49 protein-coding genes, 1 other RNA gene and 1 pseudogene are annotated in these 57,126 nt (G+C 63.2%); 14 read left to right on the top strand and 37 right to left on the bottom strand.

Annotation, left to right across the window (positions count from 1 at the left end):
• Window positions 1–32 precede the first annotated feature (32 nt).
• A complete protein-coding gene (locus tag ACIQUF_RS17550; RefSeq protein WP_403133661.1) occupies window positions 33–1,391 on the bottom strand; it encodes a glutamine synthetase family protein in 1,359 nt (452 codons plus the stop codon).
• 574 nt (window positions 1,392–1,965) lie between these two features.
• On the opposite strand from ACIQUF_RS17550, the gene ACIQUF_RS17545 reads away from it, so the two are divergent.
• A complete protein-coding gene (locus tag ACIQUF_RS17545) occupies window positions 1,966–3,342 on the top strand; it encodes a glutamine synthetase family protein (RefSeq protein WP_403133659.1) in 1,377 nt (458 codons plus the stop codon).
• A gap of 45 nt (window positions 3,343–3,387) precedes the next feature.
• Here ACIQUF_RS17545 and argA read toward each other — a convergent pair whose 3' ends face one another.
• Both argA and argE read right to left on the bottom strand, forming a co-directional pair.
• The gene (gene argA, locus ACIQUF_RS17540) at window positions 3,388–4,686 is read right to left on the bottom strand and encodes an amino-acid N-acetyltransferase (RefSeq protein ID WP_403133658.1); all 1,299 of its coding nucleotides are present in this window, start codon (window positions 4,684–4,686) and stop codon (window positions 3,388–3,390) included.
• A gap of 125 nt (window positions 4,687–4,811) precedes the next feature.
• Window positions 4,812–5,954 carry an acetylornithine deacetylase gene (argE, locus tag ACIQUF_RS17535; RefSeq protein WP_403133655.1) on the bottom strand — a complete coding sequence of 381 codons (1,143 nt, stop codon included), beginning with the start codon at window positions 5,952–5,954 and terminating at the stop codon, window positions 4,812–4,814.
• Window positions 5,955–6,069: 115 nt separating this feature from the next.
• Here argE and ACIQUF_RS17530 point away from each other — a divergent pair, with 115 nt between their 5' ends.
• Complete coding sequence (locus ACIQUF_RS17530) at window positions 6,070–7,446, top strand: inorganic triphosphatase (protein ID WP_403133653.1); 1,377 nt, start codon at window positions 6,070–6,072, stop codon at window positions 7,444–7,446.
• A 39-nt stretch (window positions 7,447–7,485) separates the two neighbouring features.
• Here ACIQUF_RS17530 and ACIQUF_RS17525 read toward each other — a convergent pair whose 3' ends face one another.
• Window positions 7,486–7,956, bottom strand: coding sequence for an Lrp/AsnC family transcriptional regulator (locus tag ACIQUF_RS17525; RefSeq protein ID WP_403134440.1), 471 nt, complete (start codon window positions 7,954–7,956; stop codon window positions 7,486–7,488).
• A 239-nt stretch (window positions 7,957–8,195) separates the two neighbouring features.
• Here ACIQUF_RS17525 and ACIQUF_RS17520 point away from each other — a divergent pair, with 239 nt between their 5' ends.
• Both ACIQUF_RS17520 and ACIQUF_RS17515 read left to right on the top strand, forming a co-directional pair.
• A complete protein-coding gene (locus ACIQUF_RS17520) occupies window positions 8,196–9,881 on the top strand; it encodes a GspE/PulE family protein (RefSeq protein WP_403133651.1) in 1,686 nt (561 codons plus the stop codon).
• Window positions 9,882–9,970: 89 nt separating this feature from the next.
• Entirely contained in the window at window positions 9,971–10,285 is a 315-nt protein-coding gene (locus tag ACIQUF_RS17515; RefSeq protein WP_403133648.1) for a DUF2388 domain-containing protein, read from the top strand.
• An 82-nt stretch (window positions 10,286–10,367) separates the two neighbouring features.
• Here the strand turns inward: ACIQUF_RS17515 and gcvP are convergent, their stop codons facing one another.
• From gcvP to ACIQUF_RS17465, 10 genes are all read right to left on the bottom strand, one after another.
• Window positions 10,368–13,241 (bottom strand): aminomethyl-transferring glycine dehydrogenase, encoded by a 2,874-nt coding sequence (gene gcvP / locus ACIQUF_RS17510; RefSeq protein ID WP_403133645.1) that lies wholly within the window; start codon window positions 13,239–13,241, stop codon window positions 10,368–10,370.
• A 177-nt stretch (window positions 13,242–13,418) separates the two neighbouring features.
• Complete coding sequence (gcvH, locus tag ACIQUF_RS17505) at window positions 13,419–13,802, bottom strand: glycine cleavage system protein GcvH (protein ID WP_403133642.1); 384 nt, start codon at window positions 13,800–13,802, stop codon at window positions 13,419–13,421.
• A 47-nt stretch (window positions 13,803–13,849) separates the two neighbouring features.
• On the bottom strand, window positions 13,850–14,932 hold the full coding sequence (gene gcvT / locus ACIQUF_RS17500; protein WP_403133640.1) for a glycine cleavage system aminomethyltransferase GcvT: 1,083 nt from the start codon (window positions 14,930–14,932) through the stop codon (window positions 13,850–13,852).
• A 123-nt stretch (window positions 14,933–15,055) separates the two neighbouring features.
• Window positions 15,056–16,678: an ABC transporter permease gene (locus tag ACIQUF_RS17495; protein ID WP_403133638.1), complete on the bottom strand. Its 1,623-nt coding sequence runs from the start codon at window positions 16,676–16,678 to the stop codon at window positions 15,056–15,058.
• A gap of 84 nt (window positions 16,679–16,762) precedes the next feature.
• A complete protein-coding gene (locus tag ACIQUF_RS17490) occupies window positions 16,763–17,764 on the bottom strand; it encodes an extracellular solute-binding protein (protein WP_403133635.1) in 1,002 nt (333 codons plus the stop codon).
• A 97-nt stretch (window positions 17,765–17,861) separates the two neighbouring features.
• Window positions 17,862–19,079, bottom strand: a complete 1,218-nt coding sequence (locus ACIQUF_RS17485) for a 2-octaprenyl-3-methyl-6-methoxy-1,4-benzoquinol hydroxylase (protein WP_403134437.1) — start codon at window positions 19,077–19,079, stop codon at window positions 17,862–17,864.
• A gap of 9 nt (window positions 19,080–19,088) precedes the next feature.
• Complete coding sequence (locus tag ACIQUF_RS17480) at window positions 19,089–19,571, bottom strand: DUF4442 domain-containing protein (protein ID WP_403133632.1); 483 nt, start codon at window positions 19,569–19,571, stop codon at window positions 19,089–19,091.
• Window positions 19,568–20,767 carry a 2-octaprenyl-6-methoxyphenyl hydroxylase gene (gene ubiH, locus ACIQUF_RS17475; protein ID WP_403133630.1) on the bottom strand — a complete coding sequence of 400 codons (1,200 nt, stop codon included), beginning with the start codon at window positions 20,765–20,767 and terminating at the stop codon, window positions 19,568–19,570. Before ubiH ends, ACIQUF_RS17480 begins: the two co-directional genes overlap by 4 nt.
• A complete protein-coding gene (gene pepP, locus ACIQUF_RS17470; protein ID WP_403133628.1) occupies window positions 20,764–22,098 on the bottom strand; it encodes a Xaa-Pro aminopeptidase in 1,335 nt (444 codons plus the stop codon). Before pepP ends, ubiH begins: the two co-directional genes overlap by 4 nt.
• A gap of 22 nt (window positions 22,099–22,120) precedes the next feature.
• A complete protein-coding gene (locus tag ACIQUF_RS17465) occupies window positions 22,121–22,675 on the bottom strand; it encodes a YecA family protein (protein ID WP_403133625.1) in 555 nt (184 codons plus the stop codon).
• Window positions 22,676–22,857: 182 nt separating this feature from the next.
• Between ACIQUF_RS17465 and ACIQUF_RS17460 the strand changes: the two genes are divergently transcribed.
• The 4 genes from ACIQUF_RS17460 (at window position 22,858) to ACIQUF_RS17445 (ending at window position 24,232) form a co-directional block, all read left to right on the top strand.
• Window positions 22,858–23,040 carry a TIGR02449 family protein gene (locus tag ACIQUF_RS17460; RefSeq protein ID WP_029886233.1) on the top strand — a complete coding sequence of 61 codons (183 nt, stop codon included), beginning with the start codon at window positions 22,858–22,860 and terminating at the stop codon, window positions 23,038–23,040.
• Window positions 23,037–23,357 carry a cell division protein ZapA gene (locus ACIQUF_RS17455; protein WP_400803947.1) on the top strand — a complete coding sequence of 107 codons (321 nt, stop codon included), beginning with the start codon at window positions 23,037–23,039 and terminating at the stop codon, window positions 23,355–23,357. Before ACIQUF_RS17460 ends, ACIQUF_RS17455 begins: the two co-directional genes overlap by 4 nt.
• A gap of 17 nt (window positions 23,358–23,374) precedes the next feature.
• Window positions 23,375–23,554: non-coding RNA, 6S RNA (gene ssrS, locus ACIQUF_RS17450), on the top strand.
• 69 nt (window positions 23,555–23,623) lie between these two features.
• Window positions 23,624–24,232, top strand: a complete 609-nt coding sequence (locus ACIQUF_RS17445) for a 5-formyltetrahydrofolate cyclo-ligase (RefSeq protein WP_403133622.1) — start codon at window positions 23,624–23,626, stop codon at window positions 24,230–24,232.
• A gap of 17 nt (window positions 24,233–24,249) precedes the next feature.
• Here ACIQUF_RS17445 and ACIQUF_RS17440 read toward each other — a convergent pair whose 3' ends face one another.
• The gene (locus ACIQUF_RS17440; protein WP_403133620.1) at window positions 24,250–24,399 is read right to left on the bottom strand and encodes a hypothetical protein; all 150 of its coding nucleotides are present in this window, start codon (window positions 24,397–24,399) and stop codon (window positions 24,250–24,252) included.
• A 178-nt stretch (window positions 24,400–24,577) separates the two neighbouring features.
• Here ACIQUF_RS17440 and ACIQUF_RS17435 point away from each other — a divergent pair, with 178 nt between their 5' ends.
• On the top strand, window positions 24,578–25,030 hold the full coding sequence (locus ACIQUF_RS17435; protein WP_403133619.1) for an EVE domain-containing protein: 453 nt from the start codon (window positions 24,578–24,580) through the stop codon (window positions 25,028–25,030).
• A gap of 125 nt (window positions 25,031–25,155) precedes the next feature.
• Here the strand turns inward: ACIQUF_RS17435 and ACIQUF_RS17430 are convergent, their stop codons facing one another.
• A complete protein-coding gene (locus tag ACIQUF_RS17430; protein ID WP_400803955.1) occupies window positions 25,156–25,560 on the bottom strand; it encodes a flagellar basal body-associated protein FliL in 405 nt (134 codons plus the stop codon).
• 157 nt (window positions 25,561–25,717) lie between these two features.
• Between ACIQUF_RS17430 and ACIQUF_RS17425 the strand changes: the two genes are divergently transcribed.
• A complete protein-coding gene (locus tag ACIQUF_RS17425) occupies window positions 25,718–26,695 on the top strand; it encodes an NADPH:quinone oxidoreductase family protein (protein ID WP_403133617.1) in 978 nt (325 codons plus the stop codon).
• A 32-nt stretch (window positions 26,696–26,727) separates the two neighbouring features.
• Here the strand turns inward: ACIQUF_RS17425 and ACIQUF_RS17420 are convergent, their stop codons facing one another.
• The 5 genes from ACIQUF_RS17420 to trxA all read right to left on the bottom strand — a co-directional run bounded on the left by ACIQUF_RS17420 (window position 26,728) and on the right by trxA (window position 31,878).
• Window positions 26,728–27,378, bottom strand: a complete 651-nt coding sequence (locus tag ACIQUF_RS17420; RefSeq protein WP_403133614.1) for a gamma-glutamylcyclotransferase — start codon at window positions 27,376–27,378, stop codon at window positions 26,728–26,730.
• 125 nt (window positions 27,379–27,503) lie between these two features.
• Entirely contained in the window at window positions 27,504–28,472 is a 969-nt protein-coding gene (locus ACIQUF_RS17415; RefSeq protein ID WP_403133612.1) for a CDP-6-deoxy-delta-3,4-glucoseen reductase, read from the bottom strand.
• Entirely contained in the window at window positions 28,472–29,938 is a 1,467-nt protein-coding gene (ubiD, locus tag ACIQUF_RS17410; protein ID WP_403133609.1) for a 4-hydroxy-3-polyprenylbenzoate decarboxylase, read from the bottom strand. Before ubiD ends, ACIQUF_RS17415 begins: the two co-directional genes overlap by 1 nt.
• A 123-nt stretch (window positions 29,939–30,061) precedes the next feature.
• Window positions 30,062–31,321 carry a transcription termination factor Rho gene (rho, locus tag ACIQUF_RS17405; protein WP_003253661.1) on the bottom strand — a complete coding sequence of 420 codons (1,260 nt, stop codon included), beginning with the start codon at window positions 31,319–31,321 and terminating at the stop codon, window positions 30,062–30,064.
• 227 nt (window positions 31,322–31,548) lie between these two features.
• The gene (gene trxA / locus ACIQUF_RS17400; protein WP_009684153.1) at window positions 31,549–31,878 is read right to left on the bottom strand and encodes a thioredoxin TrxA; all 330 of its coding nucleotides are present in this window, start codon (window positions 31,876–31,878) and stop codon (window positions 31,549–31,551) included.
• A 244-nt stretch (window positions 31,879–32,122) separates the two neighbouring features.
• Between trxA and ppx the strand changes: the two genes are divergently transcribed.
• Entirely contained in the window at window positions 32,123–33,625 is a 1,503-nt protein-coding gene (gene ppx, locus ACIQUF_RS17395) for an exopolyphosphatase (RefSeq protein WP_403133607.1), read from the top strand.
• Here ppx and ppk1 read toward each other — a convergent pair.
• Complete coding sequence (ppk1, locus tag ACIQUF_RS17390; RefSeq protein WP_403133605.1) at window positions 33,612–35,864, bottom strand: polyphosphate kinase 1; 2,253 nt, start codon at window positions 35,862–35,864, stop codon at window positions 33,612–33,614. The genes ppx and ppk1 overlap by 14 nt on opposite strands.
• 215 nt (window positions 35,865–36,079) lie before the next feature.
• Here ppk1 and ACIQUF_RS17385 point away from each other — a divergent pair, with 215 nt between their 5' ends.
• On the top strand, window positions 36,080–36,724 hold the full coding sequence (locus ACIQUF_RS17385) for a DedA family protein (RefSeq protein WP_403133603.1): 645 nt from the start codon (window positions 36,080–36,082) through the stop codon (window positions 36,722–36,724).
• 501 nt (window positions 36,725–37,225) lie between these two features.
• On the opposite strand, the pseudogene ACIQUF_RS17380 reads toward ACIQUF_RS17385, so the two are convergent.
• Window positions 37,226–37,852, bottom strand: a pseudogene (locus ACIQUF_RS17380) (sterol desaturase family protein); the annotation flags it as partial.
• Window positions 37,853–37,965: 113 nt separating this feature from the next.
• Between ACIQUF_RS17380 and elbB the strand changes: the two are divergent.
• On the top strand, window positions 37,966–38,631 hold the full coding sequence (gene elbB, locus ACIQUF_RS17375) for an isoprenoid biosynthesis glyoxalase ElbB (protein WP_403133600.1): 666 nt from the start codon (window positions 37,966–37,968) through the stop codon (window positions 38,629–38,631).
• Here elbB and ACIQUF_RS17370 read toward each other — a convergent pair whose 3' ends face one another.
• The 8 genes from ACIQUF_RS17370 to ACIQUF_RS17335 all read right to left on the bottom strand — a co-directional run bounded on the left by ACIQUF_RS17370 (window position 38,632) and on the right by ACIQUF_RS17335 (window position 47,483).
• Complete coding sequence (locus ACIQUF_RS17370) at window positions 38,632–39,084, bottom strand: YaiI/YqxD family protein (protein ID WP_400803978.1); 453 nt, start codon at window positions 39,082–39,084, stop codon at window positions 38,632–38,634.
• Window positions 39,085–39,203: 119 nt separating this feature from the next.
• Window positions 39,204–41,144 (bottom strand): FTR1 family protein, encoded by a 1,941-nt coding sequence (locus ACIQUF_RS17365; protein ID WP_403133598.1) that lies wholly within the window; start codon window positions 41,142–41,144, stop codon window positions 39,204–39,206.
• Window positions 41,145–41,514: 370 nt separating this feature from the next.
• Entirely contained in the window at window positions 41,515–42,933 is a 1,419-nt protein-coding gene (locus ACIQUF_RS17360; RefSeq protein WP_403133595.1) for an efflux transporter outer membrane subunit, read from the bottom strand.
• Window positions 42,930–43,805 carry an efflux RND transporter periplasmic adaptor subunit gene (locus ACIQUF_RS17355; RefSeq protein WP_403133593.1) on the bottom strand — a complete coding sequence of 292 codons (876 nt, stop codon included), beginning with the start codon at window positions 43,803–43,805 and terminating at the stop codon, window positions 42,930–42,932. Before ACIQUF_RS17355 ends, ACIQUF_RS17360 begins: the two co-directional genes overlap by 4 nt.
• Window positions 43,802–44,014 carry a DUF1656 domain-containing protein gene (locus tag ACIQUF_RS17350; RefSeq protein ID WP_274908143.1) on the bottom strand — a complete coding sequence of 71 codons (213 nt, stop codon included), beginning with the start codon at window positions 44,012–44,014 and terminating at the stop codon, window positions 43,802–43,804. The genes ACIQUF_RS17355 and ACIQUF_RS17350 overlap by 4 nt, the downstream gene beginning before the upstream one ends.
• Complete coding sequence (locus ACIQUF_RS17345; RefSeq protein ID WP_403133592.1) at window positions 44,011–46,098, bottom strand: FUSC family protein; 2,088 nt, start codon at window positions 46,096–46,098, stop codon at window positions 44,011–44,013. Before ACIQUF_RS17345 ends, ACIQUF_RS17350 begins: the two co-directional genes overlap by 4 nt.
• On the bottom strand, window positions 46,095–46,547 hold the full coding sequence (locus ACIQUF_RS17340; RefSeq protein ID WP_403133591.1) for a MarR family winged helix-turn-helix transcriptional regulator: 453 nt from the start codon (window positions 46,545–46,547) through the stop codon (window positions 46,095–46,097). Before ACIQUF_RS17340 ends, ACIQUF_RS17345 begins: the two co-directional genes overlap by 4 nt.
• Window positions 46,548–46,688: 141 nt before the next feature.
• A complete protein-coding gene (locus ACIQUF_RS17335) occupies window positions 46,689–47,483 on the bottom strand; it encodes a tetratricopeptide repeat protein (protein WP_403133590.1) in 795 nt (264 codons plus the stop codon).
• A gap of 206 nt (window positions 47,484–47,689) precedes the next feature.
• Here ACIQUF_RS17335 and ACIQUF_RS17330 point away from each other — a divergent pair, with 206 nt between their 5' ends.
• Window positions 47,690–48,274, top strand: a complete 585-nt coding sequence (locus ACIQUF_RS17330) for a WYL domain-containing protein (RefSeq protein ID WP_403133588.1) — start codon at window positions 47,690–47,692, stop codon at window positions 48,272–48,274.
• On the opposite strand, the gene ACIQUF_RS17325 is transcribed toward ACIQUF_RS17330, so the two are convergent.
• The 6 genes from ACIQUF_RS17325 to ACIQUF_RS17300 all read right to left on the bottom strand — a co-directional run.
• A complete protein-coding gene (locus ACIQUF_RS17325) occupies window positions 48,243–49,106 on the bottom strand; it encodes an ABC transporter permease (RefSeq protein WP_403133586.1) in 864 nt (287 codons plus the stop codon). The two genes, ACIQUF_RS17330 and ACIQUF_RS17325, sit on opposite strands and share 32 nt — an antisense overlap.
• Before the next feature lie 14 nt (window positions 49,107–49,120).
• Window positions 49,121–49,984 (bottom strand): ABC transporter ATP-binding protein, encoded by an 864-nt coding sequence (locus ACIQUF_RS17320; protein WP_403133584.1) that lies wholly within the window; start codon window positions 49,982–49,984, stop codon window positions 49,121–49,123.
• A gap of 6 nt (window positions 49,985–49,990) precedes the next feature.
• On the bottom strand, window positions 49,991–51,010 hold the full coding sequence (locus ACIQUF_RS17315; protein ID WP_403133582.1) for an ABC transporter substrate-binding protein: 1,020 nt from the start codon (window positions 51,008–51,010) through the stop codon (window positions 49,991–49,993).
• Between the two features lie 17 nt (window positions 51,011–51,027).
• Entirely contained in the window at window positions 51,028–51,927 is a 900-nt protein-coding gene (locus ACIQUF_RS17310) for a TauD/TfdA dioxygenase family protein (RefSeq protein WP_403133581.1), read from the bottom strand.
• 192 nt (window positions 51,928–52,119) lie between these two features.
• Window positions 52,120–52,461, bottom strand: a complete 342-nt coding sequence (locus tag ACIQUF_RS17305; RefSeq protein WP_403134436.1) for a tryptophan synthase subunit beta — start codon at window positions 52,459–52,461, stop codon at window positions 52,120–52,122.
• A 156-nt stretch (window positions 52,462–52,617) separates the two neighbouring features.
• The coding region (locus tag ACIQUF_RS17300) for an immunoglobulin-like domain-containing protein (protein WP_403133578.1) at window positions 52,618–57,126 on the bottom strand (4,509 nt) is incomplete at its 5' end.

Raw genomic sequence — 57,126 nt, 5'->3', positions numbered from 1 at the left:
CGCAGGCCGCCGGCGGGCGGCCTCAGGGTTGATCACACAGCAAACAGCAGGAACTCACGTTCCCAGGAGCTGATGACACGCTTGAAGTTCTCATGCTCGGCGCGTTTGGTGGCGACGTAGCCGGTGATGAATTTCTTGCCCAGGTACTGGGTCAGCGCGCGGCTGACTTCCATGCGTTCCAGGGCATCTTCGATGGTCAGCGGCAGGCGCAGGTTGCGCCGCTCGTAGCCGCGGCCCTGCACCGGCGCGCTGGCGGCGATGCCTTCGACCATGCCGATGTAGCCGCACAGCAGGCTGGCAGCGATGGCCAGGTAAGGGTTGGCATCGGCGCCGGGCAGGCGGTTTTCGACGCGGCGGTTCTGCGGGCCGGCATCCGGTACGCGCAGGCCGACGGTGCGGTTTTCCTCGCCCCACTCGACGTTCACGGGCGCCGAGGTGTCGGGCAGGAAGCGGCGGAACGAGTTGACGTTGGGGGCGAACAGCGGCAGCGCTTCGGGGATGAACTTCTGCAGGCCACCGATGTGGTTGAGGAACAGCTCGCTCATGCTGCCGTCTTCATTGCTGAAGATGTTCTTGCCGGTGACCGCGTCGACAACGCTCTGGTGCAGGTGCATGGCGCTGCCCGGCTCGCCGGTCATCGGCTTGGCCATGAAGGTGGCGGCCACGTTGTGCTTGAGCGCCGCCTCGCGCATGGTGCGCTTGAACACCAGGATCTGGTCGGCCAGGTGCAGGGCGTTGCCGTGACGGAAGTTGATTTCCATCTGCGCCGTGCCGTCTTCGTGGATCAGCGTGTCGAGGTCCAGCTGCTGCAGTTCGCACCAGTCGTAGACGTCCTCGAACAGCGGGTCGAATTCGTTGGCCGCCTCGATCGAGAACGACTGGCGACCGGTTTCCGGACGGCCCGAACGGCCAACCGGCGGCTGCAGCGGGAAGTCCGGGTCTTCGCTGCGCTTGGTCAGGTAGAACTCCATCTCCGGCGCGACGATCGGCTGCCAACCTTTGTCGGCGTAGAGCTTGAGCACTTTCTTCAACACGTTGCGCGGCGACAGCTCGACCGGGTTGCCCTTCTTGTCGTAGGTGTCGTGGATCACCTGCGCGGTCGGCTCGATGGCCCACGGCACGAGGAATACGGCGTTTTCGTCGGGGCGGCAGATCATGTCGATGTCGGCCGGGTCGAGCAGTTCGTAATAGATGTCGTCATCGACGTAATCGCCGGTCACGGTCTGCAGCAGCACGCTCTCGGGCAGGCGCATGCCTTTTTCGGCAATGAACTTGTTGGTTGGCGAGATCTTGCCGCGGGTGATGCCGGTCAGGTCGCTGATCAGGCATTCGACTTCGGTGATCTTGTGCTCTTTCAACCAATCGGTGAGCTGGTCGAGGTTGTTACTCATAGATACCTCAGGAGGTAATGTGGTCCGCGCTCTGATTCTGGATGGACTGGGTTGCTAAAGCAAAAACCCGCGAGCACGCGCACAGTGGATACACTGGAAACAAGCGTGTCCGTAATGAGTTTGAAAGGCAGGAAGACAAGAAAGGAAGCGAAACGCCGCTACGAGGGGTGGGCGAGGCCCGCAAAACGTCAATTATTGCGGCCAGGACGGCCACAGCGCGATTGAGGCTTGCAGAAACGACAGGGATGCCCGAGCGCACTGCAAACGCAGCGCTTTCAGGTCGCGACAAGCGGACCATGTGACCCTCGTATTATTGTGTTTTGGGTTGTGACCGAGCTTAGCCTTGTTCATTTTTTTACACAACACCTCCGTAAAAAATAAAACACGGCATGTCGGAGATAGCCCTTCTGCAGGGAAATAGCGGATAATGGCACGCCCCGATATGCAGCAAATCTGCCGTAGATGTGCCATTTCAGGGCATCATGGGGTTGGCTTGACATCAGTAGGTCTTTTCGATTGACTGGTCCTGCAAGCCCCCCTTGATTGATATTTTTAACAACAAAGGTGTTGCATCATGTCGGTACCCCCGCGTGCCGTTCAGCTTAACGAAGCGAACGCGTTCCTTAAGGAACATCCTGAGGTTCTCTACGTTGACCTTCTGATTGCAGATATGAATGGTGTGGTGCGTGGCAAGCGCATTGAGCGCACCAGCCTCCACAAGGTTTACGAGAAAGGCATCAACCTGCCGGCCTCCCTCTTCGCCCTCGACATCAACGGTTCGACCGTTGAAAGCACTGGCCTGGGCCTGGACATCGGCGATGCCGACCGCATCTGCTACCCGATCCCCGATACCCTGTGCAACGAGCCCTGGCAAAAGCGCCCGACCGCTCAACTGCTGATGACCATGCACGAGATCGAAGGCGAGCCGTTCTTCGCCGACCCTCGTGAAGTGTTGCGCCAGGTGGTGACCAAGTTCGACGACCTGGGCCTGACCATCTGCGCCGCGTTCGAGCTGGAGTTCTACCTGATCGACCAGGAGAACGTGAACGGCCGCCCGCAGCCACCCCGCTCGCCGATCTCGGGCAAGCGCCCGCAGTCGACCCAGGTGTACCTGATCGACGACCTCGACGAATACGCCGACTGCCTCCAGGACATCCTCGAAGGTGCCAAGGAGCAAGGCATTCCGGCCGACGCCATCGTCAAGGAAAGCGCCCCGGCGCAGTTCGAAGTCAACCTGCACCACGTCGCCGACCCGCTCAAGGCCTGTGACTATGCCGTGCTGCTCAAGCGCCTGATCAAGAACATCGCCTACGACCATGAAATGGATACCACCTTCATGGCCAAGCCCTACCCGGGCCAGGCTGGCAACGGCCTGCATGTACACATCTCCGTGCTGGACAAAGATGGCAACAACATCTTCACCAGCGAGGATCCCGAGCAGAACGCCGCGCTACGTCACGCTGTCGGCGGTGTGCTCGAGACCCTGCCTGCGTCCATGGCGTTCCTCTGCCCGAACGTCAACTCGTACCGTCGCTTTGGCGCCCAGTTCTACGTGCCGAATGCGCCGAGCTGGGGCCTGGACAACCGTACCGTGGCCCTGCGCGTTCCTACAGGTTCAGCAGACGCGGTGCGCATCGAGCACCGCGTGGCTGGCGCCGACGCCAACCCGTACCTGATGATGGCCGCCGTGCTGGCCGGTGTGCACCATGGCCTGACCAACAAGGTCGAGCCGGGCGAGCCGATCGAAGGCAACTCGTACGAGCAGCTGGAGCAGAGCCTGCCGAACAACCTGCGCGATGCTCTGCGCGAGCTGGACGACAGCGAGATCCTGAACAAGTACATCGATCCGAAGTACATCGACATCTTCGTCGCGTGCAAGGAGAGCGAGCTGGAGGAGTTCGAACATTCGATCTCCGACCTCGAGTACAACTGGTATCTGCATACCGTGTAAACGAAAACGCCGCCCATCAGGGCGGCGTTTTTTTCTGCGCTGAAGCTACAGCGACTTCTCGAAAATCTTCGAATTACGCTGGTAGTTGTACAGTGAAGCCCGCGCCGCCGGCAGCCGTTCCACGCCACTGGGCGCAAAGCCACGCTCACGGAACCAGTGCGCAGTCCGCGTGGTAAGCACGAACAGTGTATTCAATCCCAACGCCCGCGCCCGGCTCTCGATCCGCTCCAGCAGCTCGTCGCCACGCCCACCATGGCGATATTCCGGGTTAACCGCCAGGCACGCCAGCTCACCGGCCTGCGAATCGGCAATCGGGTACAGCGCCGCACAGGCGATGATCATGCCTTCCCGCTCGACCACGCTGAACTGCTCGATTTCCCGCTCCAGCACCTCACGCGAGCGCCGCACCAGGATGCCCTGCTCTTCCAGCGGGCTGATCAGCTCCAGCAATCCGCCGACATCCTCGATGGTCGCCTCACGCACCACCTCGAACTGCTCCTGCGACACCAGCGTGCCGCCACCACCTCGGGTGAACAGCTCGGTCAGCAGTGCGCCATCTTCGGCATAACTGACGATATGGCTACGTGCCACACCGCCTTTGCAGGCCTCGGCGGCGGCATCCAGCAGCTCGCCCTGGTAATCCGTGCCCAATCGCGCCAGGTGCGGCGCGATGTGCTGCGGACGCAGTTCACGCACCAGCTTGCCTTGCTCGTCCAGCAAGCCGGGCTCGGCGCCGAACAGCAGCAACTTGTCGGCGCCCAGCTCGATGGCGGCACGGGTGGCCACGTCTTCACAGGCCAAGTTGAAAATCTCGCCAGTCGGCGAATAGCCCAGCGGCGACAGCAGCACGATGGAACGCTCGTCGAGCAAGCGGCTGATGCCCTTGCGGTCGATGCGCCGTACTTCGCCGGTGTGGTGATAGTCCACCCCTTCGAGCACGCCGATTGGCCGTGCGGTCACCAGGTTGCCGCAGGCCACGCGCAGGCGTGAGCCCTGCATCGGCGAGGCGGCGATGTCCATCGACAAGCGCGCCTCGATGGCCAGGCGCAGAGCACCTACGGCATCGATCACGCAGTCCAGTGTCGCCGCATCGGTGATACGCAGGCCGCGGTGGTAGTGCGGGGTCAGGCCCCGGGCGGCCAGGCGGCTCTCGATTTGTGGGCGCGAACCATGCACCAGCACCAGGCGCACGCCGAGGCTGTGCAGCAGCACCAGGTCGTGGACGATATTGCCGAAATTCGGGTGTTCCACCCCATCGCCGGGGAGCATGACCACGAAGGTGCAGTCGCGATGGGCATTGATGTACGGGGAGGCATGACGCAGCCAGTTGACGTAATCGGGCATGACAGGGCCTGTGGATAAAGTGGACGGAGAACGTTGGATCACACGGCGTTCAGGATCATCGTCGGAACAGGCTTGCGGTCACGCGCGGTCTCCTCTAGGCAAGAACGAATCAGCAGGGTGGACGTTTAATCGAGGCAATAGTGCCGGATCAGGTCACGCAATAGACGCACGGTAGGCTCGATTCGTGACATTTCAAGGTATTCGCCGGGCTGGTGGGCGCAGGCGATGTCGCCAGGGCCGAGGACGATGGTCTGGCAACCCAGCTGCTGAAGATAAGGCGCTTCAGTGCCGAACGCCACCGCTTCGGCGCGATGGCCGGTCAGGCGTTCGGCCACTTGCACCAGCTCGGCATCGGCAGCCTGCTCGAACGGCGGCACCTCGGGGAACAGTGGTGCGTAGTCGATGCGCACCTCGTGGCGCTCGGCCACTGGCTGCAGTTTTTCACGGATGGCCGCACGCAATTGTTCGACATCCATGCCCGGCAGCGGACGCAGGTCGAATTCCAGGGCGCACTGGCCGCAGATACGGTTGGGGTTGTCGCCGCCGTGGATGCAGCCGAAGTTCATGGTGGGAGTGGGCACTGTGAATTGCGGGTTGCGGTAGGTGTCCTGCCACTGCCGACGCAGGCCCATCAACTCGCCCATCACCGCGTGCATGGCTTCCATCGCGCTGCGCCCAAGGTTGGGGTCGGAGGAATGGCCGCTGCGGCCCAGGATGTCGATGCGGTCCATGAGGATGCCCTTGTGCATGCGGATCGGCCGCAGGCCCGTCGGCTCGCCGATGACCGCCGCACGGCCCAGCGGTTGGCCGGCCTCGGCCAGGGCGCGGGCACCGGACATCGAGCTTTCTTCGTCACAAGTGGCGAGGATCAACAATGGCTGCTTGAAATCATGCTCCAGCAGCGGAATCACCGCTTCGATGACCAGGGCGAAAAAGCCTTTCATGTCACAGCTGCCCAGCCCCACCCAGCGGCCGTCGACTTCGGTCAGCTTCAGCGGGTCGCTGGCCCATAACTGCTCGTCGTACGGCACCGTGTCGCTATGGCCGGCCAGCACCAGGCCGCCTGGGCCGCTGCCACGGCTGGCCAGCAGGTTGAACTTGCCGGGGGTGACTTGCTGGATGTCGCAGCTGAAGCCCAGGTCGCCCAACCAGCCGGCCAGCAGGTCGATGACCTGGCGGTTGGACTGGTCCAGCGCGGGTTGGGTACAACTGACCGAGGGCGCGGCGATCAAAGCGGCAAACTGGTCTTTCAGCGTTGGCAACGGCATGCGCGTACTCCTCGAAAGCGTTGCCCATCATAGGGCTATCCGCCGTAAGGAATAAACCGTTGCCAGCCCAGTCCTGTAGACTGCACGGCAATCACGCCTTCCCTTCGAGCCTGCGATGCACAAAGAAACCGAACTCAAGCTCCGCGCCAGCCGCGACACCCTGGCCGCACTGCGCGAGCACCCTCTGCTGAAAAAGCGCAACAAGTCCGGCTGGCAGACCCGCGAACTGCTCAACCAGTACTTCGACACCCCGGAGCGCGAGCTTTCCGCCGCCCGCGTGGCCCTGCGCCTGCGCCGCGACGGTGAGGTGATCATCCAGACCTTGAAGTGCCGCGGCCAGAGCGTGGCGGGGCTGTCCGAGCGCAACGAGTACGAGTGGAACCTGGAAAAGGCCAAGCTCGACCTGAAGAAGCTCGATGCCACGTGCTGGCCCGAGCAACTGGCCGAGCTGGACAAGAAAACCATCAAGCCCCTGTTCACCACCGACTTCACCCGCGAATTCGCCGAAATCGCCTGGGGCCGGGGCAAGAGCAAGGTGGTGATCGAGGCCGCCCTGGACCAGGGCTTCGTGATCGCCGGCAAACGCAAGGAAGAGATCTGCGAACTGGAGCTGGAACTGCGCGAGGGCGACCCCGAAGCCCTGCTGGAGCTGGCCGCCGAGCTGGCTGCCAGCCTGCCGCTGATGCCGTGCGACATCAGCAAGGCCGAGCGCGGCTACCGCCTGCTGGAGCCGGACAGCTACGAACTGGGCCTGCCCAGCACCGAGCTGGACGCGGAAATGGCCGTGGACGATGCCTTCACCGCGCTCGCCTGGCAGTTGCTCGGCAGCAGCCAGCGCCTGGCCGAGCAGTATCGCCACAATGGCCACTGGCGCCTGCTGCAGGACTGGGTGCAGTGCCTGGCCGAACTACGTGCACTGGTCGCAAGCCTGGGTCAGGCCGCGCCACGTGCCACCACCCGCGAGCTGCGCGCCAGCCTCGACGCCCTGCTGGAAGACTGGCGCCCGCTGGTGCAGGCCGGCAATGACGACGAAGACATCCGCCGCGCCGCGCCTGAGCAGTTCCTCGAAGAGCTGGAAGACGTGCGCTGGGGCCAGTTCTCCCTGGAAACCTCGCGCTGGTTGCTGGCCCGTGCCTGGACCGCAGAGCGCAAGGGCCGTGGCGAGCGCCAGGGCAAGGCGCAGTTGGCCAGCTGGCTGGCACACCTGCTGGGTGAAGAAGGCCGCGCGCTGAAGCTCGGGCTGTATACCCAGCGCCCGGAAGACCTGGCTGAGCAGCTGCCGCGCATCGAACAACTGCTGGCCTGGCTGCACCATGCGCGCCAGGTGCTGGAAGCGCCGCAGATGGACCGCTTGTATGGCGACCTGAAGAAGCTGCATGAACTGGCGGAGCTGCCGTTGGGTGAAGAGCCTGGCGAGTTGCTCGAAGCGCGTATCGAGCAGGCTCGGGCGGTTGATCAGAGCCGTGGTTGGAAGCATCTGCTCAAGGCTTGAGACTGAACCGAGCACTTCGCGGGCTTGCCCGCGAAGTGCTCACCGTGTCAGTGGCAGGCTGGTAGTGGACTTGATCTCGGACAACGCCACGATCGAATTGACCTCCTGAATCCCCGGCACGTTCGACAGCTTTTCGAAGAAGAACCGCTCATAGGCTTCGATGTCCTGGGTGACGATACGCAACAGAAAGTCCACCGCCCCCATCAGCACATAGCACTCCAGCACTTCCGGAAAACCGCGGATCGCCTCGGTGAACTCGGTGAAGTTGGAACGGCCATGGGCGTTTAGCTTCACCTCCGCGAAAATCTGCGTATTCAGGCCGACCTTCTTGCGGTCGAGCAAAGTCACCTGCCCACGGATAATCCCCTCATCCTTCAACCGCTGTATGCGGCGCCAGCAGGGCGATTGCGACAGGCCCACGCGTTCCGCGATCTGCGCACTGGACAGTGACGCATCCTCTTGCAGCAGCTCCAAAATGCGTCTGTCATAAGCATCCAACTCGCCTTGCATTAATATTTCCTCAAACTTCGACCTTTTGAATTGATTCATCTGCAAAATCTGCAAACCGATCAAATCATAGCGAAAAAACTTTCACCGACGTGATCGATATTGGCTGGCTGAGCTGGCATCGGGCCGATGCTGAATGCGCAAAGGCATCTCGGCAAGATCCCGAAACCCTTTACCAGCGCTCGATCCAGCAAGCCCGGCTAGCCTTTACCAGGAATTCATCACCTGGCACGGATGCCGCCATGCGCAAGCCCGACGATCAATCCCTCGACCTCGAACGCCTGTTGGATGCCCTGCAGGCCGACCAGCACCTGAACCCCAGCGATGCACGGCAGGTGCTCGACCTCGCGGCCACACCACCGGCCCGCCATCCCCTCGAAACCATCGCCGCCCTGAACCTCGAAAATCGCCGGCACCCCGGCCAGCGCTTGAACCTGGACAGCCTTTGCCTGTGGCTGGCGAGCAAGGTCGGCCTGCCTTACCAACGCATCGACCCCATGCAGCTGGACCTGTCCCAGGTCAACGGGCTGATCTCCCCGGCGTTCGCCCAACGCCACGGCATACTCATTCTCGCCAGCGACAGCCACGGCGTTACCGTGGCCAGCGCCCAACCCTACCGGCGCGACTGGCAAGCCGACCTGGCCCGCAGCCTGGGCAAACCGGTCCATCATGTGCTGGCCAGCCCGTTGCAACTGCGCCAGCTCACCCAGTCATTGTTCCGCCTGGCCCACTCGGTGCAGGGGGCACAGCATCAGCAGGCCGCCAGCCTGGGGGAGCTCGAACAGCTGCTGGAAGTGGGAAAACGCCAAGGTGAAGCCAGCGCCGACGATGCGCATATCGTGCACATCGTCGACTGGTTGCTGCAGTACGCCATCGAGCAGCGCGCCAGCGATATCCACCTGGAGCCGCGCCGCGAGCAGGGCCGGCTGCGCTATCGCATCGATGGCCTGTTACACACGGTCTATGCCTTTCCCGCCAGCGTGACCCTGGCCGTCGTCAGCCGCCTGAAGCACCTGGGGCGTATGGATGTGGCGGAGAAGCGCCGCCCTCAGGATGGCCGGGTGAAAAGCGCCCTGTCTGGTGGCCGTGAAGTGGAGCTGCGGCTGTCGACCCTGCCCACCCCGTTCGGCGAAAAACTGGTGCTGCGGCTATTCGATCCGCAGCAGCGGCAGGAGAACTTCGACCACCTGGGCCTTGAGGGCGAGCAGTTGGCGCAGTGGCAGGCACTGTTGCAACGTCGGCAAGGCATCTTGTTGGTGACGGGGCCTACGGGTTCTGGCAAGACCAGCACGCTCTACGCCAGCCTCAAGCTGCTTGCTACGCCGGAGGTCAACCTGTGCACCATCGAAGACCCGATCGAGCGCCTGGAGCCGGCGTTCAACCAACTGCAGGTGCAACCGGCCCTGGACCTGGGCTTTGCCAACGGCGTACGTGCCCTGCTACGCCAGGACCCGGACATCATCATGATCGGTGAGATCCGCGATCGCGAGACCGCTCTGGTGGCCGTGCAGGCCGCTCTTACCGGGCATCTGGTGCTGTCGACCCTGCACACCAACGACAGCTGCAGTGCCATTACCCGTCTGCTGGAGCTGGGGGTGGCCGACTACCTGATCAAGGCCACCTTGGGCGGGGTGATGGCCCAGCGGCTGGTGCGCTTGCTCTGCCGGGAATGCCAGAAGGTTGGGTCATCTGCCAGCGGCCAACCCTGCCTGGCTTGCCGCGGCACCGGTTTTCATGGCCGCACGGGCTTGTTCGAGCTGCTGGTGCCCAGCGAACAGCTGCGGGCGCGGATCGGCGCCGGGGCCGACCTGGCGAGCCTACGGCAACACGCCTTGGACGAAGGTCTGCTGGACCTGCGCCGCTGCGGGGAAGCAAAAGTGGCCCGTGGGCTGACCCTTCCAGAGGAAGTGCTTCGGGTTTGCGCGTGAAGCAAAAACCCTTGTACACAAGGAACTTGCGCCCCCTATGCACAATCAAAGCGGGCATCTTCAACCCTCATCCTTCGAGGTGTTTCATCATGCGTCTCCAAACCGCCATCGCAGCCGCAGCCCTGCTTTCGCTGCCCGTTGGCTCTGCCTTTGCCGACACCTTCTGGCGCAACGTGATTTCTTCCGGTGCGACCACGGCATCGACCTACCTGACCTCCAGGGATCACAAGCTGGTCATCGCGGCGCAGGATGACGCCGGCAGCTTCGTGGCCAGCGAGGGCGCTATTCGTGGGCCATATCTGGAAGCGGCGATGCGTGAGGTACGGGCCGAGAACCCAAGCCTGCAAGCCAGCGATATGGAACTGGCCAATGCCATCCTGGCGAAGAATGCGGTAGCCGAGTAACTGCGTCGTTCTTTTCGCGGCTGAAGCCGCTCCCACAGGTTAGATGAACATCTGTGGGAGCGGCTTTAGCCGCGAAAGAAGCCTAGCGATAGTCCTCCAGCGGCACGCACGCGCAGAACAAGTTTCGATCCCCGTACACATTGTCGACCCGGTTCACCGCTGGCCAGTATTTATGCTGGCGCACGTGAGCGCTGGGGGCGACTGCCTGTTCCAGGCTGTATGGCCGGGTCCACGGCGCCAACACATCGGCCAGGGTATGCGGGGCGTGCTTGAGCGGGTTGTCCTCTGCCGGCCAGTTACCCTCCTGCACCTCGCCGATCTCCGCACGAATCGCCAACATCGCCTCGACGAACCGGTCCAGCTCGGCCTTGGATTCGCTCTCGGTCGGCTCGACCATCAGCGTACCCGGTACCGGGAACGACATGGTCGGGGCGTGAAAGCCATAGTCCATCAGGCGTTTGGCAACATCCTCCTCAGTGATCCCGGTCTGTGCCTTGAGCGGCCGCAGGTCAAGAATGCACTCATGCGCCACCCGCTGGTTGCGACCTCGGTACAGCACCGGGAAGGCGCCGCCGAGTTGGCCGGCCAGGTAGTTGGCCGACAGAATCGCCACTTCACTGGCATCGGCCAGCTGCGGGCCCATCATGGCGATGTACATCCAGCTGATCGGCAGGATGCTCGCACTGCCCCAGGGCGCGGCGCTGACCGCGCTGATGTTCGGGTCCAGGCCTGGCACTGGCACCACCGGGTGGCTGGCAACGAACGGCTTGAGGTGATCGCGTATGCCAATCGGCCCCATGCCCGGGCCGCCACCACCGTGAGGGATGCAGAAGGTCTTGTGCAGGTTCATGTGTGACACATCGGCACCGATGTCCGCCGGCCGTGCCAGCCCCACCTGGGCGTTGAGGTTGGCGCCGTCCATGTACACCTGGCCGCCGTGCTGATGCACGACGTCGCAGATTTCACGGATGCCTTCCTCGTAAACGCCATGGGTCGAGGGGTAAGTGACCATCAGGCAGGACAAGCGCTCGCCAGCGGCAGCGGCCTTGGCCTTGAGGTCATCCAGGTCGACGTTGCCGTCCTCATCACAATCGACGATCACCACCTCCATGCCGGCCATCTGCGCCGAAGCGGGATTGGTGCCGTGGGCCGACGAGGGGATCAGGCACAACGTGCGTTGCGGTTGATGGCGGCTGCGGTGGTAACGAGTGATTGCCATCAGCCCGGCGTACTCACCCTGGGCACCGGAGTTGGGCTGCATGCAGATGGCATCGAAGCCCGTGATGGAACACAACCAGCACTCCAGCTCGTCGATCATCGCTTTGTAGCCGGTGGCCTGGGCGGCAGGCGCGAAGGGGTGGAGATTGGCGAAGGCGGGCCAGGTGATGGGGATCATTTCGCTGGTGGCGTTGAGCTTCATGGTGCAGGAGCCCAGCGGAATCATCGACTGGTTCAGCGCCAGGTCCTTGTTCTCCAGTTGCTTGAGGTAGCGCAGCATCTCGGTTTCGCTGTGATGCAGGTTGAACACCGGGTGGGCCAGGAACGGTGTGCGCCGTACCAGCGCTGCGGGAATACCTTCGGGTAGAGCCTGCTGGTCGAGCTTGGCAATGTCCAGGCCGTGGTCCACGCCAAGAAAGATATCGAACAGGCGCAGCACGGTGTCTTCGTTACAGGTTTCATCCAGGCTCACGCCCAGATGCCCGCGCCCGAGAATGCGCAGGTTGATGCGCGCCGCTTCCGCGCTTTCGATGATGGCCGCCTGGGCACCGCCGACATCCAGCGTGAGGGTGTCGAAAAAATGCTGGTTGCGGCGCTTCATACCCTTGGCTTCGAGGCCGGCAGCCAGCACGAAGGTCAGCCGGTGCACGCGCTGGGCGATGCGCTGCAGGCCTTCAGGGCCGTGGTACACCGCATAGAAGCCGGCGATATTGGCCAGCAGCACCTGGGCCGTGCAGATGTTTGAGTTGGCCTTCTCACGGCGGATATGCTGCTCGCGGGTCTGCAGCGCCATACGCAGCGCCGTGTTGCCACGGGCGTCGCGCGACACACCGATGATGCGCCCCGGCATGGCCCGCTTGTAGTCGTCACGGCAGGCGAAATAGGCCGCATGCGGGCCACCGTAGCCCATGGGTACGCCGAAGCGCTGGGTCGAGCCCAGCACCACATCGGCGCCGAGCTCGCCGGGCGGGGTCAACACCACCAGGCTGAGCAGGTCGGCCGCCACGCAGGCCAGCGCTTGCTGGCTGTGCAGCTGATCGGTCAACGGACGCAGGTCACGCACCTCGCCATGGGTGTCCGGGTATTGCAACAGTGCGCCGAATACCTGGTGCTGGGCGAGGTTATCCACAGTATCGACGATCAGCTCGAAGCCGAAGCCTTCGGCCCGGGTTCTCAGCACCGACAAGGTTTGCGGGTGGCAGTGCTCATCGGCAAAGAACGCATTGCTCTTGTTGCGCGCCACGCGCTTGGCCAGGGCCATCGCTTCGGCAGCGGCAGTGGCTTCATCGAGCAGCGAGGCGTTGGCCAGCGCCAGGCCGGTCAGGTCGATGACCATCTGCTGGAAATTGAGCAGGGCTTCCAGCCGGCCCTGCGCGATTTCTGGCTGGTAGGGGGTGTAGGCGGTGTACCAGCCGGGGTTTTCCAGCACGTTGCGCAAGATGACGGTGGGCGTGACGGTGCCGTGGTAGCCCATGCCGATCAGGCTGGTCCAGACTTGGTTCTGTTCGGCGTAGCCGGCAAGTTTGGCCAGCGCGGCCTGTTCGTCCAGGGCCGGGGGCAAGTCGAGGGCGCGGTTGAAGCGGATGCCTGGGGGGACGGTCTGCTCGATCAGCTCGCTGCGGCTGGCGAGGCCGAGGGCGCTGAGCATGGCCTGCTGCTCTGCGGCATCGGGGCCCAGGTGGCGGCGCAGGAAAGGGTTGAGTTCTTGCAGTTGATGCAGGGATGGCGATTGGGACATGACGACGCTCTCTTCCTGGACCAGGTCTCATGGAGACTTATAAGTCTAGGAAGGATTGCCGATTCTGCGGGGAAAGTTGCTTTGGCAGTGCCGGCCTCATCGCGGCTGAAGCCGCTCCTACAGGTTCAATGAACATCCTGTAGGAGCGGCTTCAGCCGCGAAGCAGACGACGCGGTATCACTCGCCGATAGCAGCTTTGTAACCGTCAGCGTCCAGCAGCTTGTCCAGTTCAGCCTTGTCGCTTGGCTTGAGCTTGAAGATCCACGCGTCGTAAGGTTCTTCGTTGAGCAGTTCCGGGCTGTCGGCCAGCTCTTCGTTGACCGCGATCACTTCACCACCCACCGGGGCATAGATATCCGAAGCGGCCTTCACCGACTCGACCACGCCCGCCGCATCACCCGCAGCGAACACCTTGCCAACTTCAGCCAGCTCTACGAATACCACGTCACCCAGGGCCTGCTGGGCGTGGTCGCTGATGCCCACGGTCACGGTGCCATCGGCTTCCAGGCGGGCCCATTCATGGCTTTCGGCAAAACGCAGATCGGCGGGGATATTGCTCATGTCTTGTATTCCTCGATTGGGTCAGCGGTCGGCCCGCCGTTGATTGTTCAGATCAGAATCTTGCCGTGGCGCACGAAGGTCGGCTTGACCACCCGCACCGGGTACCACTTGCCGCGAATCTCGACCTCGGCGCGGTCGCCGGTGGCCATGGGTACACGCGCCAGGGCAATGGACTTGCTTAGCGTAGGAGAGAAACTACCACTGGTGATCTCCCCTTCGCCAATCCCGGCCACGCGAACTACCTGATGGGCACGCAGAACACCGCGTTCTTCCAGTACCAGGCCGACCAGTTTGTCCTGCACGCCGTGCTCGATTTCCGCCAGCAGGCCGGCGCGGCCGATGAAGTCGCGCTCGGCCGGTTCCCATGCGATGCTCCAACCCAGGTTTGAGGTCAGCGGGGTGTGGTTTTCGTCGATGTCCTGGCCGTAGAGGTTCATGCCAGCTTCCAGGCGCAATGTGTCGCGTGCGCCAAGGCCGCTGGGGGCGATACCGGCGCCGACCAGATCGTTGTAGAACGCCACCGCTTCGCGACCTGGAAGGATGATCTCCAACCCGTCTTCACCGGTGTAGCCCGTGCGGGCAATGAACCAGTCGCCCTCTGCAAGCCCTTCGAATGGGCGCAGCTGGCGGATCAGTGCAGCGCGCGAGGGGCTGAGCAAGGCTGCGACCTTTTCCCGGGCCTGTGGGCCTTGGATGGCAAGAATGGCCAGATCGGGGCGCACCTCGATACCGACCGAGAAGCCAGCGCTCTGGGCTTCCAGCCAAGCCAGCACCCTGGCGCGGGTGGCCGCGTTGGTGACCAGGCGGTAGCCACTCTCGGTGCGGTAGGCGATCAGGTCGTCGATGACTCCACCGTTTTCATTGAGCAGAGGGCTGTACAGCGCCTTGCCGACGCCATCGAGGCGGACGACATCGTTGGCCAGCAGACGCTGAAGCCAGGTACTGGCATCGCTGCCATCGACATCGATCACTGTCATGTGGGAAACATCGAACACCCCACAGTCACTGCGCACCTGATGGTGCTCCTCGACCTGCGAGCCATAGTGCAGGGGCATGTCCCAGCCACCGAAGTCGACCGTCTTGGCACCCAGCGCCAAGTGCAGGTCGTATAAAAGCGTGCGCTGTCCCATGGGTTTCTCCTTCCGGGCGTGGCGAAGCGGCGGCGGTCGTTGACGTGTGGTCGTCAGCTCTTCTTGTAGGACCCGTCGCGCGAATGCCGCGCATTGTAGCCGCAAGGGCGCGGACTGACACCCTCAGTGACTGTGACCGGGGCGTTTGGCGGAACGGCGGATCAGGCCGATGACCGGCAGCAGGCCCACCAGCACCAAGGTCAAGGCAGGCAGCGAGGCACGCGCCCACTCGCCTTCGCTGGTCATCTCGAACACCCGCACCGCAAGGGTGTCCCAGCCGAACGGGCGCATCAGCAAGGTGGCGGGCATTTCCTTGAGCACATCGACGAAGACCAGCAGCGCAGCGCTGAGCGCGCCGGGAACCAACAGCGGTAGATACACCTTGAAAAACAATCTTGCGCCTCCGACGCCCAGGCTGCGCGATGCCTCAGGCAGCGATGGGCGGATGCGCTCCAGGCTGCCTTCCAGCGGCCCGTAAGCCACAGCGATGAAGCGCACCAGGTAGGCCAACAACAACGCCGCGAGGCTGCCCAACAGCAGCGGCTTGCCGGCACCGCCCAGCCACGTGGACAGCGGGATCACCAGCTGATTGTCGAGGTAACTGAAGGCCAGCATGATCGACACCGCCAGCACAGAGCCTGGTAAGGCATAGCCCAGATTGGCCAGGCCGACCCCGGCCCGGATACCACTGGTCGGCGCCTGGCGTCGGGCAAATGCCAGCACCAGCGCCACGCACACCGTGATCAAGGCAGCCATGCCGCCCAGATACAGCGTGTGCAGCACCAAGCCAATGTAGCGTTCGTCCAGGTCATGCCGCCCGCGCTGCCAGAACCAGACCAGCAACTGCAGCAGCGGGATGACGAAGGCGCAGGCGAACACCAACAGGCACCAGCCACTGGCCAGCAACGCCTTGATACCATGCAGGTGGTACAGCGCATGCCCGCGCGGGCGTTCGTTGCCGGTGCGCGTGGCGCCACGGGCACGGCGTTCGCCGTACAGCACCAGCATCACCGCCAGCAGCAGCAGGCTGGCCAGCTGGGCGGCGCTGGAGAGGCTGAAGAAGCCGTACCAGGTCTTGTAGATGGCGGTGGTGAAGGTGTCGAAGTTGAACACCGCCACCGCGCCGAAATCGGCCAAGGTTTCCATCAGCGCCAGCGCGATGCCGGCACCGATGGCCGGGCGCGCCATGGGCAGGGCAACCCGCCAGAAGGCTTGCAGCGGCGACAGACCGAGCACCCGCGCTGCTTCCATCAGGCCCTTGCCCTGGGCCAGGAACGCCGTGCGCGCGAGCAGATAGACGTAGGGGTAGAACACCAGCACCAGGACGATGATCACGCCAGCGGTGGAGCGCACCCGCGGCAGGCGCACGGGCCCGAACACCTCACGCAAGGCACTTTGCACGGGGCCGGCGAAGTCCAGCAGGCCGACGAAGACGAAGGCCAGCACGTAGGCGGGAATGGCGAACGGCAACATCAGCGCCCAGTCCAGCCAGCGCCTGCCGGGGAACTCGCAAAGGCTGGTGAGCCAGGCCAGGCTGACGCCAAGCACGGTGACGCCAACGCCTACCCCCAGCACCAGGGTGAGGGTGTTGCCGAGCAGGCGGCTCATCTGGGTGTCGAGCAGGTGCGACCAGATCTGCAGGTCGATCGACTGCCAGGACAGCAGCAGGACGCTCAGCGGCAGGAGCACCAGGGCGGCGGTCAAGGTGACCGGGAGGTACCAGCGGCGTTGGGGGGTGTGGGGCAAGGCTCAAGTCTCAAGTGCAATGGCGACCGCTGTGGGAGCGGGCTTGCCCCGCGAAGGGGCCCTGACAGGCCCCGGAAGGATAACTCAGTTCCAGCCAGCCCGATCCATCAGGCGAATGGCCTCGGCCTGGCGCTTGCCGGCCACTTCAACCGCAATGCTGTCAGCCTTGAAGCTGCCCCAGGCCGCGACTTCGTCCGAAGGTTTTACCTTCGGGTTGGCCGGGAACTCCTGGTTGATGTCGGCGAACAGCTTCTGCGCCTCCTCGCCGGTCATCCATTCCACCAGCTTCTTGGCGGCCTCCGGATGCGGTGCATGCTTGGTCAGACCGATGCCCGACAGGTTGACGTGCACCCCACGGTCGCCCTGGTTGGGCCAGAAGATCTTCACCGGCAGGTTCGGGTTCTGCTTGTGCAGGCGGCCGTAGTAATAGGTGTTGACCACACCCACGTCACACTGGCCGGCCGCGACGGCCTGGATCACCGCGTTGTCATCGGAGAACACGTCGGTGGACAGGTTGTTCACCCAGCCTTTGACGATCTGCTCGGTCTTCGCTTCGCCGTGGGTCTCGATCAGGGTGGCCGTCAGCGACTGGTTGTAGACCTTCTTCGCCGTGCGCAGGCACAGGCGGCCTTCCCAGTTCTTGTCGGCGAGGGCTTCGTAGGTGCTCAGTTCCGCCGGCTTGACCCGGTCGGTGGAGTAGATGATGGTCCGCGCGCGCAGGCTCAAGCCGGTCCAGTCATGGGACGAAGCGCGGTACTGCGGCGGGATGTTCTGGTCGATGATGTCCGACTTGATCGGCTGCAGGATGCCCATCTGCTCGGCCTGCCAGAGGTTGCCGGCATCGACGGTCAGCAGCAGGTCGGCCACGCCGTTCTCGCCCTCGGCCTTGATGCGCTGCATCAGCGGGGCTTCCTTGTCGGTGATGAACTTGATCTTGACCCCGGTCTTGGCGGTGTAGGCGTCGAACACCGGCTTGATCAGCTCGTCGATGCGCGAGGAGTACACCACCACTTCGTCCGCCGCCTGGGCCGTGCCGCCGAACAGGGTCAGGGCCAGAGCGGCCAGTAGGGGCTTGCGTGGCAACATGGAGAGCACTCCTCGGATCGTATGAGAGGCGTAAATGGTAGTGAATCCCATTTTGCAGCTCATCTACCCAGCAGTTACCGAATGTTGCAAAGCACCCTCAAGGCTTGGCCAAATCCGGCAGATCCCCTGTCAGCCCCAACGCCTGGCGCACGAACAGCGCCTTGGCCTCTGGCAGCTTCTCGACCACTTTCAAGCCACTGTTGCGCAACCAGCGCAGCGGCAGCGGGTTGGCCTGGAACAGCCGCTCGAAGCCTTCCATCGCCGCCATCAGCGCCAGGTTGTGTGGCATGCGCCGGCGCTCATAGCGGCTGAGTACCTTTTCATCCGCCAGCCGCTCACCACGCTCGCTGGCATTGACCAGCACTTCGGCCAGCACCGCCGCATCGAGAAAGCCCAGGTTGACGCCCTGCCCGGCCAACGGGTGGATGGTGTGTGCGGCATCGCCGATCAGCGCCAGCCCCTCGTCCACATAGCGCTTGGCGTGGCGCTGGCGCAGCGGCACGCAGACCCGCGGGTCGGCGTGCAACACCTCGCCCAAACGCCCCTCGAAGGCGCGCTCCAGGGCCTTGAGGAAGGCTTCATCCTCCAGCCCCATGAGCTGCTCGGCATGCTCAGGCGTGGTCGACCAGACGATCGAGCACCAATCCTGTTGGCCGTCACGCGACAACGGCAGGAACGCCAACGGCCCTTCATCGGTGAACCGCTGCCAGGCAGTGGCCTGATGCGCCGCACTGCAGCGCACGCTGGTGACGATGGCGTGGTGCAGGTAGTCCCATTCGCGGGTCTGGCAACCGGTCAGGCGCCGCACCGCCGAATTGGCGCCGTCGGCCGCTACCACCAGCGGTGCACGCAGGCGCCGGCCATCGGCCAGGGTCAGCAGCCACTCATCGCCCGAGCGGCGCATCTGCTCCAGGCGGGCATTGGGCAGCAGGCCGATGTCGCTGTCGTGCAAGCGCTCCATCAGGCCATCCTGCACCACGCGGTTTTCGACGATATGGCCGAGCACCTGCGCGTGCACGCTGGCTGCGGAAAAGTGAATCTGCCCAGTACCGCTACCGTCCCACACATGCATGTCCGAGTACGGCGATACGCGCCGCTTGGCGATGCCTTCCCAGGCGCCGAGGCGTTCTAGAATGCGTTGGCTGGCGGCCGACAGGGCACTGACCCGCGGCTCGAAGGGCGCCTGGTCATCGAAGGGTTTCACCGACAACGGGCCGCCGTCGAGCAGGAGAATTTCCAGGCCGCTGTGGCGCAATGCCAGGGCCAGGGCGCTGCCGACCATACCGGCACCGACAATCAACAGATCTGCGCGCATTTCCATGCCTTACGCCTGCCTCGCTTGCGGCTTGAGCCGCACGTATAGGGTTTTATCGACCCGCGCCACCAGCTCGCCGGCACCGTCGCGGATATCGACCTGCAAACGGGGCAGGTATTTCTTGCCGCTGGCGGTCTGTTGGCGAATTTCATCCAGCAGCGCGTCATCGACGTGGAATTCGGCATACACCGGGCCCTTGCCCGGTGAAATGAAGTCGATGCTGGCAGCCTTGTCCCAGACGATGTACTCACGACCAAGCTGCTCGATCAGCAACAGCATGTAGAACGGATCGACCATGGAATACAGGCTGCCACCGAACTGCGTGCCGACGTAGTTGCGGTTCCAGCGGGTCAGTTTCATGCGCACCTTGACGCTGCGCATGTCCGGGCTGATGTGCTGGATGCGGATGCCGGCACCGAGGTACGGCGGGTAGAGGTTCAGCAGCCAGCGCAGCATGCGTGCCCGTCGCGCCAGCCGGCGCGGGTTGCTCATGCCTGGCCCCGCGAATCGGGGCGGGTGCCCAGGCCCATTGCCTGGCGGGCGAACCAGCTTTTCGCCGGAGGCAGCAGGTCGAGCCCGAGCAGGCCAAGGTTGCGTCCCGTCGCGATCAAAGGCTGGTTGCTGCCGAACAGGCGAGTGACCTGGTCGGAGAAGCCGATGGTCAAGGCCTGGTCGAGGCGCTGGCGTTGCTGATACGCCTGCAGGGTCGCCAGATCACCTGGTTGTTGCGGGCCGGCCAGCAACGCGTCGGCCAGCGACTGAACATCACGCAGGGACAGGTTGAAACCTTGCCCGGCGATGGGATGCAAGCTGTGCGCGGCATTGCCCAGCACCACCAGGTGCGGGCGGACTTGCTCTTCGGCCTCGACCAGCGCCAGCGGGTACAGGTGCCGTGCGCCGACCTGGCGCAAGGCGCCGAGGCGGTAGCCGAAGGCATCCTGCAGCTCACGCAGGAAGCTGCGTTCGTCGATTTCGGCCAGCCGCTTGGCGTCCATCCCCTGGCGGGTCCAGACCAGCGCGCAGCGGTTATCAGGCAGCGGCAGCAATGCCATGGGGCCTTGCTCGGTAAAACGTTCGAAGGCCTGACCGCAATGGGCTTCGCCCGGCGTAATGTTGGCGATCAGCGCGCTCTGCTCATAGGGCGTGCGGCGCACATGGATGCCCAGTTGCTCACGCAACCCGGAGCGGCCGCCGTCGGCCAGCACCGCGAGGTCGCATTCCAGGCTGGTGTCGTCGTCCAGCTCCAGGCGGTAGCCACCGGCAATCGCCTGCATCGCTTTTACTTCGGCGGGGCAACGCCAGCTCACCACGTCACTGTCCAGGCCTTGCCACAGGCACTGGCCCAACCAGGCGTTCTCGACCACGTAGCCCAACGCCGGCACGCCTTCTTCCAGCGCATCCAGGCGGGTGGAGCCGAAGCGACCACGGTCGGACACCTGAATCTGCCGGATCGGCTCCGCGCGCGGGCTGATGGTTGGCCACAGGCCCAGGTGTTGATAAATCTGCCGGGTACCGAACGACAACGCCGAGGAGCGCGCATCGTAGCTGGGCTGGAAGCTATCGCCTGGGGCGAACGGCTCGATCAGCAGGATCTTCCAGCCACGCGCCTTGGCACCCGCCTGCAGGGCCAGGGCCAGGCTGGCGCCGACCAGGCCGCCGCCGATGATCGCGAGATTCACGCGGTTCATGCCGCGTCCTTACGTGCCGCTTGCATCAGGGCCTCGATCTCGGCGACCGTCCGGGGCACACCCGAGGTCAGAATTTCACACCCTTGCCTGGTCACGACCACGTCGTCCTCGATCCTTACGCCGATGCCGCGCCATTTCTTCGCGACATTCTGGTTATCGGCGGCGATGTAGATGCCCGGCTCGACGGTCAGCGCCATGCCAGGTTCCAGTACACGCCACTCGCCGCCCACCTTGTATTCGCCGACGTCGTGCACATCCATGCCCAACCAGTGGCCGGCACGGTGCATGTAGAAAGCGCGATGGGCTTCGTTATCGATCAATGCCTGCACCTCGCCTTTGAGCAGCCCGAGCTCGACCAGGCCCTCGGTGATCACCCGTACGGTCGCTTCATGTGCGTGGTTCCAGTGCTTGCCCGGGGCGATTTCGGCGAACGCAGCGGCCTGGGCCTTGAGCACCAGCTCGTAGATGGCCTTCTGCTCAGGCGAAAAACGCCCGCTGACCGGGAAGGTACGTGTGATATCGCTGGCGTAGCAGTCAATTTCACAGCCGGCGTCGATCAGCACCAGATCACCGTCCTTGAGCGGCGCATCGTTCTCCTGATAGTGCAGGATGCAGCCATTGCGCCCGGCAGCGACGATCGAGCCGTAGGCGGGCATTTTCGCCCCGCCTTTACGGAACTCGTAGTCCAGCTCGGCTTCCAGGCTGTACTCGTGCAGCCCCGCCCGGCAGGCCTGCATGGCCCGCACATGGGCGCGTGCGGAAATGTCTGCGGCTGCGCGCATCACTTTCACTTCTGCCGCCGATTTATACAGGCGCATGTCGTGCAGCAGATGATCCAGCGCAACGAACTCGTTCGGCGGCTGGGCGCCGAGGCGCGCCTTGGAGCGGATCACGTTGATCCAGTCCATCAGCCGGCGGTCGAATTCGGGGTTGCTGCCCATGGCGCTGTAGACCCGCTCACGGCCTTCGATCAGGCCGGGCAGGATCTCGTCGATGTCGGTGATCGGGAAGGCATCGTCCGCGCCGAAGTCACGGATCGCGCCTTCCTGGCCGGCACGCAGGCCATCCCACTGCTCACGTTCAGGGTTGCGCTCGCGGCAGAACAGCACGTACTCGCCATGCTCGCGTCCGGGGATCAGGGCGATCACCGCCTCGGGCTCGGGGAAGCCGCTGAGGTACTGAAAATCGCTGTCCTGGCGGTAAACGTGCTCGACATCGCGGTTGCGAATGGCGACCGCAGCAGCCGGCAGGATGGCAATGCTGTTGGGAACCATCTGCGCCATCAGCGCCTTGCGCCGACGGGCATACTCGGCCTTGGGTATGTGGCTCATGGGCAGAACTACCCCCGGTTGATCAGTGCAGCGATGGCTTGGGCGCGGGTGCCGCCGGCTTGGCCAGCTCGGAGAACAGCAGCAGCGGCGCCACACGCAGGTATTCCATGACTTCCATGTAGTCGCTTTCGCCGTCTTCGGACTCTTCGAGGGCTTCCTGCACCTGGGAAATCGCAACCAGGTCATTCAGGACGTCCTTGGCCTCGGCGGAAAGGTCCTTGCCACCCGCGTTCAGACCGAAGCCGGTGATGAAACCTTGGCACCACTGGCCCAGCGCCGCAGCACGGTCGGCCAGCGCGGCATCGTCGCTCGGCAGCAGCAGGACGAGGGCCATGTCTTCGCTGTTCAGCTCGCCCTTGACCATCTCTTGCAGGCCGATCAGGGCATTGCGGACGGTGTCACCGGGCTCGGTTTCCAGCAATTGGGCGGCGTCGGCCAGCCAGGCTTCGGCATCGAAGCCGGCACCGGCGCAGCTGCGGCCGATCAGCAGGCCGTGCAGCTCGGCAGGGGTTACAGGGTGGCCATTGCTCGAGAGCAGCATGGCGAAGGCGATGTAAGGCGATTGGGTATTAGGCATGGTCGGCTAGGCGCCAGACGGCGCATTTGACTAGAATGGAGACCTTGTATCCTAGCACCGGCAGGCGCGCCAAGACCATCGGCACTGGCCGCCACCGCTCAGGGAGAGGCATCATCGTCGGGTGATTCAATGACGGAGCGAATCGAGTGCAACCCACGCAAGAGAACGACCTGCAAGCATTGATGAGCCGGTTCGAGTTGCTGATCGAACGTGTCGAGCAACTAAAGCGGCAAAATGCACTCCTAGTAGCTCAGGAAAAATCCTGGCGCGAAGAGCGCGCCCACCTCATCGAAAAGAACGAGATCGCCAAGCGCAAGGTCGAGTCGATGATCTTACGCCTCAAGGCCCTGGAGCAAGACTCATGAGTTCAAGCAATAGCGTCACCGTGCAGATCCTGGACAAGGAATACTCGATCATCTGCCCGCCGGAAGAACGCAACAACCTGGTCAGCGCCGCACGCTACCTGGACGGCAAGATGCGCGAGATCCGCAGCAGCGGCAAGGTGATCGGCGCCGACCGCATTGCGGTGATGGCAGCTTTGAACATCACCCACGAGATGCTGCACCGCCAGGAGGATCGCACCGACGCTCCCGCTGGCGGCGCCACCCGCGAACAGGTGCGTGACCTGCTGGAGCGGGTCGATGTGGCTTTGTCCGACGACGCGGGTACCAAAAACGGCTGAGATTGGTATACTGGCGCCACTCCCTGGGGGATGCGCCAGTCGGTTATGTCCCTGAGCCGATACGCACAACCACGGGGGTTGCACGCTGGGGCCGGTGTGCATGTCCGCCCGACGGAAAGCCTTAACGCCCCCTGCAATCTCCACCTTGAACTTTCGGGTTCAAGGGCTACACCGATAGCGGTCTTATCGGGGAGCCTCATTTTCTTTGCCTGCCGTTGTCGCGGGCAAATATCACACCCGTAGCGACAACTGGGAACGCCTGTGCCATGACCGACACCGCGCCGCTCACCCGCCCCCAGCTTCGTCGCCTGCTCCGTAATGCCCGCCGCTCACTCACGCCCGCCCAGCAACGTCAGGCTTCTTTGGGCCTGTATCGACAACTGGCGCAGAACCCACTGTTCCGCCGCGCCCGGCATATCGCCCTGTACCTGCCCAACGACGGTGAAATCGACCCGCGCCTGCTGCTGCGCGAGGCCCAGCGCCGGGGCAAACACGTCTACCTGCCGGTACTGCACGCCTGGCCGCGCACGCGCATGGTGTTCCAGCGATTCGAACAGGGTGAAAAGCTCAAGCGCAACCGCTTCCGCATTCCAGAGCCCTTGACCGACCGCAGGCGCCAACGCCCTATCTGGTCGCTGGACCTGATTCTGCTGCCGCTGGTGGGATTCGATGAAGTGGGCGGGCGACTCGGCATGGGCGGTGGCTTCTATGATCGCAGCCTGGCCTATCAGGCTCGCCGTAAAACCTGGAAAAAACCACTGCTGCTGGGGCTGGCCCATGAATGCCAGAAGGTAGAACGACTGACGCAGGCCAGTTGGGATGTACCACTGCAGGGCACGGTCTCGGACCGTGGCTGGTACCTGGCGCCGGGTTGAGTGGCGTCAGCGGGGGATCAACGTTGCGGCTGAGCGGCTTCTACCGGCGTTTGGTAGGCGATATCGAGCTTACGCTCCCAGATACCCTGGGCATAACCGGTAGTGACCACACCCAGACCGAAGATGAAGACCAGGACCCAAAGCAGGTCCGGTTTACGTTGATTCATCGAAGAATGCCCCCCAGGCATACTGTTCAGGCTCGACGACCTTCTTGGTGTCGCCGGAGCGTATAGCGTTAAAATCGGCGCATTTTCCGACAACCTGAGCCTGCACGCAAACGTTGACGCCAACCGGCTGTCGGTTTCGTGCAACAGGTTATTTCAAACCTTTTCAGGAGCAGCATTCATGGCCTATTGGCTGATGAAATCCGAGCCCGACGAGCTGTCGATCGAAGACTTGAGCCGATTGGGCGAGGCCCGCTGGGATGGCGTGCGCAATTACCAGGCACGTAATTTCATGCGTGCCATGAACGTGGGCGATGAGTTTTTCTTCTATCACTCCAGCTGCCCGCAACCCGGTATTGCCGGCATCGCCCGCATCACTGCGGCGGCGTACCCGGACCCCACAGCGCTAGACCCAGAGAGCCATTACCATGACGCCAAGGCCACTGCGGACAAGAACCCGTGGAGCGCGGTGGATGTGGCGCACGTGAAGACGTTCAGTCAGGTGCTGAGTTTGGGATTGCTCAAGCAGCAAAGCGCGTTGATGGAATTGCCGCTGGTGCAGAAAGGGACGCGGCTGTCGGTGATGCCGGTGACCGAGGAGCAGTGGGCGGCGATTGTAGCCCTTAGCAAATAACGTAAGCGCCGCGAATACCTGTGGGAGCGGCTTCAGCCGCGAACACCGGCACAGCCGGTGCCATCCAACGCGTCGCTCCCTTCGCGGCTAAAGCCGCTCCCACAGGGTGGGGGCTTGGATGCCGATTACTGCACAATCAAATTATTGAACAGCAAATCCTCAACAATCGGCTTGCCTTCTTCCGCCTCCATCACCTGCTGCACCTGCTTCAGCGCTTGCTGACGCAAAGCCTCTTTGGCCTCGACGTTGCTCAAGTTATCCACACCCTGCTGAGTGAACAGCGCCACCAGCTGGTTACGAATCAATGGTTCGTGGTGCTTCACCGCCTTGGCGGCTTCATCGCCGGTCACGCGCAGGGCAACGTCGGCCTTGTACACGCGCAGCTTGGGGCCACCGTCGAGGGCGTAGTTGCCGACGAAGGGCGGGCTCAGGCTGATGTAGGAGACCTTGGGGGCTCCTTCCTTGGCTTCTTCGGCCATGGCCGCCGCTGGCAGCATCAGGGCCAGCACCATCAAGATCCACGCTTTCACGAATTCGCTCCTCAAAACAATTGGCGCCAGCTTACCCAGCAGTTCGCTCAAACCCAAGCCCCGGCTTATGCCAGCCCATCAGGACGGACCATGCTCGTTGACCCGGCAGGCGGCCCTCCTACACTTATCGGCCACGACCCGCAAAGGAATAGCCCCGATGAAAGCTGTGTTGTGCAAAACCCTGGGCCCAGCACGCGACCTGGTGCTGGAAGAGGTGGCCAGCCCGGCGCCGAAGAAAAACGAGATTCTGCTCGACGTGCAGGCGGCCGGGGTCAACTTCCCCGACACCCTGATCATCGAAGGCAAATACCAGTTCCAGCCGCCGCTGCCATTTTCGCCGGGTGGCGAGGCGGCGGGCGTGGTCGCCGCAGTCGGTGAGCGCGCTGGCTCGTTCAAGGTCGGTGACCGGGTGATGGCCCTGACCGGTTGGGGCGCGTTCGCCGAACAAGTAGCCGTGCCGTTCTACAACGTGCTGCCCATCCCCGACAGCATGGATTTCACCACCGCCGCCGCGTTCGGCATGACCTACGGCACCTCGATGCACGCGCTCAAACAGCGCGGCCAGCTGCAACCCGGGGAAACCTTGCTGGTGCTGGGAGCATCCGGGGGTGTCGGCCTGGCGGCAGTGGAGATCGGCAAGGCTCTGGGGGCCAAAGTGATCGCTGCGGCCAGCAGCGCCGAGAAACTTAGCGTAGCCAAGGCTGCTGGGGCCGACGAGCTGATTGACTACAGCCAGGTCAGCCTGAAGGACGAGATCAAGCGCCTGACCGGCGGCCAGGGGGTGGATGTGATCTACGACCCGGTCGGCGGTGAGCTGTTCGACCAGGCCGTACGTGGGCTTGCCTGGAATGGCCGTTTACTGGTGGTCGGTTTCGCCAGCGGCAGCATTCCACAGATGGCTGCGAACCTGGTGCTGCTCAAGGGGGCGGCGGTGTTGGGGGTGTTTTGGGGGGCATTTGCCCAGCGCCAGCCGGAGGACAACGCGGCCAACTTCCGACAGCTGTTTGCCTGGCATGCAGAAGGCAAGCTGAAACCACTGGTGTCGCAAACTTATCCACTGGCCGAGGCTGGGGCTGCGATCGAGCAACTCGGGCAGCGAAAGGCTGTGGGTAAGTTGGTGGTACTAACGAATTGAGATGCCGGGGCCGCTTTGCGGCCCCAGCACGTTCAAACCTCGCGCAAGTTATGGCACCGCCTGAAGCGCGCCTCTAAGTTGCGATCCGGCATCTGGTGATTGCGCAGCGCATTCAACGTCTGCTCGACATACTCGCGGGTGGTGCCATACCGCCCTTTGGCACTGGCAAGAATTTGACTGAGCAAGGTGTCCGGCAGGTTACCGGCGTAACACGGCAAGTGCCTTTCCAGCACAAAACCCAGGGCCTGAACCTTGCTGCCATCGCCCAACCGGCAACTGAGCCAATGCGGCCGATACGCCGGATACGGCATTTCCCGCTGCCACAAAGCCATCAGTGAATCGTCCAGGCGGCTTTCATCCAGGCGATAGGCAAAACCGCTGCACGACCCTCCACGGTCGAGGCCGAACACCAAGCCTGGGGTTTCCGGCGTGCCACGGTGCTCGTGGGACCACAGGTAAAGCCCGCGGTGATATCCGTGCACCCGCGCGCGCTGGCGTTCAACCGAATTACATTCGGGGCGCCAAATCAATGAACCATAGGCGAACAGCCAAACGGGCCCACCTGCATGACGAGACATGGTCGTTCGCATGGAGTGGCACAGTTGCTCGCGGGTCAGTTGCTGGCCAAAGTCGAGCGCCGGAGGATAAGAACTTTTCCAGGAGGTACTTTCATGTGCCGACATAAGCTGCCGCCAAAATTCCTGTTAACTTCCGAGGTGCGGAAAGCATTGTCCAAAGTGTAGTGAAAGTTATCAGCGAAGGCGGTATTTAATTACCGCCTTATAACCACGAAGTGAAACTCAGGTTATTAACCACGCGGTGCGTATGCAAACACATCGGCACGCATGCGATGCGCATCCATGCCGGCCTCGACCAAGGCGTCGAGGGTGGCATAGACCATGTTGGGCGACCCGCTGGCATACACATGGACGGAGTTGAGGTCCTTCACGTCTTCGCACACGGCCTCGTGCAGCATGCCGCAACGGCCCTCCCAGCCACACAGGTCACTGACCACCTTGTGCAGGAAGAGGTTGGGCAGTCGCTCCCATTCGTCCCAGTGTTCTATGGCGTAGAAGTCTTCAGGACGGCGCACACCCCAATACAGATGTACAGGGTGCTTGAAGCCCTGGGCGCGGCAGTGCTCGACCAGGCTGTGCATCTGCCCCATGCCGGTACCCGCAGCGATCAGCACCAGTGGCCCGTCCGGCAGCTCGGCCAGATGGGTGTCGCCGAACGGCATCTCGATCCGCGCCAAGCGGTTGCGCTGCAATTGCTCGAGCAATTGTATGGCACTGGTCTCACGCGCCAGTACGTGCAGCTCCAGGTCTCGCCCGCCATGGGGCGCCGATGCCAGCGAAAAGGCTGCCGGCTTGCCGCCCTCGCGCTCGATCATCAAGTACTGCCCGGCGTGATAGCGCGGCGGCTTGCCGGCCGGCGCGCGCAGGCGCACTCGCCAGACATCGCCGCCGACGTCGACGCACTCACTGACGGTGCATGCCAGCTTGCGCACTGGCAGCTCGCCCAGGGCCAGCACACCATCCCAGAGCAAAACGCAGTCCTCCAGGGGTTCGGCGATGCAGGTGAACAGCTCACCATGGTCGCGCACCTCACCGTTCTGGCGAACGCGACCTTCAACCAACAATGCGGCGCAGACATGGCAGTTGCCATTGCGGCAGCTGTTCGGGCATTCATAGCCCAGCCGCCGCGCTCCATCCAGGATCCGTTCCCCGGGTTCGAGCGCCAGCACCGCCCCGGACGGCTGCAACGTTACCTGCATCAATCTATTCCCAACTGATCCCACAACTCATTGATGCGGCGGGTGACGGCTTCGTCCTTGACGATGACCCGGCCCCATTCGCGTGTCGTCTCGCCCGGCCACTTGTGCGTGGCATCCAGGCCCATCTTCGACCCCAGCCCCGATACCGGCGACGCGAAGTCCAGGTAATCGATCGGTGTGTTGTCGATCATCACCGTATCACGCTTGGGGTCCATGCGCGTGGTGATGGCCCAGATCACGTCATTCCAGTCGCGGGCGTTGATGTCGTCGTCGGTGACGATAACGAATTTTGTGTACATGAACTGTCGCAGGAACGACCACACACCCAGCATCACGCGCTTGGCATGGCCTGGGTACTGCTTCTTCATGGTCACTACGGCCATGCGATACGAGCAGCCTTCCGGCGGCAGGTAGAAGTCGACGATCTCCGGGAACTGCTTCTGCAGAATCGGTACGAACACTTCGTTCAGCGCTACGCCGAGGATCGCCGGCTCATCAGGCGGGCGGCCGGTGTAGGTGCTGTGGTAGATCGGCTTTTGCCGGTGAGTGATGCGCTCGACGGTGAACACCGGGAAGCTGTCCACTTCATTGTAGTAACCGGTATGGTCGCCATACGGACCTTCCGGCGCCATTTCACCTGGGTGGATCACACCTTCGAGGATGATCTCGGCGGTCGCTGGCACCTGCAGGTTGCTGCCACGGCACTTGACCAGCTCGGTGCGGTTGCCGCGCAAGAGGCCGGCGAAGGCGTATTCGGACAGGGTATCGGGCACCGGCGTCACCGCGCCGAGGATGGTCGCAGGGTCGGCGCCCAGCGCCACGGCGACCGGGAACGGTTGGCCGGGGTTCTTTTCGCACCACTCGCGATAGTCCAGTGCACCGCCACGGTGGCTCAGCCAGCGCATGATCACCTTGTTGCGACCAATGACCTGCTGGCGATAAATGCCCAGGTTCTGGCGATCCTTGTTCGGCCCGCGGGTCACGGTCAGGCCCCAGGTGATCAGCGGCGCCACGTCGCCCGGCCAGCAGTGCTGGATCGGTAGCTGGCCGAGGTCGACGTCGTCGCCTTCAACGACCACTTCCTGGCACACCGCGTCCTTGACCACCTTTGGCGCCATCGACACGACCTTCTTGAAGATCGGCAGCTTCGACCAGGCATCCTTCAGGCCTTTCGGCGGCTCTGGCTCCTTGAGGAAGGCCAGCAGCTTGCCGATCTCGCGCAGCTCATCGACCGATTCCGCACCCATGCCCATTGCCACGCGTTCTGGCGTGCCAAACAGATTGCCAAGCACCGGAATGTCGAAGCCCGTGGGCTTTTCGAACAGCAAGGCCGGGCCCTTGGCACGCAGGGTGCGGTCACAGACCTCGGTCATTTCCAGAACGGGAGAGATCGGAACCTGGATGCGCTTGAGTTCGCCGCGCTGCTCCAGGCCGCGGATGAAGTCGCGCAAATCGCGATACTGCATGCATGAGCCTCGTGTTGGCCGTATCGGTCGGGCTGCAGAGTGTAGCGCCGAACGGGCTGCAATAGCCAAAGTACAGATAGCAAAAAGCCGGGTTTCCCCGGCCTTCTGCGTGGATCGACGATCTTACTTGCGCTTCATCGACAAGAAGAACTCGTCGTTGGTCTTGGTCTGCTTGAGCTTGTCGACCAGGAACTCGATGGCGGCGATTTCGTCCATCGGGTGCAGCAGCTTGCGCAGGATCCACATGCGCTGCAGTTCGTCGTCGGCGGTCAGCAGTTCTTCGCGGCGGGTGCCGGAGCGGTTGATGTTGATGGCCGGGAACACGCGCTTTTCAGCGATGCGACGGTCCAGGGGCAGCTCCATGTTGCCGGTACCCTTGAACTCTTCGTAGATCACTTCGTCCATCTTCGAGCCGGTTTCGACCAGCGCGGTAGCGATGATGGTCAGCGAACCGCCTTCCTCGATGTTACGCGCGGCGCCGAAGAAGCGCTTCGGCTTCTCCAGGGCGTGGGCGTCGACACCACCGGTCAGGACCTTGCCGGAGCTCGGGATCACGGTGTTGTAGGCACGTGCCAGACGGGTGATGGAGTCGAGCAGGATGACCACGTCCTTCTTGTGCTCGACCAGGCGCTTGGCCTTCTCGATGACCATCTCGGCAACCTGCACGTGGCGGGTTGGCGGCTCGTCGAAGGTCGAGGCGACCACTTCGCCGCGCACGGTGCGCTGCATTTCGGTCACTTCTTCCGGGCGCTCGTCGATCAGCAGAACGATCAGGTGGCACTCGGGATTGTTACGGGTAATGTTCGCCGCGATATTCTGCAGCATGATCGTTTTACCCGCTTTCGGCGGGGCGACGATCAGGCCGCGCTGGCCTTTGCCGATCGGGGCGCACAGGTCGATGACGCGGCCGGTCAAGTCCTCGGTGGAACCGTTGCCAGCTTCCATCTTCAGGCGCTTGTTCGGGAACAGCGGCGTCAGGTTTTCGAACAGGATCTTGTTCTTCGCGTTCTCCGGGCGATCGAAGTTGATCGTGTCGACCTTCAGCAGGGCGAAGTAACGCTCCCCTTCCTTCGGCGGGCGGATCTTGCCGACGATGGTGTCGCCGGTACGCAGGTTGAAGCGGCGGATCTGGCTGGGCGAGACGTAGATGTCGTCGGGGCCGGCCAGGTAGGACGCATCAGCCGAACGCAGGAAACCGAAACCATCCTGGAGAATCTCCAGCACGCCGTCACCCGAGATCTCTTCGCCGCTTTTCGCGTGCTTCTTCAGCAGGGCGAAAATCACGTCCTGTTTGCGCGAACGGGCCATGTTTTCGATGCCCATCTGTTCGGCCATTTCCAGCAGATCGGTAATCGGCTTTTGCTTGAGTTCAGTCAGGTTCATAAGGGGAGTGAGGTAATCATGTAAGAAGGGAGGATTAAGCTCTGGCTTAATGAAGCCGCGCCGCTAGAAGGCGATAGGATCGCGCACTGATTCTAATTAGGAGTGCGTCGGCGACGGCGTGCAGGGGGCACTGGAGAAGCAGTGCGAGGCCGAATGTAACACTTGCTTTTTTCGACGTCTAGTGGGTTACAAAAGAAAAGCCCCGGGATTTCCGGGGCTTTTTCACATCACAGGTGGGCGTCGAGGAACGCGGCCAGCTGCGATTTGGACAGTGCGCCGACCTTGGTGGCCTCGACGTTGCCGTTCTTGAACAGCATCAGCGTCGGGATGCCACGCACGCCGTGCTTGGCTGGGGTTTCCTGGTTGTCGTCGATGTTCAGCTTGGCGACGGTCAGTTTGCCCTCGTAGGTGGAGGCGATGTCGTCCAGGACTGGCGCGATCATCTTGCATGGGCCGCACCATTCAGCCCAGTAATCAACCAGCACCGGGCCTTGGGCTTGCAGGACTTCGGCCTCGAAGGTGGCGTCGGTGACGTGTTTGATCAGATCGCTGCTCATGGATATCTCCAGGGTCGTAAGCAAAAAAACGTGGCCCATGATAGCCGTAGAGGCTGTCGACAGGAAGTCACTGACGATTGAGTGTAACTATAGTTGTGCAAGACGCCACGAATCGAAACTGTCACACAAGTGTCATAGCATCGAATGGCACATTGCCTTGCATCAACCCTTGGCGTGCCGCGCGTTGGCGACAGCCGAGGAACGTGGCACGATTGCCAGGTTAACGACCGAGAACCCTCAGATCATGCCGCATACCTCCGCGAAGAACCTGTCCCTGATCGCCGCCATCGACCTCGGCTCCAACAGTTTCCACATGGTCGTGGCCAAGGCTCACCATACCGAGATCCGCATTCTCGAGCGGCTTGGCGAGAAGGTTCAGCTGGCCGCCGGCATCGACGAAGCGCGCATGCTCAGCGAAGAAGCCATGGAACGGGGCCTTGAGTGCCTCAAGCGCTTCGCCCAACTGATCAACGGCATGCCGGCCGGTGCCGTGCGTATCGTCGGCACCAATGCCCTGCGCGAAGCACGCAATCGCAACGAATTCATCCTGCGCGCCGAAGCCATCCTCGGCCACCCGGTCGAAGTGATTTCCGGCCGTGAAGAAGCGCGCCTGATCTACCTGGGTGTTTCCCACACCCTGGCCGATACCCCCGGCAAACGCCTGGTCGCCGACATCGGCGGCGGCAGCACCGAGTTCATCATTGGCCAGCGCTTCGAGCCGCTGCTGCGCGAGAGCCTGCAGATGGGCTGTGTCAGCTTCACCCAGCGTTATTTCCGCGACGGCAAGATCACCCCGGCGCGCTACGCCCAGGCCTACACCGCCGCGCGCCTGGAGCTGATGAGCATCGAAAACGCCCTGCACCGCCTGACCTGGGACGAAGCCATCGGCTCGTCCGGGACCATCCGCGCCATTGGCGCCGCGATCAAGGCCGGTGGCTTGGGCAATGGCGAGGTCAACGCTGAAGGCCTGGCCTGGGTCAAACGCAAGATGTTCAAGCTGGGCGAGGTCGACAAGATCGACTTCGAAGGCGTCAAGCCCGACCGCCGTACCATTTTCCCGGCCGGCATGGCGATTCTCGAAGCCATCTTCGACGCACTGGAATTGCAGCGCATGGATCACTGCGATGGCGCCCTGCGTGAAGGCGTGTTGTTCGACCTGCTTGGCCGCCACCATCACGAAGATGTACGCGAACGCACCTTGAACTCGTTGATGGAGCGTTACCACGTCGACCAGGGCCAGGCTGCGCGTGTCGAGCGCAAGGCACTGCATGCCTTCGACCAAGTGGCCAAGGCGTGGGACCTGGAAGATGGAAACTGGCGCGATCTACTGGGCTGGGCTGCCAAAGTGCACGAAATCGGCCTGGACATTGCCCACTACCACTACCACAAGCACGGCGCCTACCTGATCGAGCACTCCGACCTTTCGGGCTTCTCGCGTGAAGATCAGCAGATGATGGCCCTGCTGGTACGCGGCCACCGCCGCAACATCCCCAAAGAGAAGTTCGCCGAGCTGGGCGATGAAGGTGTGAAACTGCTGCGTCTGTGCGTATTGCTGCGCTTCGCCATCCTGTTCCACCACATCCGCGGGACTCAGCAGATGCCGCAGGTGCAACTCGAAGCCGGCGACAACCGCCTCGACGTGGTTTTCCCTCAGGGCTGGCTGGAGCAGAACCAGTTGACCCAGGCCGACTTCGCCAATGAGGCGGAGTGGCTGGCCCGGGTCAACTTCATCCTCAGCGTACGTTGAGGACCGGGTTGCTCAGGCGCTCCAGCAGAGTCGCCTGGGCACTGCGCGGGTTCTGGTTGCCGGTCGGGCTGCTGCGCACGTAACGTCCGTCAGGCTGCAGCGTCCAGGCGTGGGTGTTGTCGGTCAGGTAGCCTTCAAGTTCCTTCTTCACCCGCAGCAACAGCTTCTTGCCCTCTACCGGGAAGCAGGTCTCGACACGCTTGTCGAGGTTGCGCTCCATCCAGTCGGCGCTGGACAGGTAGATCTGCTCTTCGCCGCCATTGAGGAAGTAGAACACCCGAGTGTGCTCCAGGAAGCGGCCGATGATCGAGCGCACCTGAATGTTGTGCGACACCCCTGGAATACCTGGGCGCAGGCAGCACATGCCACGCACCACCAGGTCGATCTTCACGCCCGACTGGCTGGCCTTGTACAGCGCCTTGATGATCTTGGCGTCGGTCAGCGAGTTGAACTTGGCGATGATGTGCGCCGGCTTGCCTTCCAGGGCGAACTGGGTTTCCCGCGCGATCATGTCGAGCATGCCCTTTTTCAGGGTGAACGGCGCGTGAAGCAACTTCTTCATGCGCAGCGTCTTGCCCATACCGATCAGCTGGCTGAACAATTTGCCGACGTCTTCGGTGAGGGCGTCGTCGGAGGTCAGCAGGCTGTAGTCGGTGTACAGACGGGCGTTGCCGGCGTGGTAGTTACCGGTGCCCAGGTGCGCGTAACGGACGATCTCGCCCTGCTCGCGGCGCAGAATCAGCATCATCTTGGCGTGGGTCTTGAATCCGACCACGCCGTAGATCACCACCGCACCGGCTGCCTGCAGGCGGCTGGCCATCTGCAGGTTGGATTCTTCGTCGAAACGCGCGCGCAATTCGATCACCGCGGTGACCTCCTTGCCGTTTCGCGCCGCATCGACCAGGGCGTCGACGATTTCCGAGTTGGCACCGGAGCGGTACAGGGTCTGGCGCACCGCGAGTACATGCGGGTCCTTGGCGGCCTGGCGCAGCAGGTCGACCACCGGAGTGAAGGACTCGAAAGGGTGCATCAGCAGGATGTCCTGCTTGCTGATTACGCTGAAGATATTGTCGGCATTGGTCAGCAGCTTGGGGATCGCTGGGGTGAACGGCGTGTACTGCAGCTCGGGGTGGCTGTCGAGGCCGGTAATGCTGAACAGGCGGGTCAGGTTGACCGGGCCGTTGACCTGGTACAACTCGCTCTCGCTCAGGCTGAACTGCTTGAGCAGGTAGTCGGACAGATGTTTCGGGCAGGTGTCGGCCACTTCCAGGCGCACGGCATCGCCGTAGCGGCGCGAGAACAGCTCGCCACGCAGGGCACGGGCCAGGTCGTCGACTTCTTCGGAATCCAGCGCCAGGTCGGCGTTGCGGGTCAGGCGGAACTGGTAGCAGCCCTTGACCTTCATGCCCTGGAACAGGTCATCGGCATGGGCGTGGATCATCGACGACAGGAATACATAGTTGTCGCCGGCACCGCCGACCTCTTCCGGCACGCGGATGACCCGCGGCAGCAGGCGCGGCGCCGGGATGATCGCCAGGCCCGAGTCGCGGCCGAAGGCGTCGACGCCTTCGAGTTCGACGATGAAGTTGAGGCTCTTGTTCACCAGCAGCGGGAACGGGTGCGTCGGGTCGAGGCCGATCGGGGTGATGATCGGTGCGATCTCGTCGCGGAAGAAGCGGCGTACCCAGGTCTTGAGCTTGGGCGTCCAGTAACGGCGGCGGATGAAGCGGATCGCGTGCTTCTCAAGCTCGGGCAGCAGCACGTCGTTGAGAATCGCGTACTGGCGATCGACTTCGATGTGCACCAGCTCGCTGATGCGCGCCAGCGCCTGGTGCGGCTGCAGGCCGTCGGCACCCGCCTGCTCACGGGCGAAGTTGATCTGCTTCTTCAGGCCCGCCACGCGGATTTCGAAGAATTCGTCCAGGTTGCTGGAGAAGATCAGCAAGAATTTCAGGCGTTCGAGCAGCGGGTAGGACTCGTCCAGCGCCTGCTCCAGCACGCGGATGTTGAACTGCAGCTGCGACAGCTCGCGATGAATGTACAGGCTGCTGTCGTCCAGGCTCGTCGCGGCAATGGCCGGCGCAGGGGTTGCTACGGGGGCCGGCGCGGCAGCTTCGGCTACGGGCTCCGAGACTTCTGGTTCCGGGGCTACAGGCAGATCCGGTGGGGTCTGCACCAGCTCTTCGGGGACAGCCTCGGCATCCTTGATCACGACAGGTGTAAGCACTTCATTATTCATCTGGACGTTCCTGGAGGACGTTAACGCCCTATCATCTATTGAGCGGGACGATAAGCAGCCATTATGACGCCTGTGTGACAGTCTGGCGAAAGGCGCTGCATGGGGGCAAAGCCATTGTCCTTGTAGGGAATGTTCACGTCGAGACACATTTGGACACTTTCATGAATGCGCGCGAAGGGGTAGGCTGCGCGTTCATTTCGCCAGCACCTCAGAAAATGCTTCAACAATTCCTGCAGGATTTCGGCTACTTTGCCCTTTTTCTAGGCACCTTCTTCGAAGGCGAGACCATCCTGGTGCTTGCAGGGTTTCTTGCGTTTCGCGGCTACATGGACATCAGTCTGGTGGTGGTCGTGGCGTTCTTCGGCAGCTACGCCGGCGACCAACTGTGGTACTTCATGGGCCGCCGTCACGGGCGCAAAATCCTCGCGCGCAAGCCACGCTGGCAAGCCATGGGCGACCGCGCGCTGGAACACATTCGCCGCCACCCCGACATCTGGGTGCTGAGTTTCCGCTTCGTCTACGGCCTGCGCACGGTCATGCCCGTGGCCATCGGCCTGTCCGGCTACCCGCCGCGCCGCTACCTGCTGCTCAACGGCATTGGCGCAGCCGTCTGGGCCTTGGCCCTGGGCGCTGCCGCGTACCACTTCGGCGCCATTCTCGAAGGCATGCTGGGCAATGTGAAGAAGTACGAGCTATGGGTGCTCGGCGGCTTGCTGCTGCTCGGCGGCCTACTGTGGCTGCGGCGGCGCTTCCGCACCCTGCGCGCGGAGCGCAAGGCGGCGGCAGAGAGCCAGGCCACAGAGGCTGAGCAGGCTGTAAAGCAAGAGCAAGAGCCAAGCCAACGGCGTAACCACCCCTAAGCCCAGAGCGCCAGCCAGATACAAGGCCGGCGCATTCATCAGCAGGCGTGCCAGCTCCAGGCGTCCTGCCCACGGCCGATTTTCCAAGGCCGCGCCCAAGGCAAACAACCCCAGCGCCATCACCAACCAGCCCAGCACCAGGGCCGCTGTCGGCACATGCTCGGCGACATCCATCAAGTAACTGCCCAAAGCCACGTAGACGGCAAACTGCAGCGCTACGTATACCTGCGGCGCTCGCCCAACAGCGATTTCGAATTTGCGGAACAGGGCCAGGTTCTGCTTGGCCTGTGGATAACGTGCAGCCACGTCGGCCGGCCGCCAGCCGGTGGGCATGAACCAGATCCGCAGCTTGTCCCACAGGCTCTCGGTGCGCCGGGCATCGGCCCAGAGCTGGGCATAGAACTGCAGGTTGGCCCACAGGGGGTTCCAGCTGGCCAGCGGCGTCGTCACACCGAACACCACGGGTTCCGCCGGATCCTCTTCCTTGAACGTGCCGAACAGGCGGTCCCAGAGAATGAACACACCGCCGTAGTTACGATCCAAGTAAGCAGGATTTTGCGCATGGTGGACGCGATGGTTGGACGGCGTGATCAGCACCCATTCGAGCCAGCCCAACTTGGGAATGTGCCGGGTGTGCACCCAGAACTGGTACAGCAGATTCAGCGACGCCACGGTGATGAACACCAGAGGCGGTACACCGATCAGCGCCAGCGGCAGGTAGAAGATCCACGAGAAGATGAAGCCGCTGCTGGTCTGGCGCAGTGCGGTGGTGAGGTTGTATTCCTCGCTCTGGTGGTGCACCGAATGCGCTGCCCACAGCACATTGCGTTCGTGGCCAAGGCGGTGCAGCCAGTAGTAGCAGAAGTCGTAGAGCACGAAGGCCAGCAGCCAAACCCATACGGCCTGCTCCGGCAAGTGCAGCAGCGCCAGGTGCTCCCAGGCCAGCGCATAGGTCAACAGCCCTACCCCTTTGGTCAGCAACCCGGTGCTGGTGGACAGCACCCCGGTGCTCAGGCTGTTGATCGAGTCGGCCAGGGTGAAATTGCGCTGGCCGCGCACACGGTCGGCGACCAGTTCAACCGCGATCAACACGAAGAAAAACGGCACGGCCAGCAGTATCAGGTCCATGGACAGCAGCCTCGAAGGGTATCCACAGAGATTAGGATGCGCCCCGAGCAATCCCTATGGCCACATCTGCCAAACTAGAGGACATTTAGCGCCTCGACACTGGAGTAATGAGCATGACGAAAAAAGTAGCGGTGATTCTTTCCGGCTGTGGCGTCTACGATGGCGCCGAAATCCATGAAAGCGTGATCACCCTGCTGCGCCTCGACCAGCGCGGCGCGCAGGTGCAGTGCTTTGCGCCGAACATCGCGCAGATGCACGTGATCGACCACCTGACCGGTGAAGAGATGCCCGAGTCGCGCAATGTGCTGGTGGAATCGGCACGTATCGCTCGGGGAGAAGTCAAAGACATTCGTGAGGCCAAGGTCGAAGACTTCGATGCGCTGATCGTGCCTGGCGGCTTTGGCGCGGCGAAGAACCTGTCCAACTTTGCAGTGGAAGGCACTGAGTGCACCGTGCAGCCGGATGTGTTGGCTCTGGCCGAAGCCTTTGCCGAAGCTTGCAAGCCGATGGGGCTGATGTGCATTTCGCCGGCACTGGCGGCGAAAATTTACGGGCCGGGCGTGGTCTGCACCATCGGTACCGATGCCGGCACCGCCGCAGCTGTGGTGAAGATGGGCGGCACCCATGAAGAGTGCGATGTGCATGACATCGTCGAAGATACTCAGCGCAAGTTGGTGACCACCCCGGCCTACATGTCGGCCAAGTCGATCAGCGAGGCGGCTGGCGGGATCTACAAGCTGGTGGATCGGGTGCTGGAACTGACCCACGAAGGCGACTGATCAGCCCTTGCTCAGGCGGGTGAGGATACGGTCCAGCGCATTGGCGAACGCCTGCTTTTCACGTTCGCCGTAAGGCGCCTGCCCACCGCCGACCTGCCCCTGCTCGCGCAACTCGGTGAACAGGTTGCGCACGGCCAGGCGCTCGCCCATGTTGCGCTCGTCGAACTCGCGGCCACGTGGGTCCAAGGCGGCCACACCCTTCTTGATCAGCCGGTCGGCCAGCGGTACGTCGCTGCAGATCACCAGTTCGCCAGGCTCGGCGTGCTCGACCAGGTAATCGTCGGCGGCGTCCATGCCGCTGGGCACCACGATCAGCCGGACCACGGCAAAGGCCGGCTTGGCCACGGCCTGGCCGGCGACCATGATTACTTCCAGCTTGCGCTTGAGGGCGAATTTGACGATCAGGTCCTTGGCTGCCTTGGGGCAGGCGTCGGCGTCGATCCATATGCGCATGGGGCAGTTCTCTCTTAAATCTTCACTGGCCTCTTCGCGGCTGAAGCCGCTCCCACAGAGTACAGTGCAGACCCGGTGGGAGCGGCTTCAGCCGCGAAGAGCCCGGCAGCAATCCATAACTAAACCGCAGCCCGCCGCTTCTCGGCCAGGCGACTGCGTCCATACAACACCACAATTGCCAGCAAGGCCACCGCCTGTGCCGCCAGCGAGTACGCATCGGCATGAATCCCCAGCCAGTCGAACTCGAAGAACGCCACCGGCCGTGTACCCAGCACGCCAGCCTCTTGCAGCGCCTTGACGCCATGCCCGGCGAACACCACCGACAGCGCGCACAGCAAGGCGGCGTTGATGCTGAAGAACAGCGACAGCGGCAATTTGGCCGAACCGCGCAGAATCACCCAGGCCAGGCCGACCAACAGCACCAACGCCGTGGCGCCGCCCGCCAATACCGCTTGATGCCCTGCAGGGCCTGCCTGAAGCCACAGGGTTTCATAGAACAGGATCACTTCGAACAGTTCTCGGTACACCGAGAAGAACGCCAGCATGGCAAAGCCGAAGCGCCCACCGCCACTGACCAGGCTGCTCTTGATGTAATCCTGCCAGGCTGCGGCATGCCGGCGGTCGTGCATCCACACCCCCAGCCACAGCACCATCACCGCCGCGAACAGCGCCGTGCAGCCTTCCAGCAGCTCACGCTGAGCGCCGCCGACATCGATCACATAGGCCGCCAAGGCCCAGGTGGCGAAGCCTGCGACCAGCGCCAGCGCCCAACCGATATTGACGCTGCGCACCGCCGACTGCTGGCCGGTGTTGCGCAGGAAGGCCAGGATCGCGGCCAGTACCAGGATCGCTTCAAGGCCTTCGCGCAGCAGGATCAACAGGCCGGAGATGTAGCTCAGCGACCAGCTCAGGCCATCGCTACCCAACAGTTTGGACGCCTGGTCCAGCTTGGCCTTGGCGTCGGCCAGGCGTTGTTCGGCCTGGGCAACCGGCAAGCCGTCCTGCAGTGACTGACGGTAGGCCATCAGCGATTTTTCGGTGTCTTTGCGCGCCTGGGTGTCGATGTTGTCCAGCGAACTTTCGACCAGCTCGAAACCTTCCAGATAGGCCGCTACCGAAAGGTCGTAGGCCTGATCATGGTCACCCGCGCGATAGGCTGCGAGGCTCTTGTCCAGGGTACTGGCGGTGTATTCGAGCAGTTGCGCCGGGCCACGCTTGACCTGCGGCGGCTGGGCACGCTGGGCGCGGAAGGCCTCCACGGCGTTGGCGCCTTCGTTGCTGGCGACCTCGGCCGGCGTCTGGCGGGCCAGGTCGGCCAGGTTCCAGGTCTTGTCACCTTTGGCCGCCTGCGGGTCGACGGTGAAGCTGGCGATATAGGCTGCGACGTCCCAGCGCTGGCGATCATCGAGCTGGTCGGCGAAGGACGGCATTTCAGTGCCGTCGATGCCCAGGGCCAAGGTGTTGTAGAGGTCGAACAGGCTCAACTGATCGAGGCGCGTTTTGTTGCGCAAGTCGGCTGGAGCAGGCTCCAGGCCGACGCCAGCAGGGCCGTCGCCCGCGCCCGTGTCACCGTGGCAGATCGAGCAATTCTGCGCATACAACGACGCGCCACGGGCAGGGTCCGGGGTGATCACCGGGGCCTGGCTGACCTCGTAGGCCACTGCCAGACGCGCGCCTAGCTGGCGGGCCTGTTTGGCGACCGTGGGGCCATCCTGGCGTTGCTCGATGGCCTGGCGCAGTGCTTGAACACCTTGCTCCAGGGCAGTTTGTTCAGCGTTTGCCGGCAGGCCTTTGACCAGGTCGGCCAACACGGCGCTGAACTCTTGTTGCTCACGGTATTCGCCGCTGTCGATGACCTTGCCGTTACTGACGGTTGGCGGGTAGTCGGCACCGATGTAGTCGAGCAGGTGCAGGGCCTTGGTGGCCTCGGCAGGCGCTTCGGCCACGGCCAAGGTGCTGCACAGCGCCAGCACCGGGCCAAGCAACAAAGCCGGCAACCAGGCAAGCAGGCGGGAACGGGTTTTCATGGCCAGTCTCGATGGGGATGCGAAAGAGAACATTGTTCACTTCCACTTTGCTTCGCTCAAGGGTCGTGGACGGATTTCATGAAAAATCTTGCTACAAATCAGGAGAGCATGGGTTGAGTTTTGCAGCGTTGGGGATATCGAGCGCCGCCCGCGCGGCGCATCGCGGATGAATCCGCTCCTACCTTTGTTTCGGGCCAGTCCATCCTGTGAAAGCATCGCTGTGCGCCTTGTTTGTACGACTCGATATCAAGGCGTACAGCCAAGGGCCGCGCGCGAATCCCACAGAAATAATTGGCCCGAAACAGATGTAGGAGCGGATTCATCCGCGATGCGCCGCGCGGGCGGCGCTCGATTTTCGCACCAACACAAAACCTAAGGCATGCACCCAGACGCCAAACCGATCTCAAGGCTTGGCGCCCTCCTTCCAGCCACCACCGAGTGCCAAAAACACCCCTATCTGCCCCACCGCCACCTGGCTATTCGCCGCTGCCAGCTGTGCACGCACATCGGTATAGGTCCGCGTAGCCTGCAAATCTGCCAGGAACGACTCGCGCCCCGCCTGGTAGTACCGGTGCGTCTGATCAGCCGCTTCCTTGGCCGACTGCTCCGCCTCGGCCAGCGCATCACGCCGATCAAGCAAGGCGCTGTACTGCGCAAGCCGAGTCTGGGTCTCGCGAATGGCATTCAGCACCACCCCATCGAAATGCGCCAGTGCCGCCTGGGTCGAAGCCTCGGCCATGCGAATGCGCGCACGGGTGCCGTTGGTGGGAATGCTCCAGCTGATCTGCGGACCAAAGCCCCAGCGGTTGGTCGAAGGCTCGCCAAGGTTTTCGAGGATGCCGATGGTGCCGACCTGGGCGCCGATGCTGATGTCCGGGTACAGCGCCCCTGTGGCCACCCCGATGGTCGCGGTGGCCGCCGCCAGTTGGCGTTCAGCCTGGCGCACGTCGGGGCGACGCTTGAGCAGCGCAGCACCGTCACCCACCGGGACCAGCTGGTTCAGGTGCGGCAACTCGGCGCAATCGGCGGTGCCGGCCGGCAATTTATCCACAGGCTGGGCGAGCAACGCCGCCAAGGTGTACAGCCCGGTTTCTCGCTCGGCCTTGAAGCGCGGCAATTCGGCGCGCAACGACTTGAACTGGGTCTGCGAACGGGTGACCTGGGTTTCATCACCGCGCCCAGCGTCGCGCAGGCGCTGGTTGAGCTGCACGCTCTGCTGCTGCAGATCGAGCGACTCACGGGCGATGTGGTATTCCTCGTTGGCCGAGCACACCTGTGTGTAAGCCTTGACCACATCCGCCACCAGGGTGATGCGCGCGGTGTCGGCTGCGGCCTGTACAGCGTCGGCATTGGCCTGAGCGGCTTCGGTGCCGCGCTTGAAGGTGCCCCACAGGTCGAACTGGTACGAGGCGCTGATGATCGCCTCGCCGATGTTGGCCACTGGCACCTTCTCCGGCAACAGGAAGGCTTCGCCCGACTCCTGCAAACGCTGGGCTCCGGCTTTGATGCCACCGTTGAAACCACCCTGGGACTCGGCCACTTCGACCTGCGCACGGGCCTTGGCGATGTTGGCCGCTGCCACGCGCAACTCGGTGTTGGCGCTCAAAGCCTGGCGGACCAGCGCGTTGAGACGTTTATCCTGATACAGCTGCCACCAGTCCTCGGGCACCGGCGCCGACACCACGCTATCGGCGTCCTGACGCAGCGGGCCGTTGAGGTCGCTGCGCTGCACGGCGGCGTCCTTGGGCACGTCATAGTCCGGGCCGACCATCATGCAGGCCCCCAACGACAGGCAGATGCCAGCCAGGATCAGCTGTTTCATGGCTGCTGCCCCTCGATGATCGACACCGTGGCAGTGCGCCCGGCGATCATGCGGAAGTCTGCCGGCACTTCGTCGAAGGCGATACGCACCGGGATCCGCTGGGCCAGGCGCACCCAGCTGAACGCCGGATTGACGTTGGGCAACAGGTTGGCGCCGCTGCTGCGGTCACGGTCTTCGATACCGGCGGCAAAGCTCTGCACATGGCCGCGCAGGCGGGTGTTGTCGCCCATCACGCGGATGTCCACCGCGTCGCCGATGTGGATGCCACCGAGCTTGGTTTCTTCGAAATAGCCATCGACGTGATACGAAGCACTGTCGACCACCGACAGCACCGGGCGGCCAGCGGTGACGAATTCGTGGTTACGCGGGGCGCGGTCGTTGAGGTAGCCGTCCACCGGGCTGCGCACCACCGAACGGTCGAGGTTGAGCTGGGCAGTATCGACCGCCACTTGCGCCTCGCTGACCGCCGAACGGGCACGCGCCTCGCGGGACTGGCTCTCTTCCAGCTGCTCGGCGGCCACCAGGTTGCCCAGCTTGCGGTTGCGCTGTGCTTCACGGGAAGCCTGGGCCAGGGTTTCCTGGCGCTCGCCGAGGGTCGCCTTGGCCTGGCGCAGCGCCAGGCTGAAGCGGTCCTGGTCGATGGTGAACAGCACGTCGCCGCGCTTGACGGTCTGGTTGTCGCGCACCTCGACTTTCTGGATCAGGCCGGACACGTCCGGGGCAATCTGGATGACGTCGGCGCGGATGTGGCCGTCGCGGGTCCAGGGGGCGAACAGGTAGTACACCACCATCTGCCACACGAGCACGGCGGCGAAAGTCACTACCAGCAAGGTCAGGACCACACGGCCCAGGGTCAGCAAAGGTTTTTTCATGGCAGCATCAGGCTTCGGCAAAAGTGGTCCACCGCGCCAAGCAGCACGGCATACAATGCAACGTTGAACAGCGCCCGGTGCCAGACCAGGCGGTAGAAATGCACCCGCACCAGCACCGCGTGCACACCTAGGAACAGCAGGTAGGTGCCAAACATCATCACCAGCAGCGTGGGCAGGAATACCCCGCTGATATCCAGTTCACCGATCACAGGGGCGCTCCGTCCAGGCCGGGGGGCAGTTGCGGTTGTTCGGCTGGCTCGAGCATCACCTCGACACCCGGCAGCAGCGCCAGGCGCAGGCCGCTCAGGGCATGCAGCAGGTGGGTGCGGGCGTCGCCGCGTTCGTACAGTTCATCCAGATTCAGCGCCAGGCGCGCCCGCTCCATGTTGCGCAGCAGGGCTGCGGGGGCATGCAGGCGTTCGCCGGCACGCAGGCAGGCGGCGTAATGGCCGCCGACGTCCTCGATCACCGTTTGCAGGCGCTCGCGGGCCTGGCTGCCGGCCCGTGGCAGGTAGGCCAGCAGGTCGAGCAGGTTCAGGCCCACGCGCAGGTCGCGGAGGGCCACGCCGCTGTCCTGGCCGGTCTGCGACAGGCGCGGCAGGTGCTGCATCAGGCGGTCGAGCATCTGCACGCCGACCTGGCGATGTTCGGCCAGGGTCGCTGGCTCGGTCATCTCGACGATGTCGCGCCACAGGAAGCGAGTCATGCGCTTGGCGGCCAGCTCGACGCCGAACGGGCGCATCACCAGGGTCCAGATGAAGGCGAACAGCAGCCCCACGGGGCCGGCCAGGTTGGAATTGAGGAAGGTAAAGAAGTCGGCGTCGTAAGCGCCCTGGATGCTGATGAAGGTCGAGGTGTTGACGATGGTCAGCAAGGTGCCCAGGTAGAAGCGCGGCTGCACGGTCAGGGTGCCGACGCAGATGAACGGCACGGCGAAGGCCAGCACCAGCATCGGGAAATCGTGCAGGTTGGGCAGTACCAGGAACAGGTACAGGCTGGAGAAGATCACCGACATCAACGTCCAGAAGAAGAATCGGTAGATCTGCGGTGCCGGGTCGTCCATGGCGGCGAAGAAGCTGCACGACACGGCGGCGAGGATCACCGCGCTGGCGCCGTCGTGCCAGCCCAAGCCGATCCACAGGCCGCAGGCGACGATGATCGCCAGCACGGTGGACACCACCGAGTAGAGCATCAGCCCGCGGTCGAAGAACGGCGTCAAGCGGCCCAGGCGCCAGTGGCGGTAGACGGCGCGCCAGGGTTTGGCGTCGTCCGTGCGCAAAGCATGTTGCAGGGTGCAGCAGTCCTGCCAGAGGTCGGCCCATTCGGCCAGGCGGTAAAGCGCGTTGGAGAGCAGCAGTTCCGCGCGTTGGTCGAGGGCGGCAGCGCCGGGTTGCAGGCGATCGATCTGCTCGTGCAGGTGGGTCCAGCGTGCTACCGAAGCACTTTCGGCGGTGCCCTTGAGCCACTCGCGGGCGGCAGCCAGCACGGGTTGCAACTGGGCGAACTGGGCAGGCGCGCGGCCTTCGAGCGCCACCAGAGCGTCGTCGAGGGCGTCGATCACCGGCAACAGGTGGATCATCCGCCCGCGCAGCTCCCGGGCGTTTTTCAGGGTGTGCGGGCCAGCGCCTTCGTGGCCGAGCTGGCCAATCATCAGTTCCAGCGAGTTGAACGTGGCGACCATCGCACCGCGCATGCCGCCTACCTTGTCGGCGGCCACATCGCGGGCAAGGTAGGTGTCGCTGTAGCGGATCGCTTCGCTGAACCAACTGCCGGTCGCGCCGACCACCACCGGCGCCAGGCGCCGGGGCCAGAAAATCGCACCGACCACCGCCGCGCAGACGATCCCCAGGCAGATTTCCTGCGCGCGGGACGAGGCCACATCGAACACCGCCAGCGGGTTGTCGACCACTGCCAGGGCGATCATCGGCAGCGTGTAGCCGGCCAGCATCAGCACGTAGTTGTTGGCCGTGCGCAGGTTCAGCGACAGGTACAGCAAGGTCCCCGTCCACAAGGCGATGGCCACCGTCAGCAACAAGGGCGACTGCACCAGCGGCGGCACCAGGAAGATGGCCCCACCGGCACCCAGCAGCGTGCCCACCGCGCGATACAGGGCCTTGGAACTGGTTGGCCCGACAAACGGGCTGGAGACGATGTACACGGTCGCCATCGCCCAGTACGGGCGCGGCAGCTGCATCAGCAGGGCGATGTACAGGGCGATCATCGACGCGGCGAAGGTACGCACGCCATAAAACCAGTCGCGGGCCGGCGGCACCGAGCTGAAGAAGCCGTTCATGCCACCCCGCCCGCAGCGCCCAAACCGGCGGCCTCGAAGGCGCGCAGCACGCGCAAGGCGGCTTGCAGGTCGGCTTCGTCGATGCCCTGTAGCACGTCGTGACGCACACGTACCAGCTCGGCTTCGATGGCTACGGCCAGTGCGCGGCCTTCGGCGGTCAGGCTCAGGGCCTTGGCGCGGCGGTCCAGGGGATCCTCGCTGCGGCACACCAGGCCGGCCTTGCACAGCTGGTCGAGCAGGCGCACCAGCGACGGGCTTTCCAGGCCAGCGGCCTGCGCCACGGCGACCTGGTGCACGCCATCGCCCAGGCGCACGATCATCAGCAAGGGTGCGGCGCAAGCCTCGGAGATACCGTAGCTGGTCAAGGCCGTATGGCAGATGCGCCGCCAATGGCGGGCCGCAACGACCATGCCGCTGCTGACTTGCAGGCGCAGGGAATCAAGCGTCATGTGAGGAACCAAGGATATTCATAGTTTGCTAACTATCAATATACGCCTGGGCCACCCCCTGGCGTCAACCGGGGGTGACGGGGGGTTTTGATGAATTGTTGTTCATCCTGACCTATCGGTAACGCCACAGACACCGCGAAATCAGGGCTGAACCTGGTCTTCCAGCTTCATCGCCAACGCCAGTGTGCTGCCCATCTGCACCGCCCTGTCGCGCCAATCCAGATACCGCGTGCCGTCACGTCGGTTGAAATGCACCGCCAACTCCTCGGCCGCCTGCATCACCCCGGTGGCTGCCGCCAACTCCAGCCAGTAGAGGGCCGCCCTGATATCCGCCTGCACATGCAAACCATGCAACAACCGATAACCCACTTCGAACCGGCATCGTGCCTCTCCCCGTTCGGCACCCCGGAGAAACCACTGATACGCCTGGACCAGATCCACCTGCCAGCCCAGTTCGGCATCGCAGACCTCTTCTTCATAGAGGTCACCGAGCGCGGCTGCAGCGTGCAGCATGCCGCGCTCAAAGGCCTGGCGATAACATTCCGCAGCTTGTACATAGGACGTAGCGACGCCTTTGCCAAAGTAGTGCTGCTGCCCCAGGTTGAACCAGGCCGCCGCGTTGCCCTGTAGCGCCGCCATGCGCAGCAGATGCCCGGCCAGCACGGTGTCGGCGCGCCAGTACTTGCCATTGAGCCAGATCCAGCCGAGGTCGTTGAGCGCGGCCACGTTACCGGCCACTGCCTGCTGCCGCAGGTCGGCATACACCGCCTGCAGATCCGCCGCTTCGTCCAGGCGGCTGACCAGCAGTGCCCGCTGGCTTGGCAACCCTACCCCGGCGAACAGCCGCTGCCGCCGGCCAGCGGGTATCGGGGCGGGCGTGACCTGCTCTGGCAGAAGGCGGGCGAGCAGCGAATGGATATTGCTGACGGCAGACATGTTCATCCTCATTGAACGACCCACAGGCCCGACCTCGGCTGTGATGAGGCGTGATTTTGCGCGACGTCACGTCAAAACCTGTCGCGAACGAACCGGCGCGAGGCAACCAAATGGCGGAACCTTGATCTGAGGGAGTCGTGGCTAATTGCCATGACCTGATTGTGCCGCCATCCTGATGCGGCAAGCCTAGACAAGGACGTTATCTTTTGCCGTTCGCCACCACCCGCGCCACCCTCAGCCGTCAGTGGGCGCTGCTGCGCCAGCTCCCCAGCCGCTCGCCGGGCACCACCAGCGCCGAGCTGGTCTGGCGCCTGCGTGATGTGGGCTTCAATGTCAGCAAACGCACGGTGGAACGCGACCTCAACGAGCTGTCGCTGATCTTTCCGCTTGAGCGCAACGACAAGAGCATTCCGTTTGGCTGGCACTGGTCGGCGAACGTCGTGGGGGAGTTGCGCGGGAATTTTGATCTGTTGGGTTATTTGCGTGGTGAAACGCAGCAGCCGGCGCAGGGTGATGGGCTGGAGTTGCAGGCTTGGGTCAGTGACGCCGTGGCGCGGCAGCTGCGTGATGCGCCGTTGAGCGCGGACATGCAGCTGATGGCCCTGGAGCAAGGGCATCGGCTGCGTGCCACGGTTGAGGATGGCTGGGCGCTGCGCTGGTGGGTGCTGAGCCAGGGGGATGGGGTGATGGTGGAGCAACCCGCCAGATTGCGTGACGAGATTGCCAATACCCTGGCCAGTGCGGCCGCCCAGTACAAAATTACCGCTGCATGCCCCAGCGCCGAACAGTGAGCCGCTCCAGCGTACTGAACACCAACCCCTCGACCAGCAACCCGATCAGGATCACCACCGCCAGCCCGGCAAACACCTTGTCGGTATACAGCTCGTTACGGTTCTGGAAGATGTACCACCCCAGCCCGCCTTTGCCGCTGCTGGCGCCGAACACCAGCTCGGCGGCGATCAGCGTGCGCCAGGCAAAGGCCCAACCAATCTTGAGCCCCGACAGGATCGACGGCAGTGCCGCCGGCACCAGAATATGCAGCACCAGCCGTAGCCCCTTCAGGCCATAATTGCGCCCGGCCATGCGCAGGGTCTCTGATACGCCGAGAAAACCCGCGTAGGTATTCAGCGCCAGCGCCCAGAGCACCGAGTGCACCAGCACGAAGATCAAGCTGTTGTCGCCCAACCCGAACCACAGCAGCGCCAGCGGCAGCAGGGCGATGGCCGGCAGTGGGTTGAACATCGAGGTGAGCGTGCCCAACAGATCGCGCCCAATCTGGGTCGATACGGCCAGGCTGGTCAGGCCGAACGCCAGGACGATGCCCAGCAGGTAACCCTTGAGCAGGATCACCAGCGACACGCCGACCTTGGCCGGCAGTTCGCCGCTGACCAGTCCGTCCCACAGCGCAGCCGCAGTCTGCAGGAACGTCGGGAGCAGCAGGTCGTTGTCCTGATAGCGGGCGATGGCCTCCCACAACACGGCGATCACCACGAGGATCACCGCCTTGCGCAGCCAGCCTTGTTGCCACAGGCGCTGGGCCAGCGGCAGGTTGCGTTCCAGAGGCACACTGAGCAGCGGCTCCAGCTGCACCTCGTATTCCTGACGTACAGGTGTAGTGGTCATGGCTGAAGCTCCTGTCAGTAGGCGATGCGGATGTCGTTGAAACCCAGGTCGTCGGGCTGTTCGGGGGCTTCGGCTTCGTCGAACAGCAAGCGATGGATGCGCCGCGCGCTGGCCTGGAAGTCACTGGCGCCGAGGCTGCCAAGGTCGTATTGATGGCTGTGCACTTCGGCCCGTACCCGCCCCGGGTGGGGCGACAGCAGCAAGATGCGGTTACCGACCACCAGCGCCTCCTCGATTGAGTGGGTGACGAACAGCAAGGTGAAGCGCACCTCTTCCCACAGCAGCAACAGTTCTTCCTGCATCTTGCGCCGGGTCAGTGCATCAAGTGCGGCGAACGGCTCGTCCATCAGCAGAATCTTCGGTTGTGTGGCCAGCGCCCGGGCAATCGCGACGCGGGCTTTCATGCCGCCCGACAGGGTGTGCGGATAGGCGTCGGCGAAGCTCGCCAAACCAACTTTCTCCAGATAATGCAGAGCTCGCTCTTCGGCCTCGGCGCGCTTGAGCTGGCCGGACACCAGCAACGGGAACATGACGTTCTGCTTCACCGTCTTCCATGGCGGCAGCTGGTCGAACTCCTGGAACACCACGATGCGATCAGGGCCTGGGCCTATGACCGGCTGGCCCTGCAGCAGGATCTGCCCTTCCTGCGGGCTGATGAAACCGGCCACGGCCTTGAGCAGCGTGGACTTGCCGCAACCCGAGGGGCCGAGTAGTACATAACGGTCGGCACGGTCGACTTCGAAGCTGACCTGGTGGGTGGCCCGCACCACGCGCTGCGCGGTGCGGTATTCGAGGCTGAGGTTGTCCACCTTGAGCAACGGCGGAGTCGCGACACGGCTCAGGTTGCTGGCCGTGTGGCCTGGCAATGGGACGGTCATGGTCGGTCAGCTCCCTTGCAGCGGGCGTTCATCCTGGAAGAAGTAGTCCTTCCACGATTCCGGCTTGTTCTTGATGGCGCCCACTCGGTAGAGGAAGTCGGCCAGTTTGTAGGTGTTCTTCGGCGTGACGGTGAATTCGTACTGGGGGTTGTCGATCAGCTTGATCAGCGCGTCGCGGTCAATCTTGGCCTTGGTCACGCGGATGTAGGTGTCGGCGGCAGCCGCCTTGTCTTTCTGGGCAAAGTCCGCGGCTTCTGCCAGCGCATCGACGAAGGCCTTGTAGGTCTTGGGGTTGTCGTTGCGGAATTTTTCGGTGGCGAACAGCAGGGTCGGCGAGTTGGGGCCCAGCAGGTCGTAGCTGTTAAGCACCACGTGCACGTCCTTGTTGGCCAGCGCCTGGTCTTGGAACGGTGGGTTGGAGAAGTGCCCATTGAGTTCGGTGCCACCGGCCAGCAAGGCTGCGGTGGCATCAGGGTGCGGCACGGCTAGGGTGTACTTGTCGAGGCGGTTGTACTCTTTGTCGCCCCACTGCTGCGCAGCGGCGTACTGCAGGAAACGCGACTGCACCGAGACCCCTACGGCCGGGACGGCAATGCGGTCCTTGTCGGAAATGTCGGCGACGGTTTTCACGTTCGGGTTGCTGCTGACCAGGTAGTACGGGAAGTTGCCCAGCGAGGCCACGGCCTTGACGTTTTGCCGGCCTTTCGTGCGGTCCCACACGGTAAGCAGCGGGCCGACGCCGGCACCGGCGATGTCCACCGAGCCGGACAACAGCGCGTCGTTGATTGCCGCGCCGCCCGACAGCTGGGCCCAGTCGACTTTGATGTCGAGGCCCTGTTCCTTGCCGTGCTTCTCGATCAGGTGCTGGTCGCGCACCACGTTGAGCAGCAGGTAAACGATGCCGAACTGCTCGGCAATGCGAATCTCGCCTTCGGCATGGGCCACGATGGGCGCCGCGAGGCTGCCGACGACCAGGCTTGCGCCCAGGCCGATGCTGGCCGCCAGGCGGCTGATGGATTTGCGCATGATGGTGTCCTCAGTCGTCAGAACGGGGCGTCGCCCTGGATGGTGGTACGGAACAATTTGCGCCGCAGGTGCGCAGGGCAACCGGCGGCCAGGTGGATCAGCGAGCGGTTGTCCCAGAACACCAGGTCGTGGGGCTGCCATTGGTGGCGGTAGATGTTTTGTTCGAGCACGCTCAGGGCATACAGCTGCTGCAACACGTCGCGGCTTTCATCATCGGGCAGGCCGACGATGCGGGTGGTGAAGCCTTCGCTGACGAACAGCGCCTTGCGGCCGTTTTCCGGGTGGGTACGCACCACCGGGTGGATGACTTCCTTGACCTGCGCCAGTTGCTCGGCGGTCAGGGTCGGGCGCCAGTTGCCTTCGAACTTGGTCTCGGCGTAACGGGCGGTGTAGGAGTGGGCGGCACTGCGGTTTTCCACCACCTTGCGCAATGCATCGGGCACCGCGTCCCAGGCCTTGTGCATGTCGGCGAACAGGGTGTCGCCGCCTTCGCTGGGCAGTTCCTGAGCGTGCAGCATGGAGCCGAGGCTGGGCAGCTCTTTGTACGACAGGTCGGAATGCCAGAACTTGCCGGCATCGCCCAAGCCGATGTTCTGGCCGTTCTCGATGATGTTGGAAACGATCAGGATTTCCGGGTGACCGGCGAGCAGGAACTGCTTGAGCACGTGGATCTGCAGCTCGCCGAAGCGGCGGCTGAAGCTGATCTGTTGTTCAGGGCTGATGCGCTGGTCGCGGAACACCAGCACATGGTGGTCGAGGTGGGCGCGATGAATACGCTGGAAATCCTCGGTGCTGACCGGCTTGGCCAGGTCCAGGCCGATGATTTCTGCGCCGACGGCACCGGCGAACGGGCGGACTTCAAAAGTTTGCGGCAGGGCGCTGTCGATGGACGACAAGGCGTTCGAGGCGGCGGACATGGTTCACTCCCACGCAGTGCGCGACTTCAATGGCGCGCAACGATCAGAAACGCACGGGGATTTCCCGTGTGGGTTCAAGTCGTGCGGCGCATCGATTGGTCGACGGGTACGCAGTGGGGCGACTATAAAGTCATAAGAAGAATACTTTAAATACTGTTAAAGAATAACGATATGAGCAGGCAGAGCAGGACTTCAGATCAGCCCGCCCTCCTCTTCTTCCTCGATCAAATTGTTCAGGCTACCAAGCGCCTTACGCGCAGTGGAACGGCTGAGCAGCTTAGCCTGGGCGCCAGGCGGCAGGTCGGTGATGCTGAACACCCCTTTTGCGGTGAGCACTTCGATCAAGTCTTCCAACACCCGGATCATGTCCAAGTCGCTTTGCTTGAGCTGCTTGAGGCTGTTCTCGACAACGTCGTCGGCGAACCACTCCTGGATCTCGGCATGGTCCGCCGGGAGTATTTCGGTGGATTCAGCATAGGGTGCGGCTTCTACCCGTAGCAACTGGCCATTGGCGTCGCGTTGCACGTAGAACATGGCGTCGTCCCTCGTCACGATGATTCCTTGTTGGTAGACAGCAGCATAGGCAACTTTCACCAGGCGTGTCAGCCCGGCGCATGAGTATGCGCTGCAGGAGGGGTGGTAGAAAAGACCGCTCCTGCGGTGGCCTGTTACGGCCACCGCAGGCGTGGGTCAGTTGTTGTCGATCTTGATGGTCGGGTCGGCACCGGTGATCAACGAGTTGATCGTGGTGTTCGACCAGTTGACCCCTTCCAGCTTGATCGTCACGTCGGCATTGGCCAGGCCGCCAGCGGCATTGAGCTTGCCTTCGGTGCTCACCTGCAAGGTCGAGGAACCATCGACGGTGGTGATCTTCAGGAAGTTGTCGATGGTGCTGGCCTTCTCGCCCTGCAGCAGGTCGCGCAGGTCGAGGCGGTCGCCCTCGGTGGCCTTGAAGTCCTTGATCACATCGTTGCCGATGTCACCGGCCTTCCACACGAAGGTATCGGCCCCGCTGCCGCCGATCAGGATGTCATTGCCCTGGCCGCCGATCAGCGTGTCGTTGCCGGTACCGCCCAGCAGGATGTCATTGCCCTTGCCGCCATCGAGGATGTCGTTGCCACCCTGGCCGAAGAGAATGTCATTGCCTGCCCCGCCCATCAGGGTGTCGGCGCCGTCGTTGCTGCCCGAGATATCAAACTCGGTGTAGTGCTCGCTGACGTACTTGTGCATCGCGCGCGCATCCACATCACCGGCATCCACGCCCAACTTGCTGGCGACATAGCCCTGAATCGCCTCGACGCCGGTGCCGGCGACCGACGGGAAGGTCAGCAGGTCGCCGAAGATGATGTCGTTGCCGTCGCCGCCATTGACCGTGTCGTTGCCCGGGTTGGTGACTTCGGTGTGGCCGAGGATGGCTTCGGCGAGCTTGCTCGGGTCGATGTTGGTCTGCGGCTTGCCATCGGAGTCGAACGGCTTCAGGTCACTGGTCTTGACGTCGTCGTTCAGGCCAATGGCTTCGACGCTGGACAGGCCGGACAAGATCTTGAAGCTGTCGGTAGAGTTGTTCCAGGTGGCATCGCTGGTGCTGCTACCGGACCCGGAACGGCTGGACAGCTCGTAGCCACCGTTGCCTTCGGCGCGAATGTCGCCGGACAGGCTGGTGGTCCACCTGCCGCTCCAGTAGTTGTAGGTCTGCACCGTCAAGCCGCCATCGCTATCGATGGTCAGGTAGTTGCTGTTGTCCAGGTACTTGCTGACCGTCATCCCTGCCTTGTAGTTGATCGAGGTCAGGTAGCTGTCGAAGGACTGGTTGGTGCTGCCCAGGGTTGGGTTGCCTTGTTCACCGCTCTGGTAATAGGTCGGCTTGCCGTCGGTAATGAAGAACGTCTGGTTGCTGCCGGTGCTACCCGCATCCTTGAGGTTCTGGAACCAGTTGGCGGTCGTCTTGAAGGCATCTTCATAGTTGGTGCCGCCCGTGGACTTCAGGCTGTTCAACGCATTGAGCAGCGTCTGCAGGCCGGCATCGTTGAGGGTAACCGAAACGCTGCTCTTCACCTGGGTAGCGAAGTCGACCAGCAGGATGTTCACAGTGCCCGATTGCGCACCCTTGACGCTCGCCGCCAGGGTCTTGAACACCGACTCCAGCGACGACTTGGCAGCGTTCACGCCGGAGGACCCCATGCTGCCCGAAGTGTCGACGACGAAGGCGATGTTGTAGTCCTTGCCCGGCACCACGTGCAGGCCGCTGACATCCGCGACGACGATGTCATTGCCTTCGGTACCGGTGATGTTGTCGTTGTCGGCCGACAGGTTGCTGGTGGTGTAGCTCTGCGGGTAGACCGTGACCTTGATGCTGCCTTCGTTGGTCGCGGTGCTGCCGCCGACGCTTTCGGTGGAGGTCGAGGTGACCTTCACGTCGAACTGGCCGGAATAGTAGGCCGGTGGCTTGATGGTCAGGCTGCCGAGGTTCCAGCCGGTCACGTCCACCGCAGCAGTGCCGACCGTGAAGGTGTGGCCAGCGTTATCGGCGACTACTGAACCTGCCGGGATGCCGCTGAGCTTGACGCTCAGGCTTTCCGAGCCGTCGGTGTCAGTCAGCGCGGTGCTGATGCTCACCAGCTTGACCGGCGCGCCGTTCTCGCCGCCTTCGTTGAGCTTGTAACCGTCGTAGTAGCCCTGGCCATTGCTGCCATGCAGGTCCGACACGGTCACCCCGGCATTGGTCAGCGCACCGACGTTCGGGTACATCGGGATGTTGGCGCTGTTGAGGTCGGTGACCGCGCCATTGCCCACCTTGATGTTGACGTCGAGGCTGCCTGGGCCGGCCTGGTTGGCGTTGTAGATTTCCAGGGTGTAGTAGCCGCTGGTGGTCGGGGTGAAGCTGCCGGAGATGCTGCCGCTGCCCGAGCCCCAGGTGGCGCCCGCGACGTTCTTGCCGCCGATGACGATCTGCAGGCTGTCGTCGGCAGTGCCGCTGAAGGTGTAGGTCTTGCCGGCTTCCAGGTAGATCAGGCCGGAGGTCTTCGAGCCGGTGCCCGGGCTGACGGTGGCCGAGGTGTCGACCGTGGTCACCTGTTCGCTCTTGCTGGCGCTGCCGGAGTTGGCAAACACGTTTTTCAGCGCATCGCCGGTGATGCCGTTGCCATTGGTGCCCAGGCCGGTGAGGCTGGTCCAGGTTTCCTTGGTCAGGCCCAGCGAGTTGACGTTGTTGTTGCCAATGTTCAGGTCCGGCTTGTCGGCGACCGGGGTGATGTCGACTTTCAGCGTCGCTTCACTGCCTGCGTCCTTGCCGTCGGTTGGCTTGTACTTGATCTGCGCGTAGTCGGCCTGCTTGTTGCCCACGCCGGTGCCGCCAAAGCCGTCCGCGCCCGATTGGTTGGCCAATGGAACGAACTTGAGCTTGCCAGCGGCGATGTCGGCCTGGCTGATGGTCTGGCCGGCCTTCACGTCGGTCCAGGTCGAACCCACCAGCAGTTTCAGGTTTCCGGCACCTGGGAGCTGGGTGATGGTCACACCCAAGCTGCTGAGCGGGGAGTCGACATCGCTGACGTTGAAGTTGCTCCAGCTCAGGACCAGGTCGGTGTCCTCGGTACCCGTCACCGCACCACCGGTGGTGGTCGGCGCGTCGTTGACCGCCACCACATTGACCGTGGTGGTCGCCGTGTTGGAGGTGTTGACGCCATCGGTCACCGTGACCGTGATGATCCGCGGCGTGGTGCTCGGGTCTTCACTGTTGTTGATGAAGGTGATGTTCTTGATCGCCTGAATGTAGTCGGCCAGCGATGCGTTGCCGCTCAGGGTCAGGACCACCTTGCCGTCGGTGCTGTTGGCGTTGATCGAGATGCCGTTGACGCTGTTGCCCAGGTTGAGCGCATCGCCTGGCTGGCGGTTGGTCAGGGTCACGGTCGCGCCGGTCAGCATCGAGCTGTCGAAGTCGGTGATCGATACGTCGATATCGCCGATCGATACGCCGCTGCCCGGCTGATTTTCGGTGAAGGTGGTCTGGTAGTCGGCGCCAGTCTTGCCGCTGGAATCGTTGGCATCCAGGTCAAGTACCGGTGCTGGCTCGAAGATCTGCGTAGTGACGCTGCCCGCAGTGCCGCTGACCGCCAGATTCTCGAAATTGCCGCCGCTGGCGGAGTCGATCTTCACCGTGAACTGCTCGGTGCCTTCGGTGACGTTGTCCTTGATGGTCGGGATGGTGAAGGTGGCCGAGTTGCTGCCAGCCTTGATCGTCACGATAGCCACGCCGGTGTAGTCGGCACCATTGCTGGCCGTGCCGGAGTACGACAATTTCACCGTCACATCGGTTTGCGCATTGTTGCTCAGGTTGAGCGTGTAGGTGGCATTGCCGCCTTCAGCCACGGCCGTGGTGCCGGTGATGCTCAAGGTAGTGGTCTGGATGGTGTCGGTTACGCCCGTGACTGCAGGCGTGGTGCTGACGACCAGGTTCTCGAAGTTGCCACCCGTGGTGCCGGTGATTTTCGCCGACACGTCACCTGCGTCGATGTACACGTCATCGGCTGGCGCGGCTACGGTGACCGAGCCGGAGGTTTTGCCGGCGGCGATATTGATCGTCTGGCCGTTGCTCAAGGTGACGGTCATCGCCGTGCCCGCCGGGTTGCTCAAGGTGGCGGTGTAGGTGATCTGACCACCCTCGGCGACCGTCGGCGTGGCGCTCAAGGTCAGGTTGGTGTTGTCGATGGTGTCGGTGACTTTGGTTACGGCGAAGGCACCGTCGACAGCCAGCAACTCGAAGTCGCCACCGGTGCTACCGTCGATCTTGGCTTGCACCGAGCCCGCGTCGATGTACGGATCATCGCCCGGCGCGTTGATCGTTATGCTGCCTTCGGTCTGCCCTTTGGCAATGAGGATCGTCTCGCCATTGCTCAGCTTGATGGACATGTCGGAACCGGCCTTGTTGGACAAGGTGGCGGTATAGGTGATCTTGCCGCCTTCGGCGACCGTTGCCGTGGCGCTGAGGGCCAGGGTCGTCGTTTCCTTGGTGCCTGCGACATCCGTAACCGACGTCGACGGGGTGCCAGCGGTGACCAGTTTTTCGTAGTTGCCACCCTCGACCTTGGTGATGCTGTTGGTCAGCGGGGCGTTGGTGTTGTAGACGTTGTTCGGCGCGGTGAACTCGACCGTGCCGGTGGACTGGCCGACGCCGATGGTGATGCTCTGGCCGTTGGCCAGAGT

The organism is Pseudomonas sp. NPDC090233 (assembly GCF_044772285.1).
Classification (GTDB): domain Bacteria; phylum Pseudomonadota; class Gammaproteobacteria; order Pseudomonadales; family Pseudomonadaceae; genus Aquipseudomonas.
Note: the sequence above shows the minus strand (reverse complement) of the source record. Positions and strands in the feature narration are given on the sequence as shown.

Coding starts and splice junctions, on each gene's coding strand:
- ACIQUF_RS17320 (WP_403133584.1), bottom strand. CDS start 49,984: ATGACCGTCCCATTGCCAGGCCACACGGCCAGCAACCTGAGCCGTGTC.
- ACIQUF_RS17465 (WP_403133625.1), bottom strand. CDS start 22,675: ATGCCTAATACCCAATCGCCTTACATCGCCTTCGCCATGCTGCTCTCG.
- ACIQUF_RS17345 (WP_403133592.1), bottom strand. CDS start 46,098: ATGAACGGCTTCTTCAGCTCGGTGCCGCCGGCCCGCGACTGGTTTTAT.
- gcvP (WP_403133645.1), bottom strand. CDS start 13,241: ATGTCCCAATCGCCATCCCTGCATCAACTGCAAGAACTCAACCCTTTC.
- ACIQUF_RS17460 (WP_029886233.1), top strand. CDS start 22,858: ATGAGCCGGTTCGAGTTGCTGATCGAACGTGTCGAGCAACTAAAGCGG.
- ACIQUF_RS17480 (WP_403133632.1), bottom strand. CDS start 19,571: ATGAGCAACCCGCGCCGGCTGGCGCGACGGGCACGCATGCTGCGCTGG.
- ACIQUF_RS17455 (WP_400803947.1), top strand. CDS start 23,037: ATGAGTTCAAGCAATAGCGTCACCGTGCAGATCCTGGACAAGGAATAC.
- ACIQUF_RS17440 (WP_403133620.1), bottom strand. CDS start 24,399: ATGAATCAACGTAAACCGGACCTGCTTTGGGTCCTGGTCTTCATCTTC.
- ACIQUF_RS17370 (WP_400803978.1), bottom strand. CDS start 39,084: ATGCGCATATGGATCGACGCCGACGCCTGCCCCAAGGCAGCCAAGGAC.
- ACIQUF_RS17310 (WP_403133581.1), bottom strand. CDS start 51,927: ATGTCCGCCGCCTCGAACGCCTTGTCGTCCATCGACAGCGCCCTGCCG.
- ACIQUF_RS17525 (WP_403134440.1), bottom strand. CDS start 7,956: ATGCAAGGCGAGTTGGATGCTTATGACAGACGCATTTTGGAGCTGCTG.
- ACIQUF_RS17550 (WP_403133661.1), bottom strand. CDS start 1,391: ATGAGTAACAACCTCGACCAGCTCACCGATTGGTTGAAAGAGCACAAG.
- ubiH (WP_403133630.1), bottom strand. CDS start 20,767: ATGAACCGCGTGAATCTCGCGATCATCGGCGGCGGCCTGGTCGGCGCC.
- ACIQUF_RS17435 (WP_403133619.1), top strand. CDS start 24,578: ATGGCCTATTGGCTGATGAAATCCGAGCCCGACGAGCTGTCGATCGAA.
- argE (WP_403133655.1), bottom strand. CDS start 5,954: ATGCCGTTGCCAACGCTGAAAGACCAGTTTGCCGCTTTGATCGCCGCG.
- gcvT (WP_403133640.1), bottom strand. CDS start 14,932: ATGGGACAGCGCACGCTTTTATACGACCTGCACTTGGCGCTGGGTGCC.
- ACIQUF_RS17445 (WP_403133622.1), top strand. CDS start 23,624: ATGACCGACACCGCGCCGCTCACCCGCCCCCAGCTTCGTCGCCTGCTC.
- argA (WP_403133658.1), bottom strand. CDS start 4,686: ATGCCCGATTACGTCAACTGGCTGCGTCATGCCTCCCCGTACATCAAT.
- ACIQUF_RS17545 (WP_403133659.1), top strand. CDS start 1,966: ATGTCGGTACCCCCGCGTGCCGTTCAGCTTAACGAAGCGAACGCGTTC.
- trxA (WP_009684153.1), bottom strand. CDS start 31,878: ATGAGCAGCGATCTGATCAAACACGTCACCGACGCCACCTTCGAGGCC.
- gcvH (WP_403133642.1), bottom strand. CDS start 13,802: ATGAGCAATATCCCCGCCGATCTGCGTTTTGCCGAAAGCCATGAATGG.
- ppx (WP_403133607.1), top strand. CDS start 32,123: ATGCCGCATACCTCCGCGAAGAACCTGTCCCTGATCGCCGCCATCGAC.
- ACIQUF_RS17425 (WP_403133617.1), top strand. CDS start 25,718: ATGAAAGCTGTGTTGTGCAAAACCCTGGGCCCAGCACGCGACCTGGTG.
- ACIQUF_RS17385 (WP_403133603.1), top strand. CDS start 36,080: ATGCTTCAACAATTCCTGCAGGATTTCGGCTACTTTGCCCTTTTTCTA.
- rho (WP_003253661.1), bottom strand. CDS start 31,321: ATGAACCTGACTGAACTCAAGCAAAAGCCGATTACCGATCTGCTGGAA.
- ubiD (WP_403133609.1), bottom strand. CDS start 29,938: ATGCAGTATCGCGATTTGCGCGACTTCATCCGCGGCCTGGAGCAGCGC.
- ACIQUF_RS17305 (WP_403134436.1), bottom strand. CDS start 52,461: ATGTTCTACGTGCAACGCGACGCCAATGGCCAGTTGCTACGGGTAGAA.
- ACIQUF_RS17340 (WP_403133591.1), bottom strand. CDS start 46,547: ATGACGCTTGATTCCCTGCGCCTGCAAGTCAGCAGCGGCATGGTCGTT.
- elbB (WP_403133600.1), top strand. CDS start 37,966: ATGACGAAAAAAGTAGCGGTGATTCTTTCCGGCTGTGGCGTCTACGAT.
- pepP (WP_403133628.1), bottom strand. CDS start 22,098: ATGAGCCACATACCCAAGGCCGAGTATGCCCGTCGGCGCAAGGCGCTG.
- ACIQUF_RS17520 (WP_403133651.1), top strand. CDS start 8,196: ATGCGCAAGCCCGACGATCAATCCCTCGACCTCGAACGCCTGTTGGAT.
- ACIQUF_RS17315 (WP_403133582.1), bottom strand. CDS start 51,010: ATGCGCAAATCCATCAGCCGCCTGGCGGCCAGCATCGGCCTGGGCGCA.
- ACIQUF_RS17490 (WP_403133635.1), bottom strand. CDS start 17,764: ATGTTGCCACGCAAGCCCCTACTGGCCGCTCTGGCCCTGACCCTGTTC.
- ACIQUF_RS17530 (WP_403133653.1), top strand. CDS start 6,070: ATGCACAAAGAAACCGAACTCAAGCTCCGCGCCAGCCGCGACACCCTG.
- ACIQUF_RS17515 (WP_403133648.1), top strand. CDS start 9,971: ATGCGTCTCCAAACCGCCATCGCAGCCGCAGCCCTGCTTTCGCTGCCC.
- ppk1 (WP_403133605.1), bottom strand. CDS start 35,864: ATGAATAATGAAGTGCTTACACCTGTCGTGATCAAGGATGCCGAGGCT.
- ACIQUF_RS17485 (WP_403134437.1), bottom strand. CDS start 19,079: ATGCGCGCAGATCTGTTGATTGTCGGTGCCGGTATGGTCGGCAGCGCC.
- ACIQUF_RS17325 (WP_403133586.1), bottom strand. CDS start 49,106: ATGACCACTACACCTGTACGTCAGGAATACGAGGTGCAGCTGGAGCCG.
- ACIQUF_RS17335 (WP_403133590.1), bottom strand. CDS start 47,483: ATGTCTGCCGTCAGCAATATCCATTCGCTGCTCGCCCGCCTTCTGCCA.
- ACIQUF_RS17415 (WP_403133612.1), bottom strand. CDS start 28,472: ATGCAGGTAACGTTGCAGCCGTCCGGGGCGGTGCTGGCGCTCGAACCC.
- ACIQUF_RS17420 (WP_403133614.1), bottom strand. CDS start 27,378: ATGTCGGCACATGAAAGTACCTCCTGGAAAAGTTCTTATCCTCCGGCG.
- ACIQUF_RS17355 (WP_403133593.1), bottom strand. CDS start 43,805: ATGAAAAAACCTTTGCTGACCCTGGGCCGTGTGGTCCTGACCTTGCTG.
- ACIQUF_RS17365 (WP_403133598.1), bottom strand. CDS start 41,144: ATGTTCTCTTTCGCATCCCCATCGAGACTGGCCATGAAAACCCGTTCC.
- ACIQUF_RS17360 (WP_403133595.1), bottom strand. CDS start 42,933: ATGAAACAGCTGATCCTGGCTGGCATCTGCCTGTCGTTGGGGGCCTGC.